Here is a 52,276-nt window from a genome sequence, read left to right as displayed (position 1 = left end):
GGCGTGCCGCAGTAGCATCTGCCGTCCCATGTTGATGCGGCCGGGGCCGACGCGGGTCGAGACATACTGCTCGAAGGTCTTGTTGAAGGTGCCGCGCTGGCGACGGTCGAAGGCGAGCACCGCCGGATCCTGCGCGATGCCGGCAAAGGCCTGGCTGATCACCGCTTGCGAGACGCCCGCCGCGGCTGCCTCCTGCGACATCGTCGCGATGAAAGTATTGAAATCGCCGCCGCAGCGGGCGGCATGGCTGGGGGTGGAGAGAATGACGGCGCCAAGAAAAATGGCCCAACGAAATATGCGCATGCGAATCCCTTGTTACGTCGCCGGATCATGCCATGGGAAAGCGGCGGGTGGCAGGTGCTATGAGCCTCGCCTTCCGTCATTGCCGGGCTTGACCCGGCAATCCATCTCCTTCGAATGAACTTTTACCAAGAGGATGGATGCCCGGGTCAAGCCCGGGCATGACGAGGCGAGCACACGGCCGACGCTTCCCTACTCGCCACCGTCGATCTGGCGACCTATCAGCGCGATCGCCTTCTGGTAGACCCCCGCAGCATTCCAGGCCTGGATGGCCGCAAAGTTCGGCTCGCCCGGCTGATAGCCCGCGCCGGCGCGCCAGCCATGCGCCTTCAAGAAGTTCGCCGTCGACATCAGCGCGTTCGCCGCGTTCTCGAGATTGCCGGTGCCGTAAGCCAAAATGGCCTTCGGCATGAACTGCGTCTGACCGACCTCGCCATGCATGGAGCCGCGCTGGCTGGGAGACAGCGCGCCGCGATCGATCAATTGCAGCGCCGCATAGAGGTGCTCGGTGAAATAGGCCGAGCGCCGGCAGTCATAGGCGAGCGTCGCGATCGAGGCGAGCATGTTCTGATTGCCGCGCTGGCTGCCAAACCCCGTCTCCATGCCCCAGATCGCCAGCAGCGGCCCCGGCGGCACGCCGTAGCGCTGCTGGATCGACGCAAACAGCGCCGCCTGCGACTGCTTGAGCTGCCGCCCTTTCGCGACGATGGTCGCCGCTCCGCGCTTGGCCAAAAACGCATCGAGCGAGAGATTGAAGCTGCGCTGCCCGCGATCGGCATTGATCGTCGCCTGCGCATAGTTGGTCGCCATCAAGGCCTGGATGGTCGAGGCGCTGATGCCCTTGGCGCGCGCTTCGCCGGCGAATTCCTGCTTCCAGGCGGCGTAGCCGGCGGCCGAGCTGCCGCATTGGGCGGCGTGGGCGGGTGGGCTTAACGACGCAAGCGTGGCCAGAGTGGCAAAGACGATCGTCAATTGCTTGCTGTTGTTCATCCGTTCTTCCTGACTGCTCTACCAAACTACCCTAGCCGAAACGGCGCGCGATCCAACAACGCTTTGTACGCTCGCGCCACGGTAACGCCATCATCTTCCGACCCTCCGCCGCGAGCGGCAGCAACTCCGGCAGCCGAAAAAGGGCGCTTGATCGGGCTCATTTCGGGCGATTCCAACGAACGATTGTGCGGCGAGAGGCGCAATTCACCATAGCTCCGGCAAGCTTTCAATCCGATTTCAACTTCAGACAGAGCATCGCACTTGCCAGCGCTGAAATTCCCAGCAGCACAAGCACACCGGTAAATCCGCTGAACGCGAACGCAATTCCGCCGAACGTGACTCCGACCGTTCCGCCGAGAAAGCTGCAGGAATTGAGCATGCCGGAGCCTTTCCCCGCCTGCTGCTGCGGCAGCGTTGCAAGGCCGAGCCGCGGCGCCGACGCATAGATCAGCGCTATACCGATGCCGGCGACAAAGAGGCCTGGCAGCAGAAGCGCGAACCTCGCCTCGATCTGCAACGACGACCACGTGATCGCGCAGCCGAGAGCCAGCAGGAGCGATCCACCCGTCAGCATGCGCCGTACCCCGACCCTCATTGCAATCGCGGGAGCCGCTCGCGCAAAGGCAAGCAGCGCAATGGAGAGCGGCAACAGGGAAAGACCGGCCGCGATGGCGGACAAACCGAGGCCATCGGCCGATTGCGCAAAGAGGTTGTAATAGAGCAGCAGCGTCATGATGTCGAACATCACGAGAAACAGCAGGCCTGCCGCAATCGCGAAATTTCGATTGGCGAACAGGCCGAAGTCGACCAGCGGCTGGCTGCGCCGCCTCTCCATCCGAACCAGCGCAACGACGGCAATCACCGCCAGCGCGAGCGGGACGAGCGCGGCTTTCCGGTTCGCAGCGAGATGCGCCAGCGCCTGCAATCCCGATATCAGCGTCACCATGAAGACGGCGAGAATGCCAAGCCCGGCCCAATCCATCGACATCGCGCGGCGACCGCCACCTCGAGGATGCAGCATCAATATCAGCGCGGCGGGCACCATAACCAAACCGTTCAACCAGAAGATAAAGCGCCAGCCCGCGTAGTGCGTCACGGCCCCGCCGATGAGCGGCCCAATGCTGAAGCCGAGCATCAGGAAGCCAGTCCAGGCGCTGATCGCCTCCGCCCGCCGCTCGTCAGGCGCGGCTTCGGTAGCCGCGGCAAGCGTGCCCGATACGGCGAACGCGGCTCCCAGCCCTTGCAGCGCGCGTGCGCCGATCACCACGAAGCCGGATGGCGCCAGCGCGATGACGAGGGAAGCGAGAGCAAACAGCACGATGCCCGCGATCGAGGATCGTCGCGCCCCGAGCTGGTCCGCCGTGCCGCCACCGACAGTGATGAAAATTGCAGCGGTCAGGAGATAGGCATTCACCACCCATTCGAGCTCCGCGGGACCAAGCTGCAGGCTGCCTTTCATGTCCGGAAGCGCCGCCATGATAGCCGTGCTGTTGTCGCCCACCGCCAGCATGGCAAGGCAACATGCGATCAGCACGGGTGCGAGATCGCTCTTCGTCTGCGAAGCCGGCATCACCACCGCCCCTTCTCGCGAACATTTTGCTGACGGACTGTACAGCCCAAATGATAGACATAGTGGATAGGTGGGACGATGGCCATGACCAGGTCCAGTGGCATCAAAGTCGGAATGGGAATTGTCATTGCCGCGCTGGCGGCAAGCGGGAAGGCTACGGCCCAAGCGCCGGCGCTTTCCGTCGACCCCTCGCGATTGCCCCGTCTCGGGACCATCGATGAGCGCTTTCAATCCTATAACATTGAAATGGTCGAGGTCACCGGCGGACGGTTCTGGAAGCCATACAAAGCGAGCGCCGCAGCGTCGCCAGATCGCGGCGCTGAGAACACCGGCAATGTTCCTGCGGGCAGCAATCCCGACCTCTTCGAATATCGAAAGCCCATTGATCTCTCGAACGCCCGGTTGCGCAGATTGGCCGCGGCGCTGGCTCCGGCCTACCTGCGCGTCAGCGGCACCTGGGCCAACAGCACCTACTTTGCAGATAGCGATGAGACACCGGCGATGCCACCGAGCGGCTTCCGCGCGGTGCTGAGCCGCGAGCGCTGGAAAGGTGTCGTCGACTTCGCCCGGGCGGCTGGTGCAGAGATCGTGACTTCGATGGCAACGAGCCCCGGTGCGCGGAACGCAACGGGCCTGTGGCAGAGCGATCAGGCGCGCCGCTTGTTTGCCTATACCAGATCTGTCGGCGGCAGAATTGCCGCCGCCGAGTTCATGAACGAGCCGACGCTCGCCGCGATGGGCGGTGCACCAAAGGGATATGACGCGGCAGCTTATGGGCGGGACTTCAACGCCTTTCTCGGTTTCATGCGGGCGAGCGAACCGGACGTGATGGTTCTCGGCCCCGGTTCGATCGGCGAGACAGCAGAGTCGCAATCCAGCCCCGACTTCATCAACGCCCGGGACTTGCTCACCGCATCAGGGCCCGGCATCGACGCGTTTTCCTATCATCACTATGGCGCGCTCTCGCAGCGCTGCTCCGGCATTCCGGGCCAGACCACGCCCGAGGCCGCGCTTTCGGAAGACTGGCTCGCGAGCACGGACCGGACGCGCGCGTTCTATCAATCGCTGCGTGACGAGTTTGCGCAGGGCAAACCGATGTGGCTCACCGAAACCGCCGAGACGGCTTGCGGCGGCAATCCCTGGGCTTCGACGTTCCTCGATACGTTCCGATATCTCGATCAACTCGGCCGGCTTGCGAGAGCCGGCGTCCAGGTGGTAGCGCACAACACGCTGGCCGCCAGCGACTATGGCCTGCTCGACGAGACGACGCTGCGGCCGCGGCCAAACTACTGGGCAGCGCTGCTGTGGCGCAGGCTGATGGGCACGACCGTGCTCGACGCCGGCGTGCACAAGGGGGGGCACGTCTACGCGCATTGCCGGCGAGGCATGCGTGGGGCGGTGACGCTGCTTGCCATCAATACAGACAAGGCAACCGTCGGAACGCTGCGATTGCCTGATACCAGCGAGCGGTACACGCTGTCGGCGGATCATCTGCAAAGCGGTACGGTGAAGCTGAATGGCGCCGCGCTGGAGCTTGGCCCGAATGACGAGTTTCCGCGGCTTGTCGGGGTGACATCGCCGGCAGGTTTGATTGAGCTTGCGCCAGCTACGATTACTTTCGTCACGATCGAGAATGCTCAAAATCCGGCATGCGATTGAGTTTCCTGCGAACGGCGCTCGCGCCGCCTTCCTCTCGCCTCTCCCGCGGCGCGTTGACCAAACTCACCAGCGTGTAGCTGATGATCAACAACAGAAACCACGAGCCGAGCTTGTCGACTGATACCATCGACCAGCCCTGCCGCTGCGACGGATAGAGCCAGATCCTCGTGAATGTGCCGATGTTTTCCGAAAACCAGATGAAGACTGACACCAGCACAAGGCCGAGCAAGAGCGGCATCGAACGGTGCCGGTGCCAGACCTTGAAATGGATGCGGGTGCGCAGGAGCAGCCGGCCGGCCAATGCGAATAGCAGCCAGCGCAGGTCGATGATGTAGTGATGGCTGAAGAAGTTGATGTAGATCGCGATGCTGAGCAGGCGAGTGCGAGGATCGCGTTCAAAGCCGGGCGGAGATTTGCAGATTTTGATGAAGTTGCGAGTCGGCCGCACGAGAGATCGAACTCGCGGAGCCCCCACCCCTTCCCTCCCCCGCAGGCGGGAGAGGGAGGGCGCCGTTGCGGACGCAGCGCGATCACGTCCGGGAAGAGCAAACGGCGGGCTTTTGCTTGCCGCTTGTTTCGAGTCGAAGCAGGTGCGCCGCGAAAGGCAGGCCATCGCTATTTTGCTTTGACAGCGATGTCCTGATCGAGGACAAGCCGGCCATGGCCAAAAAACCCGGAACCAATCCCAAGGGCGAATTCGCCTTTTTCAACGTCGTTTATGCAGACGATTCCCTGCGCTCCAACCGCCGCGTGCCAACCGAGCTGCTCGACGGCGATGCGCCAGCGCGTAGCTACATCATGGAACAGGATCGCGAGATCGCCGAGAAGTCGGACCGCCCGCAGCTTGAGATCAAGAGCATCAGCCGGGTGGGCGCGAAGAAGAAGTAGTTTCGTCGCGATTCCCGGAGAGCATGTCGTCCTCGCGTTTCACTACGAGCGGAGCAAGCGGCACCCCTCTCCCTAACCCTCTCCCGCAAGGGGAGAGGGAACCCTGCCGCCGGTGCGTTCCTCACGCGCGTTAGTCGCGCGGAGGTGCAGTTTGTAGAAGCCGCGACCTTCCGTGAGGTGAGCACGCTGGCAGGGCTCCCTCCCCCCTTGCGGGGGAGGGTTGGGGAGAGGGGTGGCCGCGGGCGCTGGCGTGAGAAGTTTGCTGCGATCGAGCAAAACAGAAACGGCGGGCTTCGCCCGCCGTTCTTTATTTCGATGGATGCCCGGGTCAAGCCCGGGCATGACGAACTAATTGTCGAGGAAGCTCCGCAGCTTCCGCGACCTTGACGGATGCTTCAGCTTGCGCAGCGCTTTCGCCTCGATCTGGCGGATGCGTTCTCTCGTCACCGAGAACTGCTGGCCGACTTCTTCCAGCGTATGGTCGGTGTTCATGCCGATGCCGAAGCGCATGCGGAGCACGCGTTCTTCGCGCGGGGTGAGCGAGGCCAGAACGCGCGTGGTGGTCTCGCGCAGATTGGACTGGATCGCCGCATCAATCGGGAGGATCGCGTTCTTGTCCTCGATGAAATCGCCGAGGTGTGAATCCTCTTCGTCACCGACCGGCGTCTCCAGCGACAGCGGCTCCTTGGCGATCTTCAGGACCTTGCGGACCTTCTCCAGGGGCATGCCGAGCTTTTCGGCGAGCTCTTCCGGGGTCGGCTCGCGGCCGATCTCGTTGAGCATCTGCCGGCTCGTGCGCACGATCTTGTTGATCGTCTCGATCATGTGCACGGGGATACGGATGGTGCGGGCCTGGTCGGCGATCGAGCGCGTGATCGCCTGCCGGATCCACCACGTGGCGTAGGTCGAGAACTTGTAGCCGCGGCGGTACTCGAATTTGTCCACCGCCTTCATCAAGCCGATGTTGCCTTCCTGGATCAGATCGAGGAACTGCAGGCCGCGGTTGGTGTACTTCTTGGCGATCGAGATCACCAGGCGGAGGTTGGCCTCGACCATTTCCTTCTTGGCCTGGCGCGCCTCGCGCTCGCCCTTCTGCACGCCGTGCACGATCTTGCGGAACTCGCCGATCTCGAGACCGGTCAGCGCCGCAAGCTGCTGGATCTCGCCGCGCAGCTCCTTGATGCGGTCCTTCTCGTGATGGACGAAATTCTTCCAGCCCTTGGCCGAGAGTTTCGAGACGCGGTTGAGCCAGCGCGGATCGAGCTCCGAGCCCTGATAGTTGCGCAAAAAGTCTTCGCGCGCGACGCCGTGGCTGTCGCCGAGGCGCAACAGGCGGCCCTCGAACGAAACCAGCTTCTTGTTGATGTCGTAGAGCTGCTCGACGAGCGAGTCGATGCGGGCCTGATTGAGGCGCAGCGACTTCACCTCGACGATGATCTCGTCTTTCAGCTTCTTGTACTTGCGCTCCTGCGAGGGCGAGAGCGACTCGCTCTGCAGCTGGTTGGCGATGTCCTGCTCCTGCAGGCGGCGCAGCTTCTTGTACTCGGAGGCGATCTTGTCGAAGGTCTCGACCACCTTCGGCTTGAGTTCGGCCTCGATGGCGGCAAGCGACATCTGGTTCTCGAACTCGTCCTCCTCCATGTCCCCTTCAGCGGCGGCTTCCGCCGGATCCTTCTCCTCCGCATCGGCTTCGCCCGCGCCCGGGGCGCGGAACGGCGTCGGCGACGGCGGCGCTGCGGGCGGCGCGACATGGGCGGGCGCGGCAGCCTCGCCATTGGCGGCCTGCGCCTCGGCGGGGGCCGCGATCATCGTCGGGTTCAGATTGTTCTTGGCGTCGGGGCCGGCATAGGTCGCTTCGAGATCGATGATGTCGCGAAGGAAGATCTTTCCTTCGTTCAATTCGTCGCGCCAGATGATGATGGCCTGGAAGGTCAAGGGGCTCTCGCAGAGGCCCGCGATCATCGCCTCGCGGCCAGCCTCGATGCGCTTGGCAATCGCGATTTCGCCTTCGCGCGAGAGCAATTCCACCGTACCCATCTCGCGCAGATACATGCGGACGGGATCGTCGGTGCGCTCGCCGGGCTCGGACTTCTTGACCTCGGTGACGGCCTTGGCCGTGACCTCGACAAGCTCGTTGTCGGTGTCGTCGTCGTCTTCCTTCTCGGCGTCCTCGTCGGCCTCTTCGGCTTCCGACACGTTGATGCCCATGTCCGAGAGCATCGACATGATGTCCTCGATCTGCTCCGGCGAGGTAGTGTCGGAGGGCAGCACTTCATTGAGCTGATCAAAGGTCACGAAGCCGCGCTTCTTGGCCTGCTTGATCATCTTCTTGACGGCGGCGTCGGAGAGGTCGAGCAACGGCGAAGGCGCGTCGGCCGAGTCCTTCTCCGGGGCGTCCGCTGCCTTGTCGTCTTTTTCCTTGTCTTTAACCTGCAGCGTCTTTGCCTTGGTGGCCATTCATCAAGCTCCCGAAACGCGCTCGTGCGGAATGACGCCAAGCGCCATCCGCTTCTGAATTACTGAAGTCGACAGCAGGATGTCTTTTGTTTGAAAAGCCAACCCGCTAGATCCTTGCCTTGCGCGCGATCCGAGTCGAAACCGGTAAATCGAAAACCGGTAACCGTTTTTCTGGATCACGCCCCTGCCCCTTGAGTATTCGCAAGCTTACGACGCGCAAAGGGCGGCGCAGACCGCCACCCCGTTAACCCGCCATCGCCGGTGTTATGCCAATAGCCCGAAAGGTGCCTCGCTGGTTAGTTACCTTCGGACTATTAAGCTTCGCTTAACCCTGTTTTTGCCGCCAAACCATGGATTTGGCGAGTCTTTTTGCGGGCACGGCCGCCGCCATCCGCAATTGTTTTTGGCCTTAAACGCTCTTCCGGAACCGGCCCGAAAGCTCGCCAAAACCCTCGATAAGGGCTTCCGTGCCGTCGAGCGACTCCAGCCGGGCGCTGACGTCCTTCAGCCACGCCAAATTGGCTTCACTGGGCTCCTCGCCCAACGCCAACTCGGCATCTTTCCTCTCCCTAAGTAGGGCGTGCGTTTTCTGATGCAAGACAACGAGTTGCTGCCAGGTGGCCAAAACATCCTCGCGCGCCGCGCCGGGACGCGCGCCCCACACCGCCGCGGTCGTGATCGCCCGCTCAACCCGTTGAAGAACCTCACCTAATCCACGCGCCTCGAGGTCGGCGCGCATCTTCTCGGCCTGTTCGTCGACGTCAGGGGAATGGTGATGGTCGTTGGCGAAGGCGGCGATGATACCGGCGCGGAGCTTATTGGCTTCGGGATGCGCCAGTTCCAGGGCGGCCACCTCCTCCAGATGATCGTGCAACAACCAGGGATGGTTAATGAGGGATTGCAGGATCAGGGCCTCGCGGCGGGACATCGCGCTGCGCTGGCCCCGCATGATCGGGCTATTCGCGAGCTGTGGGCTCGCCGCCTGGTAGGGGCCGGGGGCGATTCCGGAGGCGGCCCCCGGCGGGCGGCCGCCGCGGGGGGCGAATCGGCCCGCGGCGCTGCCCCCGCGCGGGGTGAAGGCGCGGGGTGATTCGCCCCGGCCCGGGAAGCCGCCCCGCCCGTAGCCGCGGGCATCGGGGGCAAAGGTGCGCTGCAGGCGTTCGACGAGATCCTGGCGATAGTAGCGGCGCACCACCTCGTCGCGGATGCCGTTACTGAGTTCGTTGATGCGCGCTTCCAGCGCAGCGCGCCGCTCGGGGGTTGCGAACGTGCCACTCTCGATCTCGCGCGACCAGATCATGTCGGCGAGCGGGCGCGCCGCCGCGATCACCTCCTCGATCGCCATGCGGCCGCCGGAGCGCGCGAGATCGTCGGGGTCCTGCCCTTCCGGCAGCAGCGCAAAGCGCAGGCTCTTGCCCGGCGCAAGAAGCGGCAGTGCGAGATCGGCAGCGCGATAGGCCGCCTTCTGCCCGGCGCGGTCGCCGTCGAAGCAGAGGATCGGCTCGTCCGCCATCTTCCAGAGCAGCGCGAGCTGGTTTTCGGTGAGCGCGGTGCCGAGCGGCGCCACCGCGCCGGCAAAGCCCGCGGTGACCATGGCGATGACGTCGACATAGCCTTCCACCACGATCAGCGGCGCGCCGTTATGCGCAGCCTGCCGCGCGGCCGGGAGATTGTAGAGATTATCGCCCTTGTGAAAGAGCGGCGTTTCCGGCGAGTTCAAATATTTTGCGGGAACGTCCTTTTCCAGCGCACGGCCGCCGAAGGCGATGACGCGGCCGCGGCCATCGGTGATCGGAAACATCACGCGGTCGCGGAAGCGGTCGTAAGGAACCGGGATGTCATCGCCGCCGATCAGGAGCCCGGCTTCCACCATATCGCCGGTGGAGATGGCCTGCGCGCCGAGATGCTCCTTCAGCGCAAAGCGATCTGCCGGCGCATAGCCGAGGCGGAACTGCAATTGCGTCGCCGGCGAAATACCGCGGTCGCCGAGATAGCCACGCGCCTTGGCGCCGTTGCGCGAGGCCAGCGTATCGGCAAAGAATTTTGCCGCGAGCTCCATCACGTCATGCAGCGTCTTGCGGCGCTGCTCGTGGCGCGCGGCGTCAGGGGTCGCCGCCGGCAGCGGCAGGCCGGCCATCGCGGCCAGCCGCTCGACCGCTTCCGGAAACGAAACGCCCTCCGTCTTCATCACGAAATCGAAGATGTTTCCGTTCATGCCCGACGAGAAGTCGAACCACCCCTGCTTCTGATCGTTGACGAAGAAGGACGGCGTCTTCTCCTGCTGGAACGGCGAAAGCCCCTTGAACTCCTTTCCAGCCTTCTTCAGCTTGACGCGCCGGCCCACGACTTCCGACACGGGAAGCCGGGCGCGCAGCTCTTCGAGGAATTGGGGCGTGAAGCGCATGGATGGAGTTTTGCCGAGTCGGCGGGCGGTGCCAACCGATCATCGATATAGGGCCGGGCCGCCAAAGTACGAACGCCGATTGAATTCTCCCGGTTATTCACAGGCCTCTCGGTCATTCCGAGGTCGTCCGAAACTATGGTACGCTTCGCGCCCCGGAATGACAGCGGAGCTTGAATCCCCGCCGGTTCCGCGCTTCCATGTCAGCATGTTCACGGTGTTCCGGGGTGGCAGGAGCGGGGCTTGGCGGGTGACGCGGCTTGCGCCAGTGAAGGGCGCATCGCTGTCGCCGACACCGGCGCTGTCGGTCGTCCACACGCTATCGATCACGCTGCCGATCCTGCCCTCGCTGACGGCGTGGCGGCTTGCCGGCGTCGCCAGTCATCTGCGCTATACCGAGCGTGCCGAGAAGACGGAGCTCGATGCCGCACCCGCCGAGATCGGCCGGCCCGAGGCGACCCTTGCCGCGCTGATCCCGATCAAGAAATCGGCGGCGTGGTGGGAATTGACGCAGGAAGAACGCCGCGAGATTTTCGAGGATAAGTCGCACCACATTGCGAGCAGCCTGAAATATCTGCCGGCGATCGCCCGCCAGCTCTATCATAGCCGCGATCTCGGCGAGCCCTTCGACTTCCTGACCTGGTTCGAGTTCGAGCCCGCGCATGCGGACGAATTCGAGGAACTTGTCCGCACGCTGCGCGCCAGTGAAGAATGGAAATATGTCGAGCGCGAGGTGGATATCAGGGTGGAGCGCGAGCGACTGGACGCGGGATAGCTCTCGTGCCCCGGATGCTGCGCAGCACGCAGTGATGCGCTGCTAAGCCGGGGCCCATCCGCGGAAGCATGGGTCCCGGCTCTGCGGGGCAGCGCTGCGCGCTGCACCGCGTCCGGGACACGAGACTCACGGCTCCAAAAATTTCCCTGATGCTATCCGCGGCAGCCCCGTGACCGGCCAGTTGTACACATAAGTCCACGCCTCGCCGGCCACGCCGTCTTCCTGAATGACGGGCAGCATGCGGCGGACATATTCGGTCGGTTCCGGAAAACCGGCGCCGCAGGCTTCATACATGTCGAACTCGGCCAGCAGCGCGTCGCGTTCGCGCAGGCGATAGAGCTCGCCGAACACGATGTCGGCCGGATCGTCCGATAACAGCAGCCCCGGATAATGTTTGATGAGGTAGAGCCGCCCGCGGCAAGTAGCGGCGCCTAGAAAATCCGCGCTGCGCGACAGAAGCTGCGCCATCGGATGGTCGAAGCCGCGCATCAGCGTGCCGTAGACGAACAGTCGATCTGAAATCATGGACTTTCTATGTCATTGCACGCGAAGCGATGCAATCGCCGCCCCTGTCTGCCGCAATAACGGACTTGTCGGGAATCGCGAGGAACGGCATCGTCAGGCGATCCTCGATTCCGCCCCGCCTCATCGACAGCCAACGCTCCAAGGAAATACTTTGAACGACGCCGGTGGCCCCGCCCTGCTCCTCAGCGCCGAAGATGTTCCCCCGGTCCACGAATTCAACGTTGAGGGGCGCTCGCCATTTCTTTTGACCTGCGACCATTACGGACGGCTGATCCCGCGCATGCTCGGCGATCTCGGCCTTCCCGAGAGCGAACTTAAGCGCCACATCGCCTGGGACATCGGGATTGCCGGCGTCGCAGAAGCGCTTTCCAAACATCTCGACGCCCATCTGATCGTGCAGCGCTATTCGCGCCTCGTCATCGACTGCAACCGCCCGCCCCATGTCGCAAGCTCGATCCCGCTCATCAGCGAGGCGACGACGATCCCGGGCAACGAAGGCATTTCCCGCGAGGCCGCCGCGATCAGGCGCGCGCAGATCTTCGATCCCTATCACCGGCGCATCGACGAGATCATCGATCAGCGCGGGCGCGCAGACCGGCCGACGGTGCTTATATCGCTGCACAGCTTTACGCCCATCTATGCCGGAATCGCGCGGCCCTGGCACATCGGCACCCTCTATCACCGCGACACGCATCTGCCGCCGCTGCTGCTAAAACTGCTGCGCGCCGAGGGCGATCTCGTGGTCGGCGACAACGAGCCCTACAAGGTCAGCGACGAGACCGACTACACCATCCCCGTCCATGGCGAAGCGCGCGGCTTGATGAATACGGGCATTGAAATCCGCCAGGACCTGATCTCGGATCCCGCCGGCGAGAAGGCCTGGGCGGAGCGGCTGGCGCGAATTCTCGGCGAGGTCGAGGTGATGCTGCGCGTGCGGGTTTGATTTGATTGCTTTGCTAAATGTGTGCGACTGAATCGCCGCAAGCATGGTGCGTCCCCTCCCCACTTGCGGGGGAGGGCTAGGGAGAGGGGTAAGCCACGCGCACCGCCATCGACAATCATCCCTCGTCAAACAACAGACACCGCCGATGCGGCCACCCCTCTCCCCAACCCTCCCCCGCAAGGGGGGAGGGAGCCTGAACAGCGTGCTCACCTCACTGGAGTCGCGGCTTCTGCAAGTTGTGCCTTCCGAGCGACTAGCACCGTGAGGGACACGCCGGCGGCAGGGTTCCCTCTCCCCTTGGGTTAGGGAGAGGGGTGCCGCTTGCTCCGCTGCATGACGATCAGCAAGAAACGAGCGCCTCCACGGCTGCTGTGTCGTAAAGGCGTCCTCAGATCCTTGTTCAACGCGCGCGACGTCACCGTGCCCGCGTCAGCGCCAGCCAGATGCCGCCGCCAATCATGAAGCCGCCGGAGACGCGCGATACCAGGCGCGTCCGCTGCTTGGAGAAGAACAGCCGCGCCCGGCCGGCGAGCAGCGCATAGATTGCGTCGGTCGAGGCGGCGATCACCATGAAGGTGATGCCGAGCAGCGCCACTTGCGGCAAGTGGGGCTTCTCCATGTCCATGAACTGCGGAATGAACGCGCCGAAGAACACCAGCACCTTCGGGTTAGAGAGCAGTACCACAAAGCCCTGCAGGAAGAAGCCGCCGCGCGGCGGTGGCGGCGGTTCGTCGGCGTTGACGCCCTCGACCGGCTCGCGGATCAGCTTGATGCCGAGCCAGATCAAGTAAGCCGCGCCGGCAAAGCGTACCCAGTCGAACCAGTAGCCCATGGTCGCCATCAGCGAGGTCAGCCCGATCGCGACGGTGCAGATCACGATGGCCATGGCGGTTTGTACGCCTGCGCAATTGATCAGCGCCGCACGGGTGCCGTGCCGCAGGCCGTTGGCGATCAGAAGTGTCACGACGGGACCTGGCAACAACGCGAGCGCAATGCAGGCGGCGACGAAGGCGAAATAGACCTGAAGGGACATGGAGGAACTCCGGCGGGGAGAGTGACTGGCTCATTATGCATGTGAGGGATAGAGATGGAAGCTCTCTCCCCTTCCTTCACGCGGCCGCGACGAGCGAAGCTCGCGCTGAGAAGCTAAGACAGCGAACCTACCGCTCTTCCATCGCAGCCATCATCCAGCGCGTCATTTCGCGGCTGGCCAGAGACGCCAGCGCCGCGCGCCGCACTTCGGGCGCATCACCTCTGCCGTGAGCCACCGCGACGAGGAGATCGCAGCGGCGCGAGACGGCAAGGCCGATCGCGGTGCGCTGCAAGCCGTCGGGCATCCTGAGCTCATAAGCCCTCACCCGTCCGGGCATATCCGCAACGTGAACCACATCGCCTGGCGCCAGCGGCGCAAAATGCTGACTCATCAGATCGAGATCGGCGACGCGATCGACCTCATTGTCGTCGGCGACGCCACGGTCGCATTTGCAGAAACCCATCTTCGGCCGAACGTAGAGCTCCACCTCACCGCCGCACGCAGCCGTGCGACAGCGGAACGCCCTGCCCGCCGGCCAACCATCGCGGGGAAACGGCCAGGAGATTTCCTGCCACACGCCATTTCCTTCGTGCTGGCGCGGCGGCGCATGTTGATAGGCAGCAGCGCCCGACAACGCTCCAAGCGCCACCGTGAGGAATGCAATGAACGGCCAACGCGGCATCTCGTGCGTCCTACTGAAGACCGGCGACCGCGCGCGCCGGTCCCGTCAGTTCCAGAATGTGCAATCCGGTGTTGGCGCGGTCGACGATGTAGATGTAGCCGCGCTCGTCGGTTTCGACATTGTTGGTCTGGATCGCAACCTTGCAACGATCCTTGCCGTCGATCTTGACGCAGCGCTTGTCGGTCGCCGCCGTGATCGCCGGAATGAAATGGCCGACCTCTTTCGGATGATAGGGATCGCGAATGTCGAGCGCGCGGACACCCGCATTGAAAAACGCGATGAACGCCATTTTTTTGTAAAACACCGGCGCCATGCTCTCGTTGGAGGAGTGCGCGCCGAACCGCCCTCCCCGCTCGCAGAACGTCCCGCTCGCCTCCGGCACTGTATAGTTGGAGATCATCATCGGCCTGTTCTCGACTGTGACATCGGCGAACCACACCATCTGCCGCGGCTCGTTGCATTCGTTCAGGATCGCCTCATTGACGATCATGACGATGTCGCGGGTCTTGCCGTCCTTGTCGCGGGCGAATTCCGCAATCGGCATGCCCGGCATCGGAAACACGGTGTGAGCGCCGTTGAATGCCGACATCGCCAGCCGTGCAATTTCCGGGAGGCGCAGATTGTCCGGCGTCGGCTCCTTCGGACCATTGAGCAGCTTCTCGCGATCGACGATCTGCAAGATGCCGGCCTTGTTGGTGCCGTAGCCGAAATAGACCCGGTTGCCGGAAGGCCCCGTCGAGATCGGTCCGTGCAGCTCGGTCGGCACCGCACCGGTCGAGCCGGGCTCCTGGCCGGGAAGACCGAAATCCCGGATCTTCTGCGGATGCGCGGGATCGGAGAGATCATAGACCTGCGTCATCCGGCGCGTGCGCCAGTCGGGCGCGCCCGACACCAGGAAGGCAATGCCGGTATCGCACTCCCACCAGTTCTTGTGCGTGTCCTTCAAGCCTGCGATCCGCGTCACCAGCACGGGATTGGCGGGATCGGCGACGTTCCAGATCTCGTGCGCCGCGCCGCCGAACGTGCGCAGCATATAGACTGCGCTGCGATCGCCCTTCGGCAACGACTTGCCGTCGCAAATCCGCACCATTTGCGCGCCGCCCGACTCATATTTGCCTTCCTGGCCCGGCAGGTGACGCAAGTATTTCGGCTGCGCGGGATCGGTGACATCGACGATCGAAGTGCCGTTCGGCTCGGCCTTGCCGTTCTGCGGATTGACCGGCGCCGGAATCTCGTCGCTGCCGCCGTGGTGGCCGATATAGGCGATCCAGCGGTCGCCCTGATGATGAATGGTCGGCTGATAGGCGCTGCGCGCCTGCAGGTCGCTGCTTCCCACCAGCTTCATGTTGAGCGCTTCGGGCGGCGCGCCAATCGCTTGCTGCTGTGCAGAAGCAAAGCTTGAGCATGCGAGGAAGTGAATCGAGAAAAAGGCTGCGAGTTTGAGGCGACCGCTCATGTTCCACCCCGATTGTTCAAGGCCAATCTGCGCTGGCTGAATGCATGATAACACAGGCTGCAGGCCGCGCCCAACACACGCTCTTGACATGCAACCGTTTGGTTGCCTATCATCCCACCATGGATGAAGTCTTCAAAGCGCTGGCGGACGCGTCGCGGCGCGCGCTGCTCGATCGGCTTCACGCCAGAAACGGACAGACGCTAAACGAACTCTGCGACGGCCTCGATATGACGCGGCAGGCCGTTGCCAAGCACCTTGGGATTCTCGAGGCGGCCAGCCTCGTCGGCACGCTCCGGCATGGCCGCGAGAAGCTGCACTACATCAATCCGGTTCCGATCCATCAGATCGGCGAACGCTGGATCAGGAAATTCGAGCGCGGCAAACTCGCCGCGCTCAGCGAGTTGAAACGGCAGTTGGAGAAGCGTGATGAGTAAGGGTAGTGAAATTGACGTCAAGAACTTCAAGCCGGCGATCGTCTACACGATCTACATCGCCGCGACGCCCGAACAGGTATGGAAGGCGCTGACGACGGCCGAGTTCAGCCGCAATTATTTTTCCGGCTTTGCGATCGAAGCCGACCTCAAGGTCGGCGGCGCCTTCATCGCCCGCGCGCCCGACGGCTCCGAGCATATCTCCGGCGAGGTGATCGAGTGCGATCCGCCGAAGAAGCTGACGGTAACCTGGAACGTGAACTGGCCGGCGCTGGTGGAAAAGCTGGGGCCCACGCTCGTCACCTATGAGATCGAGGAGGCCGGCGACGTCGTCAAGCTGACGATGCTGCAGTCCCATGACCGGGACATCAGCGACGACATCCTGTCCGGCGGCCGCGCGGGCTGGCCCGCGATCCTGTCGAGCCTGAAGAGCCTCTTGGAAACCGGCCATGCGCTCGCGATCAAGCTACAACCGCCGGAACGGATGCTGGCCGCGCTGAAGGAGATGGGAATCGGGACGCCCTGAGTTCATCGTCTCCGCGAAGGATTTGCCGCCACCCTCACCGCTGTCATACCCCGCGAAAGCGGGGTATCCAGTACGCTGCGGCTTCTCGGTTTCAATCACCGATGTCTCTGGAATACTGGCTCACCCGCCTTCGCGGGTGACGATATTTGAATGTAATTCTGAGACCTGAAAACACTCGCACGCGAGTGGACTTAAGCTCGCCTAAGGGATATTCCAGCACCCGTAGATAAGACGGCTGCCTCGCACGCAGGTACCGGACGCACTAAGAACCGCTGACCTGAGCGCGGAACCATGCCCCGATGAGCCTGCGCACCCGGCTACTGATTCTGGTTGTCGCCGCGATGCTGGTGCCGGCCATCCTGGTGGGACTGCGTTTCGTCCAGAACCGCACCAGCGATATCGAGGCCGCGCTGGCCAGCCTGTCGGCGATCGCCAATGAGATCCTGGGCGATCTCGACGAGAAAATTCAGGGCACGGCTCAGCTTCACTACGGCCTTGCCCGCGCCCGCGACCTCGACACCCGCGACAAGGCGGCGTGCTCGGACTTCCTGTCCGCCGTGCGCGAGGAATACACGCGATACACCGGAATATTGACCATCACTCCGGACGGCAGCCTGTTCTGCGATTCGCTGCGAACCAACCGGACGCTCGATCTGCGGGACCGCGACTATTTCAGGGAGGCGCTGACAGCACACGGCATCGTTACGCTCCAGCCGGTGTTCGGCCGGCTGACCGGCATCTCCGTGCTGCAGATCGCCTATCCCGTTCGCTCCGAATCCGGCGAGCTGAAATTCATCCTGCTGGCCTCGTTCAATCTGAAGAAGTTCGCCGATGACCACGACAAGCGCCTTTCGAACGGCAGCGAGATTCTGCTCGTTGACAGGAAAGGCACGATCCTGGTCGCGCCCGAAGGCAGGGACTGGATCGAACCGGCCGGCGGGTCGATCGCAAATTCGGAGCTGTTCCGGGTTGCAGCCTCGCCGAACCGCCAGCCATTCCATGAAGTGAGCGGGCGCGACGGCAAAGTTCGTGTCTGGGCTATCGCGCGCTCGCCCTCGGCGCGCGATGCCGGGCTTTACATCATGGTCGGACGAGCCAAGGACGGCCTGGTGGCCGCGGCCAACCGCCGTCTCTACGAGGACCTGGCGATCCTTGCGGTGGCTTCGCTGCTGCTGCTCGCAGGCGTATGGGTTCTCGCGACCATGAGCATCGGCCGTCAGGTCGGACGCCTGGCGACGATGGCGACGAAGCTCGGGCTTGGTGACTTAAGCGCACGCATCGCTCCACCGCATCCGAGCGGCGAATTGGGCGGGCTGATGACATTGCTCAATGGCACCGCTGAATCGCTGCAGCGCCAGCGCACTGCCATCGACGAACTCAATCAGAAGCTCACCCAATCGCAGAAGATGGAGGCGATGGGTCAGCTCACCGGCGGCGTGGCGCATGATTTCAACAATCTGTTGACCGTGATCCTCGGCAATGCGGAGCATCTTGCCGAGCGGCTGGCCCCCCACAAGGAGCTGCGCACCATTGCCGACAGCATCGCAACCGCCGCCGAGCGCGGATCGGACCTCACGCGCAGCCTGCTAGCGTTCGCGCGCAAGCAGCCGTTGATGCCGAAGGACATCGACATCGGCCAGAAGATCTTCAGCATGGAACCGTTGCTGCGGCGGACACTCGGCGAGCACATCGAATGCGAGTTCCGGCTCGATCAGAATCTGTGGCAGGCCAGCGTCGACCCCGGTCAACTGGCCTCGGCTCTGCTCAATCTCGTGCTGAACGCGCGTGATGCCATGCCATCAGGCGGCAGGCTGACGGTCGAGGTGCAGAATACGACGCTCGGTGAAACCGATATCGACGTCAGCGGCGAGGCGCACCCGGGCGAATACGTCATGGTCGCGGTGACCGATACCGGGACCGGGATGAGCGCAGAAGTCGCGAGCCGCTCCTTCGAGCCGTTCTTCACCACCAAGGAAGTGGGGAAAGGCACGGGCCTGGGCCTGAGCATGGTTTACGGATTTGCCCGGCAATCCGGCGGATCGATGCAGATACGGTCCGAGCCGGGGCAAGGCACCATGGTCAGGCTGTTCTTTCCCCGCGTCGGAACTGCCCGGACGAGCGCCACATCATCCGCCGGGCAGCTGATAGCACCCACCGGCAGCGAAACCATTCTCGTCGTCGAGGACGATGACATGGTGCGCGGCTATGTCGAAAGCGAACTGAAGGCGCTCGGCTATCGCGTCATCGCCACGCGCAACGCGCCCGCGGCGCTCGAAATATTGCGTGAGCCCGGCAACATCCACCTGCTGTTCACGGATGTCGTGATGCCCGGCGGCATGTTCGGCACCGAGCTCGCGAAGCAGGCCGCCCGGCTGCGACCGGGATTAAAAATCCTTTTGACCTCCGGCCATACCGAACATCCCGTCGACGCGACCGACGGCGACGGGCGCGAGGTACGCATCCTCAACAAGCCGTACCGACGGCACGATCTGGCAGCGATGCTGCGTTCGGTCCTCAGTGCGACCTGACTGCCGGTCTATCCCGGCAGCGGCGCGATGATCCGGCGGTAGAGGTGCCAGGTGGTGTGGCCGAGCACCCGGCAGCGTTACGACGAGGCCGAGGAAGTACGGCATTGCCGAAACTGCAAGCAGGATCACGATCAACGCCGCCCAGGCGATTATCGGCAGCGGGCTCGTCACTACCGCGCGCACGCTCGTGATCATCGCGGTGACGAAATCGACGTCGCGATCGAGCAGCAGCGGAAATGACACCACGGTGAGCGAGAACAGGATCAGCGACAGCGTCGCGCCGACCGCATTGCCGACGGCGAGGAACAGAAGGCCCTCATTGGTCGTGAGCACCACCGTGATGAATTCGCGCAGGCTGGCGAAGGAGGCATTGTTTCCGAGCAGCAGCGCGATCAGGAGGCGGACCTGGTACGTCCAGTCGGTCAACATTTGTGAGGTGAGCACCCCTCTGACCGTCGTCCTGCGAACGCAGGGACCCATACTCCGCGGCCGTTATTGCTTGAAAAGACAGATAACGACCGGCGTACAAACAACTTCCGCTGGTGGTTATGGATCCCTGGGTTCGCAGGGACGACGTTGACGTTTGCCGCTCTAACCCAGCGCCCTTAGCTCCCGCCGCAGTACCTTGCCCGTCGCCGTCATCGGCAGCGTCTCGGCGAACTGCACGAAGCGCGGATATTCGTGGGCGGCGAGCTGTACCTTGACGAACTCCTGGATTTCGCGCGCCAATGCGTCGCTTGGCGTAAAGCCCGGACGCAGTACGATCCAGGCCTTGATGGATTCGGTGCGGATCGGATCGGGAATGCCGACCACGGCCGACATCGCGACCGCCGGGTGCTTCATCAGCGTATGCTCGATCTCCGAGGGGCCGACGCGGTAGCCGGCGGTGGTGATGACGTCGTCCTCGCGGCTGACGTACCAGAAATAGCCGTCCTCATCCTGCACGCCGAGATCCCCGGTGAGCAGAAACTCGCCGGCATATTTCTTCGCGGTCGCTTCCGGGTTCTTCCAGTATTCGATCATCGTGCAGGGGCACGGCTGGCGCACGCCGATGATACCGCGCTCGCCCCGCGGCAGCTCCTCGCCCTTGTCGTTGACGATGCGGACGTCGAAGCCTGGCGTCGCCTTGCCCATCGAGCCGGGCCGGATCGGAAACAGGTTCGAATTGCTGCCGATCACAAGATTGCACTCGGTCTGGCCAAACACTTCATGCGCATCGATGCCAAAAGTTTCGCGCACCCAGCCGCGCAGCTCGCCGCCGAGCGATTCCCCGCCGGTGAAGATGCTGCGCAGCCTGACGCCTTTGTTCTTCACATCCGCCTGCCGCATCAGCTTCAAGGCGGTCGGCGGCAGAAACGTATTGCGGATGCCGAGCTCGGCCATCATCGCCATCGCCGCCTGCGGCTCGAATTTGCGCGCGCGGTGGCCGACCAGGGGAATGCCGTGATACCAGAACGCGAGCAGGCCGTTGATCAGCCCGCCGATCCAGGCCCAGTCGGCCGGCGTCCACATCAGGTCGCCCGGCTTCGGAAGGAAGTTGTGGCACATCTCGACATTCGGCAGATGACCGAGCACGACGCGATGGGCGTGCAGCGCGCCCTTCGGATTTCCCGTGGTGCCTGAGGTATAGATGATCAGCGCCGGATCGTCACATGAGGTATCGACCATCGCGAATTCCGGCGAGGCCGATTTGAGCTCCGTCCAGAACGATTTGGTGCCGGCTGGCGCGGGATCACCGATCACGTAAACGTTCTTCAGCGCCGGAAGACGATCGCGGATTTTCTTGAGCTTCTCCCAGCCGCTCTCGTCGGTGACAACAGCCTTTGCCTCCGAATTCGACAGGCGGAATTCCAGCGCGTCCTCGCCGAACAGCGCAAACAGCGGAATCGAGATCATCCCCGAGCGGAACGCCGCAAGATGCGCGATCGGCAATTCCAGGGATTGCGACAGAAACACCGCTAAGCGGTCGCCACGCACGAGGCCGTCGGCATTCAGCACATTGGCAAAGCGGCGCGAGTGCTCTGCGACCTCATCGAACGAGGTGCGCGTGACAGCCCCGCTCTCGTCGACATAGATCAGCGCCAGACGGCCAGAGCCGTCGGCATGACGATCGCAGCACGCGCTCGCCATGTTGAAGCGCGCGGGAATGTCCCAGCGGAAGTTGCGATAGAGCTCGTCATAGGTTGCGGCTTCGGTGAGCATGGCGTCTGTCGTTTCCGTCCCTCGTCATGGCCGGATTTGATCCGGCCAATCACATTCTTGCTTGCAGGCAAGTTTAAAGACGTGGGTGGCCGGGACAAGCCCGGCCATGGAGCGGAGAGACATTTTGTAGCCGTGACTTAGAGCGCCTTCTCCATCGCAAGCTCGGCCTTAAGGTTCGCGACGTCGCGATAGATCGAGGCTACGGCGAGCACACGGCCGTTCTGCTTGTACTGGAGCAGGCAATCCCTACCAGCGATGTCGCCATCAACGGTAATTTCGTCCCATTTTTCGGCGTAACCGATATAGTTGATCGGCACGTCGTAATGCTGGCTCCAGAAGAACGGTACGGTGTCGAAGGGCTGACGTTGCCCGAGCATGTTGCGCGCCGCTGTCTGACCCTGACGCTCGGCCACCACCCAATGCTCGACTCGGATGTTTTCGCCGGAATGGGGATCAGGCCAGCGCGCGATATCGCCCGCGGCATAGATGCCGGGCACGCTGGTTTCGAGATAGGCGTTGACGGTCACGCCGCGATCAATCGCCAGCCCTGCCTTCTCGGCCAATCCGAGGCGGGGACGCACGCCGACGCCGACCACGACGACATCGGCCTCGATGACGGTGCCGCTTGTTAGCGTTGCGCGCTTGCCGTCGATCGCGGTGACGGTGTCGCCGAGGTGGAAGATGACGCCGTGCTCTTCATGCAGGGCGCGGACGAAGTCGCCCAATTCAGGCCCAAGCACGCGCTCCATCGGCCGCTGCTCCAGGCCGACGACGTGGACTTCGACATTTCTGGCGCGCAACGACGCTGCGGCCTCAAGTCCGATGAAGCTCGCGCCGATCACGACCGCCCGCTTTGCGCCATCCGCCAATGCAATGATCGCGCGGGAATCGGCCAGCGAGCGCAGCACGTGGACATGGGGCTGATCCATGCCCGGAATCGGCAGGCGCACCGGCTCCGCGCCGGTCGCCAACAGCAAACGGTCGTAGGGAATGGTCTCGCCGCCTGATGTCACGACATGGCGCGCGTTGGTGTCGATCGACGTGACCTCGGTGTTGAGCCGCAGATCGATCTTCGCCTCGCTGTAGAAATCATCCGGCCGCAGCGGCAGCCAGTCCTCCGGCGCGCTGCCGGCGAGATAATCCTTGGACAGGTTCGGCCGGTCGACCGGCGCCGCGGCGTCGTTGCTCAATATCACGATGCTGCCGTGATAATCCTGGCGCCGCAGCATCTCGGCGGCGGCAAAGCTCGCCGCGCCGCCACCGACGATCACGATCTGGCCGGGCACGTCGGCCGCGGGTCGCGGCTTGATCAGTGGCCTCGGCTGTTCACGCTTCTCGCGAACGAAGACGCGGTCGCCTTGCAGTTCGACCTTCCAAACGGTGACCGGACTGAGCGCCGGCGCCCGGACGGCCTCGCCGGTGCGCAAGTCGAAGCAGGCGTGATGCCAGGGACAGCGAATGCTATCCCCGGTCACGAGGCCTTCCGCGAGCGGCCCGTTATAATGCGTACAATGCGCGCCGATCGCAAAAATCTCGTGCCCCGAACGCACCAGCAGGACTTCTTCGTCGCCGATATGGCCGAGCAACATCTCGCCGGTGAATTCAGACGGCGTTACGCCCTTTGACAGATCGGGACCGGCGGGTGGCGCTTGCTGATCGGCCATCTCTTCCTCCGCTCTCGTTGCGCTAGATTGCCATTCGCAAAAATTCCTGACGGGTCAGCGCGTTGTCGCGAAAGCAGCCGAGCATGCGGCTGGTGACGAGATCGGTGTCCGGCTTGTGCACGCCGCGCGTCGTCATGCAGTGGTGCGACGCCTTGATAATGACACCGACGCCCTGCGGTTCCAGGACATCATTGATGGTGTTGGCGATCTGCGCGGTCATCTTTTCCTGAATCTGCAAGCGCCTGGCATAGATATCGACGACGCGCGCCAGCTTGCTGATGCCGACGACGCGGCCGTTTGGAATGTAGGCCACCCAGGCCTGGCCGATGATCGGCGCCATGTGGTGCTCGCAATGGCTCTCGAAGCGGATGCCGCGCAGCACGATCATCTCGTCATAGCCTTCGATCTCCTCGAAGGTCTTCCTCAGGATTTCGACGGGGTCCTGACCATACCCTGCGAAGAATTCCTCAAACGCGCGCGTCACACGCGCCGGCGTCTCGCGCAGGCCGTCGCGCTCGGAATCTTCACCCGTCCATCGGATAATGGTGCGAACGGCCGCCTCGACCTCGGCTCTGCTTGGCCGCTGAATATCGGACAGCGATGCTCTTGCGCGACTAAGCGCCTGTACATTCGGATTCATCGAGATGCCTTTCCATGACGCTCGCTGTAACGGAGTGAGCCCGTTGGATGCTGCGTCCGCGGAAAGGTTCCCGAAAATTATCCTGACAGTGCCGCCTTCACCAGACCGCTCGCCTTGCCGAAATCCATCTGGCCGGCAAATTTCGCGCGCAGCACGCCGATCACCTTGCCCATGTCCTTCATGCCGGCGGCGCCGGTCTCGGCGATCGCGGCACTGATCGCAGCCTTCACTTCGTCCTCGGACATCTGCTTGGGCAGGTAGGCGGAAATGACGGCGATCTCCTCGCGCTCCTGCGCGGCGAGCTCGGCGCGGCCGCCCTTTTCGTAGAGCTCGACCGATTCCTGGCGCTGCTTGATCATCTTCTGCAGCACGCCGAGCACGTCGGCATCGGACAGCGGCGGCTTGCCCTGCCCGCGCGCCTCGATGTCGGCATTCTTGAGGGTCGAATTCACCATACGCAGCGTGGAGAGCTTGCGCTCGTCTTTGGCCTTCATGGCCTCCTTGACCGCGTTATTGATGTCATCGCGCAGCATGGTTGCCTCACAGAAATGGCGCCGCCGGAAGGGCTTTGGTCTATCGGAAGATTCCGCGTCTATATAGGGGCTCGGCGAGCCGCGCCACTGCCAGCGAGGCAGATACGAGGGGGACCGGCTCGAATTGGTTAAGCCGGGTGGCTCGATTTCGTCGGGATTTTGGCCCAAAGGCGCGGGACTGCCGGAACCAGCGGTCAAATATGCGGTAAACGCATGTGAATCGCGCTGTTTTCCGCCCTTCCGGCTTTGACGCGCGGGGGCGCTTGCGACTATGAAGTGCGCTCATGACCACATCTGAAAACGCCTCAGCCTGGCCGGACCACAAGCCGACCGCGCTCCTCGTGCTCGCCGATGGTACCGTGCTGGAGGGCTTTGGCCTCGGCGCGGAAGGCCACGCTGTCGGCGAGGTCTGCTTCAACACCGCGATGACCGGCTATGAGGAGATCCTCACCGATCCCTCTTATGCCGGCCAGCTCATCACCTTCACCTTCCCGCATATCGGCAATGTCGGTACCAATGAGGAAGACATCGAGACGGTGAACATGGCGGCAACGCCCGGCGCGCGCGGCGTGATCCTGCGCACCGCCATCACCAATCCCTCGAACTACCGCGCGACCAAACATCTCGATCAGTGGCTGCGCGCCCGCGGCATCATCGGCCTCTCCGGCATCGATACCCGCGCCCTCACTGCGTTGATCCGCTCCAAGGGCATGCCGAACGCGGTGATCGCCCATTCGAAGACCGGCGAGTTCGACCTGCACGGTCTGAAGGAAGAGGCGCGCGAATGGCCGGGCCTCGAGGGTATGGACCTGGTGCCGATGGTCACCTCCGGCCAGCGTTTCACCTGGGACGAGACGCCGTGGGACTGGCAAAAGGGCTTTGGCCGCCAGAGCGAGCCGGAATTCAACGTGGTCGCGATCGACTACGGCATCAAGCGCAACATTCTGCGCCTGCTTGCCGCCGAAGGCTGCAAGGTCACGGTGGTGCCGGCGACGACATCGGCCGAAGACATTCTGGCGATGAAGCCTGACGGCGTCTTCTTAAGCAACGGCCCCGGCGACCCGGCCGCCACTGGCAAGTATGCCGTGCCTGTCATCCAACAGGTGATTGAATCGGGCACTCCGACCTTCGGCATCTGCCTCGGTCATCAGATGCTCGGGCTGGCCGTCGGCGCCAAGACCAAGAAGATGCATCAGGGCCACCACGGCGCCAACCATCCGGTGAAGGACGAGACCACCGGCAAGGTCGAGATTACCTCGATGAACCACGGCTTCGCCGTGGACCAGGACACCCTGCCCGAGGGCGCGACGCAGACCCATGTCTCGCTGTTCGACGGCTCCAATTGCGGCATCGAGCTCAAGGGCAAGCCGGTGTTCTCGGTGCAGTACCACCCGGAAGCCTCGCCCGGCCCGCGCGACTCGCATTACCTGTTCAAGCGGTTCGCGGATCTGATGCGGCAGAGGAAGCGGGCGTAGGACACCCACTCGCCATTGCCGGGCTTGACCCGGCAATCCATCCTTCTTGAAGAGCGATGGATGCCCGAGGTCAAGCCCGGGCATGACAATGTGGCATGTGCCGAAAGCGCTATCCATTCCTGCCCGGTTTATTATGATGATCATCACATAAACCGCTGGACGTATCCCTATGCACAACGAGCCCACCGCCCCCACCGTCGAATACGGCGTGACGCCGACGCACATCATGGCGGCGATGTCCGGGCTCGACTTCGTCCGCGCCATCTTCGAAGGCAAGCTCCCCGCACCGCCGATCATGCAGAATGTGGAGCCGTTCGACTCCACCGCCGAGAAGGGCCACGTCATCTTCCACAGCGTTCCGGGCTTCCGGCATTACAATCCGATCGGCTCGGTGCATGGCGGCTACGCCGCGATCCTCCTGGATTCTGCGATGGGACTTGCCGTTCACACCGCCTTGCCCGCCGGCACCGGCTACACCACCCTGGAATTCAAGATTTCCTTCATCAAGGGCATGACCAAGGATACCGGCCCGGTCCGCACCGAGGGCAAGACGCTCAGCGTCGGCCGCCGCGCCGCGACCGCGGAGGCGCGCATCACCGATGCCAATGGTCGCCTGCTCGCGCATGCCACGACGACGTGCCTGGTTTTCGAGATTCCGAAGGGAACATGAGGCGCTGGCGTCGGTTTGAAAGTGTAGGATGCCACTAATCCTATTGTGTCAGAACTCATCCAGAGGAGCGGCGTCAGCCGCGTCTCGAAGGATGAGTGGCACCAGCCGGGCCTCGTGGTTCGAGACGGCGCTGCGCGCCTCCTCACCATGAGGGTCCAATGGTTGCCGGGACTTTCGGAGAACAACCATGTCCGTCGTCAACGCCGATATCGAGCCGCTCACATTCGTCTTCGAAGGTGACGGCCTCGTGCCCAACAATCCCCTGCCGTTCCTGGTCTACAAAGGCGCAGTGGACGTTGCCAACGATCATCCGGAGAAGACCATCGAGGGATTGTTCGGCGCCAATGGCTGGGGCGCGATGTGGCGCAACGGCGTCTATGATTATGTGCACTACCACGCCACCGTGCATGAGGTGCTCGGCGTTGCCCGTGGCCGCGCGCGTGTTCGTTTCGGTGGTACCAGCGGCAAGGAGCTCGAGATCATGGCCGGCGACGTCGCCATCCTGCCGGCTGGCACCGGGCATCAATGCGTATCCGCCAGCCCGGACTTCTGCGTGGTCGGCGCCTATCCGCCCGGACCGCCGATGCAGATCACGCGGCCGACGCCGGAGAACCATGCCAAGGCGCTGAAGACGATCCCCGAAGTGAAGCTGCCGAAAACCGATCCGGTGCGCGGCGAGGACGGGCCGCTGGTGCGGCTGTGGAAACGCGGCGCGCGATAGAACGGCTTGCCTCACCCGCGCTTTGCGATCGGGAAACTCTGCTCAGCCAAAGCCTCCGCCGCGGTTTCGCCCGCGCTGACCCGCATCGCCGCGATCCGCGCGACGAACAGCCCGATCACGAGATTGGTGCGTTCGATCTCCAGCTTGTCGCGGATCGGTCCGCTTGGAGCTGTCGCGCACATCGCCTTGATGCATTCGAGGGTGCGGGACAATGAATCGACCACGGCCCAGATCGGCTCGATCGACGGCGGCGCCGACGGGGAAGGGCTTGCGCCCGGCTGACCAGAGGGAGCGGCACGACGGCCGGATGATGCCATGTCAGAGAATTCGATTATTTTCTGCATCGCTGGATTCCAAATACTTAAAGTTGTAAATTCTTGCTGCCGCACACCTGAGTGCCACCGCCGCATCATAGACGCGATCCCACACAGGTATGCTTAAATTGATTATCGGAATCGCGCAGCACGTTCTTTGTGCGCGCATTTTGCCTCGGCCAAGTAAGCGTCGCTGACCGTTCGGCGGATCGCACACGCGCCGTACCAGCGCGTGAGACACATTGGAAAAGCGCGACAAACGTCGCAAGAAAGGCTCCTCGGCAAGGGCACCCGCTAAGATAGCTAGACCGCATTTCACACCCGTGCTAACGTAACGCGCGTGGAGGTAGCTGAAGCGGCATCGTTAGCCCGTGGCATCACTTTTCCAATACCCATTTTTCTAATCTGCATACGCCTCTCGGCGTTTGCGAACGCGTAGCACGTTCTCTTGCAAATGCGCACCCTTGGGTGCCCAAGCGCGAATGCTTCAAATCGCTTAGTCGATTTTGCAGATGGAATGTTGTCATGCGTATCATAAGCTTGAATCAGATTTTCGGAATTCTTGCCATAACTGCAACGTTGTACGGGCCCGAAGCAGCGATTGCTCAGCACGCGGCAGCCCCGCCCTTCATGAAATCAATCGGCACGCCATCTGCTCCGGTCAAACCTGAGATCGTGCCCTTGCTGTTCGTGCTGAACTCTCGCGGCGTGGCGTTGCAGGGCGACACGCTCACTTTGCCCGGCGTGGCATCCTATTACTGAACGAGAAGGCACGCGCGCGACGCCGCCCCGGCAATATCATTGCCGATCAGCCCACCGAAAGAAGCGTCGCGCGACCATCAAGGGATGGCGCACAAGGAGAATTGAACGAAGCCGCAAGTTAATAATCGACACATTAGAAGAGGAGGTTCGACATGTTTCGAGGAATCCTGCCACTGACATTGTCTCTCTGCCTTGGTGCGGCGACAGCACCCGCCGCGCTGGCCCAGGCGGCGCCGGCTATCACCGAAGAGGAGGCGCATGCAATCGCAGTCGACGCCTACATTTACTTCTACCCCATCATGTCGATGGACGTGTCCCGCAAGCAATTTACAAACGTCGAACCAGGCAAAGAACCTTTCAAGGGTCCGATGAATACGTTCGTTAACGTGCGCGAATACCCGCCGGCGGACTTCAAGGGTGTCGTGCGAACCAACTTCGATACGTTGTATTCCGCCTCATGGCTGGACATGACCAAGGAGCCCGTCGTCATTTCCGTTCCGGACACCAATGGACGCTACTATCTATTGCCGATGCTCGACATGTGGACCGATGTCTTTGCGTCACCCGGCTGGCGGACGACGGGCACCAAGGCCGGGACGTTCCTGATCACTCCCCCAGGATGGAGGCCGGACCTGCGCGAAAGATTTGCCGAGGAGTTCAAGCTTCCAAAGGACACGCAACGGATCGAAGCGCCAACGCCCTATGTCTGGGTCATTGGCCGCACCAAGACGGACGGCCCGGCGGACTACGCCGCGGTTCACAAGATCCAGGCCGGCTACAAGGTCACCCTGCTTTCAGAATTCGGCAAGACACCGAAGCCGGTCGAGGTGAAGATCGACCCAAGCATCGACATGAAGACGCCGCCAAAGACTCAGGTCGATACCATGACGGCGGGCGTGTATTTCGCCAATGCCGCCGAGCTCCTCAAGCTTCATCCGCCGCATGTCACCGACCAGCCGATCATCGCGCAGATGAAGAAGATTGGCATCGAGCCGGGCAAGAGCTTTGACATCGGCAAGCTCGATCCGGCCGTGCAGAGAGCCCTGGAGACCGCACCGCAGGACGCGCAGAAACTGATGGCCTGGAAGTTACCGACGCTGGCGCGGGTTGCGAATGGCTGGTCGATGAACACCGACACGATGGGCGTTTACGGCAACTACTATTTGAAGCGGGCGATCGTCGCTCAGGTTGGACTCGGTGCAAACCTGCCCGAGGACGCCATTTATCCGCTCAATCTCGGCGACGAATCCGGCAAGCCGCTCGATGGCGCGAACAAATACACGATCACATTCGAGAAGGGCGCCGCCCCTCCGACGCATGCGTTCTGGTCGATCACCCTTTACGATTCGGAAGGATTCCAAGTCGGTAACGTCCTGAACCGCTTCGCCGTCTCTAGCTGGATGCCGTTCAAGTACAATGCCGACGGTTCGCTCGATCTCTACTTCCAGAACGAGCACCCGGGCAAGGACAAGGAAGCCAACTGGCTTCCGGCACCGAAGGGACCCTTCAATCTGACCATGCGTCTCTACAGTCCGAAGTCGGAGGCGCTGACCGGAAAATGGAATCCCCCGCCGGTTGTGAAGACGCAAACGACGGTCGGCTTGTCGGCCCAATAAGAGTGACAGAAACGCGGCGGCCGACCTTCCGCCGGCCGCCGGTTTGCAACGCTTCAGATATGAAATCCCAAACCCGATTTCTGGATGAGGAGAGGTTCGATGCTAACGAAACGCGACCTTCTTCGTTCCGCTGCCTTGGCGGCAATGACAGCGACGACGGCAAAATCCTTCCCGGCTCTGGCGCAGGACCGACCGGGCTTCTTCAAGGCGAAGGACATTGCCGAGGCGGGATTCATCTACGGCTTGCCGATCGTGATGAACTACGCGGTGATGTACGAATATGCCATCGATCGCAACTCCGGACAGTTCAAGGCTCCGTTCAATCAGATCAAGAATGAACCTAACGTATACACCTATAAAGACACAGCCATCGTAACGCCAAACAGCGACACACCCTATTCGTTCGTATGGATGGACCTGCGAGCAGAGCCGATCGTCCTCTCGGTCCCGGCGGTGGATCCCAAGCGTTACTATTCAGTCATGCTCTGCGACGGCAATACCTACAATTACGGTTATATCGGAAGCCGTGCCACGGGAAGCGAAGCAGGCGACTACATGGTGGTCGGGCCGGACTGGAAGGGCGCGACCCCACCCGGGATCAAGAAGGTGTTCCGATCGAGCACGCAATTTTCGCTGGCCGGATATCGCACCCAGCTTTTCAATCCGGACGACCTCGATGGTGTGAAGAAGGTCCAGGCCGGCTACAAGGCGCAGACGCTTTCAGCCTACCTGAAACAGCCGACGACGACTGCCTCGGCGGCCATCGACTTTCCGAAAATTGACAAGGAGCTCGTAAAGACGAACTTCTTCGAATACCTCGACTTCGCATTGCAGTTCGCGCCTGTCCAGGAGAACGAGAAGGAGATACGCGCCCAGCTTGCACGCATCGGCGTCGGCCCGGGCAAGACCTTCAACTTCAAGGACCTCTCGCTGGAGGACAAGCTGGAAGTCGGCCTCGGCATGAAGGAAGGCCAGCGCAAGGTTGACGAGGCCGTCGCCAATGTCGGCAAGGATGTCAACGGCTGGCGGATCAGTTCGCTACCTGGCGACAGCGCCCACTACAACGGCGACTGGTTGAAGCGCGCCGCCGCGGCGCAGGCGGGCATCTACGGCAACGACGCGGCGGAGGCGATGTACCCGCTCACGCGCGTCGACGGCAACGGTCAAGCGCTCGATGGCAGCAAAAAGAACTACACGTTGACGTTCCCGGCGGACCAACTCCCGCCCGTGAACGCGTTCTGGTCGCTGACCATGTATGACGGCAAAACCCAGTTGCTGATCGAAAACCCGATCAACCGCTATCTGATCAATTCGCCGATGCTGCCCAGCATGAAAACAAACGCCGACGGCTCGCTGACGCTTTACATCCAGAACAAGTCACCGGGCGCCGACAAGGAGGCCAACTGGCTGCCCGCTCCAAATGGCCCGATCTACCTGGTCATGCGTCTTTACTGGCCGAAGGCCGAGCCGCCATCGATCCTTCCGCCGGGCGAAGGAACATGGAAGCCGCCGGCGATCATGGCTGCAAATTGAGGCCCGCCAACCGGCAGGGAAGCGCCTCTGATTACTTCGAAATGATTAAACTTGCCTCGGAATGATTGGCGCGAAATGGCAAGACGCCGCTGCGCCGACAGATCATTTTGCACTGCGTAATGCGGAGTGGGTTTTATCTTATCAACGACCGGTCGAATCGTACCTAAAAACCTTGGTCGACACGCATTCTTGACGGCGATTCGGCCGCTGAACAAACAAGCAGAAAGGCGATGAAGATGAAGGACGCCGCAGACAACTCGATCGGCCGAGTGGCTCGATGGCCGAGCTTGATCGGCACGATCTTGACTATGGGCATTTCGCTCATTCCCCAGGCTCGCGCACAAGGCAGCGACGCCGACAAGCTTCTCAAGGCGATGTCTGACTACGTCGCGGGCCAGAAGACCATATCGGTCACGTTCGACTCCGATATCGAGGTGATTACCTCCAATCTGCAGAAGATCCAATTCACCAGTTCCGGCCAGGTGCAGTTGAGCCGTCCGGACAAGCTGCGTGCCACCCGAACGGGGGGATACCGCGACATCGAGATCGTATTCGATGGCAAGATGCTGACCGTAAACAACAAGGACGCCAAGGATTACGCCCAGATCGATGCTCCAGGGACGGCCGATCAATTGATCGATGTACTGCGCGATCGGCACGGTGTCGTGGCCCCGGGAGCCGACCTCCTGCTTCCGGACGTCTACAACGTCATGATGGCCGACGTTGTCGAAGGCGCTGTGATCGGCAAGGGCGTCATCGATGGAGTCGAATGCGATCATTTGGCATTCCGCAACGTCGAGACCGACTGGCAAATCTGGATCGAATCCGGGGCGCGGCCGATCCCGCGCAAATACGTGATCACTAGCAAGGGCATAGCCGAAGCACCGCAATACACGCTGCGTATCAAGGAATGGAAGACCGATGTGCCGGCAGATGCCTTTGCCTTCAAGCCGGAATCGTCCGCAAAGAAGATCGCTCTCAGCGATCTCGGTGATATCGACGAAGTGCCGCACGGCACCGCGAACGCAGGAGGAAAGAAATGACACGGCTATCGAAAGCGATCGTCCGCCTCTCGGTTGCGGCCATCACCGGGGGTGCAGCACTGGTGTGGAGCGGCCAGTTGCCGGTGGATTCGCGATCATCGCTCGTATCGTCTGCCGAAGCACGGATCGGACGCCCTTTGACGCCGATGAGTTATGCCGGCGTTGCCCGGCGCACCACACGCCGCGCGGTGGCCGTCGGCGCGGCCGCCGCCGGTGCAGCGGTAGTCGCGCCCGCATGCAGGCAGGTGGCGGATGCCTACGGCAGGATTGTCACCGTCTGCCCGTAATAGTGCCTCGCACAGGGTCGGAGCGCGGGCGACCGCGCCCCGATGGAAGGTTAGGTCGGCGCCAATCTCGCGCTCGGCGTCGCGAGGATGAGGCTAACGCCGGTCAGTTGACCGTTCCTGATCAGAAATTGAGACGCAACATCGTCAACGAAGGAAAATCCAGTGATCGGAAAGAGTTCAATCTTATGCTGCGCGGTCATCGCTCTTGCAGCACCCGCTTACGCCCAGGTCGAACTCAAGACCTACGCGGACAGCAACGGCTACATCGACGTTCAAAAGCTGACCTGCGCACAATTGGCGAACACCTTTCAGGAAGACGCCGATTACCTGACCGCCTGGTACAGCGGCTGGTACAACGGCCTCGCCAAGAAGCACATGATGGAGGTCGACCGGGCCAAGGCCCTCGAACACGAAGTCATCGTCCACTGTAAGGCCAACCGGGACAAGAAAGTCATTGAAGCGATCGATGTGGTCTTCAAGGCCTACCGCGCCGAGAAGGGCATCAAGATGAAGCAGTGATTGGAATTCGTCGACGACGAAGTTACGATGCGTCGATGATAGGTCGAGACCCCCGGCCGATTCGGGCAATGCGGTAGGAGACGATGATGCGAAGGACGTGGAGGCAACGTTTTCTCACCACGACGATACTGGGAGCAGGACTTTTCGGCCTGGCCGCATCACCTGCGTTTGCTCAGCGCAATCCCGAGCGCAACGCCTATTTCGGTCAGACCCATCAGCACACGAGCTGGTCTCTTGACGCTTACATCATCGGCAACACGCTGGCCGGACCGGAGGATGCATACAAATATGCGATTGGCCAGCCGATCAGGCATCCTGCAGGCTACATGATCAAAATCGGCCGGCCGCTCGACTTCGAGGGCGTGACAGATCATTCCGAGTACGCCGGCATGATGAGTTTGGCAAACGATCCATCCTCGCCCATCAGTAAGCTTCCGATCGCCCAAAAACTTAAGGCAAAGACGCAGCAGGAGATCAACAAGGTCTTCCAATACCTGGCAGCTTCGATCGCCAAGCAGCAGCCCATAAAGGAATTGACCGACCCAAAGGTTGCCGGAACGGTTTGGCAGCAGAACAATGCCATTGCCGACAAGTATAACAAGCCGGGCAAGTTCACGACATTCTGCGCGTATGAGTGGACATCGATGCCCAACAATCAAAACATGCATCGCAATGTCTTTTTCAAGGATTGCGCCAAGGTGCCGGTAGCACCGTTCTCGGCTCTTGATTCCGACAAGGCGGAGGATCTCTGGGCTTGGATGAACGACCAGCGCAAAGCGGGCAACGAAGTGCTCGCAATCTCGCACAACGCCAACCTCAGCAACGGCCTGATGTTCCCGGTCGACGTTGACGGCAAGGGCCGCCCGATCGATTCGGCGTGGGCTCGGGAGCGCTTGGCCAACGAGCCGCTGACCGAAATCAAGCAGGTCAAAGGAACGTCTGAAACCCATCCCGATCTCTCGCCGAACGATGAGTTCGCCAATTTCGAGATCATGAACTACCTGATCGGCATCGATAACAGCTCCGCCAAATTGATCGGTGGCTACGCTCGCCAGGCGTACCTTGACGGCCTCGCGATGCAGGACGCCCGCGGCTACAATCCCTATAAGTTCGGTTTTGTCGGGGCCGGCGATTCCCACAACACCGCCGCCAACTTCACACAGTCCAACTACTTCGGCGACCATGGCCTGATGGACGCCACCCCGCAGAGTCGCCTCGCGGGCCGGATAGAATCTGGCATGAATATTCTTGAGACGGGTACGTCCGGATTGGGCGGCGTGTGGGCCGAGGAAAATACGCGCGCGTCGATCTTTGAAGCCATGCAGCGGAAGGAAACCTTCGGCACTAGCGGCGTTCGAATCAAGGTGCGCCTGTTCGGTGGCTGGGAGTACCAACCGGAAATGCTCAAGCAAAAGGACTGGGTCAAGGTCGCCTATGCGGGCGGCGTGCCAATGGGCGGCGATCTGCCGGCTGTAAAGGGCAAGGCGCCGTCATTCATCGTCCAGGCGGTCAAGGATCCCGAGGACGGCAACCTTGACCGCATCCAGATCGTCAAAGGCTGGACAAAGAACGGTCAGACCTTTGAGAAGATCTACGATGTGGCATGGTCCGGAGGCCGCAAGATTGATCCCGCGACCGGAAAGCTGCCGCCAGTCGGCAACACCGTCGACATCTTGAATGCGACATACAAGAACACGATCGGCGCGGTGGAACTCAAACAGGTGTGGACCGATCCGGATTTTGATCCCGCACTGCAGGCAGTTTACTACGCCCGCGTGCTGCAAATTCCGACGCCGCGCTGGAGCACCTACGACGCCAAGAAGCTTGGCGTGCTGCCGCCAAGCAATGTGGCCTCGACGATCCAGGAGCGCGCGTGGACATCCCCGATCTGGTACACCCCGTCCGAGACGGCGCGCGCCACGGCATCGCGCGGCTTGACGGTGGCCGAGCTGAAACAGCGCGGCGCAATGGCGCTCGACGAGGCCCAGCTAAAGGAATTTGCGCTGGGCAAGACCCTGAAGGTACGTAACACTGTCACCGGCAAGAACTTCGATATCCTCTATGGTGCGGATGGACGGCGCGTCGTTACCGAAGTGGCGGACAAGGCGCCAAGTGCCGCGCAATCATTCGAAGTAATGCACAACGGAGTAACCGGCTCGACCGCCACTTACATTATCCGCGACGGGCAGCTCGTCACGACGATCGACAAAACTCCGTTTGCGGTCACGGTCTACAAGCTGGACGACAAATATTTCGGCGCTCGCAGCAACGAATTTGGCTACGTCAACTACGAGGTTGAAGAACCCAAGATCGCGAACTGACGAGAGTTAGGTCGCTCGACATGCAGCCAGCCGCATTGCCTCCAAAGGTTCGAAGCTAATGGATCGTTCGACCCGCGGAACGGCTGAACGTTCCGATTCCGTTTCGGATGCGACATTGGTGACCCAGCCCTCGATAGTGCGGCGGCTGGCAAACGAGCCTCTGCTTCATTTCCTTGTGGTCGGCCTCATCTTGTTCGTGGTGTACGACCGATTGCACCCAGATTTGGAAGCCAAATCCGAATCAAACCGGATCGTCCTGACACCGGCCGACTTCGAACAGTTGGGTGTAACCTGGCTTGCGCAAGGGCGAGCTCCCCCCACTCCCGCAGAAATGCAAAGCCTTATTGAACTTAAGGTCCGGGAGGAAGTGCTCTACCGGGAAGCTTTGGCTCTCGGATTGGACAAGAACGACACGATCGTCAAACGGCGATTGGCTCAGAAGATGGAATTTCTGGCCGAAGGTGCTTCAATCGATAGCGACCCTTCGACGGATATGCTGAGAGCCTGGTTCAAGGACAACCCGCAGAGGTTTTCCCTTCCGCCTCGCGTATCGTTCCGCCATGTTTATTTTTCTCCCGATCAACACGGCGAGCGATCCCGGGAGGCTGCCGCGAAAGCCATGGAGCAGCTCGCGGGGAGGCCAGGAGATTTTCAAGATGCCGCCGCCTTGGGTGATCCCTTCATGGATCGTGATTACTACGGCGACCGGTCCGCAGAGGATATGGCCAAACTGTTTGGTTCAAACTTTGCCCGAGAAGTCGCCGGCCTCAAACCGGGCCGATGGCATGGGCCGATCGAATCCGGATACGGCTGGCACCTAGTTTTCATCGACACATCCGTTCCGAGCCGCGTCCCAGACTTCGAAGAGATCGAACCCGAAATCAAGGCGGAATGGATCGAAGACCAGCGAGCACAAGCCAAGCGCAAGGCTTACGAAACCATGCGCGCGCGCTATCAGGTTGTGACGCCGGAGAGAGCCAAAAACTAGCCGAAAAGACAGGGATGGGTGGTTGGAGAACCCTTGATTATGCGGTCGGCATTTCTGGGCATCATCGCCGCGGCATTCGCGTTCCTTAATGCCGCGACCGCGCATGAGGCGCGCCCGGCTTGCCTCCAGGTTACGGAGATCGCGCCGCAGCGGTACGAGATCGTATGGCGTACGCCAGTCTTGTCAGGAATGCGCCTGCCGGTGGTGCTGCGTTTTCCGGCGAACGCACGCAACGTCACCGAGCCCGTGCTCCGAGAACTCTCGGATTCGCTGATCGAGCGCAGAGTAATTGAGACCAGTGGGAGCCTCGCCGGCACCCGCATCGAGCTTGTTGGCCTACAGGCAACCATCACCGACGTTCTGGCGCGCGTGCAGATGCTCGATGGTACCTTTTCAACTACGCTGGTACGACCGTCAAAACCGTGGATCGAGATCGCAACCTCGCGTAGCTCGCTGGAAGTCGCCGCGACCTACCTGATGCAGGGTGTCGAACACATTTTATTCGGCTACGATCACCTGCTTTTCGTGCTGGCCTTGATCTTGATCGTTCGCAGCGGCCGCGCACTGCTCATAACGATCACCGCCTTCACCGTCGCGCACTCGATTACCCTGAGCCTGGCGACGCTCGGAATCGTGCACGTTCCCGGGCCGCCGGTCGAAGCCAGCATCGCGCTCAGTATCTTGCTGCTCGCCTGCGAGATCATCCGAACGCGGCGCGGACAGGCGAGCCTGACGGCAAGATGGCCGTGGGTTGTCGCGTTCTCGTTCGGGCTGCTTCACGGGTTCGGGTTCGCCGGCGCCCTGACGGAGATCGGCCTTCCACAAGGCGACATCCCGCTCGCGCTCTTCACATTCAACATCGGCGTGGAGATCGGACAGCTGATCTTCGTCGGCGTCGTTCTCGGCGCATTGGCGTGTGCCAAGCGCATCAATCCGCCGCCGAAATTCGAACGCTACGCGTCGGCGGCGGCGATCTATGCGATCGGATCCCTGGCGGCATTTTGGTTCATCGAGCGGCTGGCGGAATTTGCAGCCTAGCCGGAAAAGTGGAGACGGGCTTTCAAAGAAAGGCATATGCGCAAACGCAGGATCCCGGCCGCATCCATGAGGCGACGATCACGGGGATCCGCAAGGGCGTGGGACAGGGCGAGATCGCCGTTTCCGGGACGCTGGCCAAAGTCGGCTCGATCGGCGGCGCCAAGGCCTATCCGGCTGTCATCTCCATACCGAAGGACATCGATCGCAGCCAGCTCAGGCTCGGCATGCCTGGCACCGCCACCGTAATTGCAGAGAACGCCGGCGTCATCGGCCTGATCATGTCCATCCTGGTTTGGGTCAACTCCTATGCCGCCTATCTCTGACACCATCAGCAGCAACCGATGCTGTCTTGCGACGGGCGATTTCAGCCCACTGATGCCGCATTACAACGCGACTTCGGGTAGTATGTACTCAACCCTTGTCGCGGCGGCGATCAAGGCGAAGCGGACGTTGGCGAGGCACGTGACCTCGTCCGTGGTTGCAATGTGATCTCCGGCCATTTGGGGCAGACAAATGACACGCGACACATCCAAACGAAAATCTTGCAAACAAAAATCTCGGCGTTGGCTGATCCACTCAAGTTTCAGCGCTGCCGTGGCGCTGCTCGGCTTCGTGTCCCACGCGGCATACGCCGACGAGAGCGGTGTTTCGTACTGGCTTCCCGGACGCTTCTCCAGCCTTGCCGCGACACCACAGGTGCCGGGCTGGTCCATGGCCGCGGTGTATTATCACACCTCGGTCGAAGCATCTGGCGCCGTCGCCGCGGCAAGGCAGATCCAGATCGGCAGATTCCCGGCAACAGTCAACGTGGATTTCAATGCCAGTCTGAACGCGCAAGCCGATCTGATTCTTCTGAATCCCACTTACACTTTCGGTACACCGGTGCTTGGCGGCCAACTTGCAATCGGCGTCACCGGCATATTCGGCCGAGCAAGCACCGGCATCGATGGAACGCTCACCACCGCAATCGGGCCGCTCGTGATAACCCGCACGGGGAGCATCTCGGATTCACTCACTTCGGTCGGCGACCTCTATCCGCAGGCCACGCTGAAGTGGAATGCCGGCGTGCACAATTTCATGACCTATCTGACCGGAGACATTCCGGTCGGCGCCTACGATCCTGCACGCCTCAGCAACCTCGGCATCGGTCACGCCGCGATCGACGCGGGCGGCGGCTACACCTACTTCAATCCGGCCGCTGGGCACGAATTCTCCGCCGTCGCCGGATTTACCTACAACTTCAAGAATAATCACACGCAGTACCAGAACGGGATCGACTTCCACGTCGATTGGGGAATCTCGCAATTCCTTTCCAAGCAGGTTTTCGTCGGCTTCGTCGGATATGGATATCAGCAGATCACCGACGACTTCGGTCAACATCCGGCGCTCGGCGGGTTCCGCTCGCGTGTCTTCGGCATTGGTCCGCAGATCGGAATTCTTTTTCCGGTCGGCGACATGCAGGGATATCTCAACCTAAAAGGCTACGGCGAATTCGCAGCCGAGAACCGGCCTTCGGGGTGGAATACCTGGCTGACGTTCTCGATCTCGCCGATGGCGCCCACCAGCACACTGACGCCGGCGCGCCGGGTGGTGACGAAGTAGCTGCCAGCGCTGGTGGCGGCGAACTGCGTTTATTCCATCCTGGCTACTGGCGCCGAAAACACGCCGGGCATCATCTGGCCAGTGACCCATCTGCAGACGGGCCAGCAAGCTGACATAGCTCGGCGTGCCCGCCGCAGAACGCAGGGATGGCGAGCGAGGCCCATCCTGCGAATCCACGAACGCATATGCGCACTCAGGCCGCGTTGGCGCCGTCCTGGCGGCTGGCCTCGAACAGGAACCAGGTGCGACGCTCGGTCTCGTCGATGAACAATTCGAGCAACTGGGCGGTGCCTCGGTCCTCATTGTCGTCGGCGAGCTTGTGTGCCTTGCGCATCGCCGTCGCCATCTTCTTGTTATCCTCCATCAATTCGCGCAGCATCTCGCGCGGCGGGACATAGGATTCGTTGTTGTCCTGGATGGTCTGCAGCTTGGCGATCTGCCCGATCGAGCGCAGCGTGATACCGCCGAGCTTGCGCACCCGCTCGGCAAGCTGGTCGGTGGTGGCGAAGATCGCTTCCGATTGCTCGTCCAACAGCAGATGATAATCGCGGAAATGCCGGCCGCTGACGTGCCAGTGGAAGTTCTTGGTCTTCAGGTAAAGCGCGAAGGCGTCCGCCAAAAGGACGTTGAGCGATGCCGAAATCTTCTCTACCGCAGCCGGCGCCAGATCGGTCGGCGTGTCGAGGTCAGGGGATACCTTGTCGGATTTATTGTTGGTTTTGCTCACGTTACACCTTCCTGTTAGGAACCGGATTGAGGCGGCGATGGACATCGGCCGCCGGACGACCTAACGCATCACTCTCTGGCTGGTTCCGGCAGGGGAACCGGCTGTTTGGCTGGGCACGCACGCATGGATGAATGGATCGACTATTACGATTCCACGCATACGATTTATGCGAGCAAGCTGCATCGGGATCTGCATTTTCAGCTGATCGCGCGCGATATCATTGGCTATATCGCCTCGCCCGACTCCGTCGTGCTGGACTATGCCTGCGGCGAAGCGCTATCGGCAGCCAAGGTGGCGGACGCCTGCGCCAAGCTCTATCTGGCCGAGCCGGCACCCGGCGTTCGCGGCCGGCTGATCGCGCGCTTCGCGCCGAACACCAAGATCCGCGTCCGCTCGCTTGAAGATCTCACGCGAATGGCGGAAGGCTCGGTCGATCTCGTCGTGATGAATTCGGTCACGCAATACATGACTCCGCAGGAACTGGATTCAGCGTTTGCCATCATTCACCGGCTGTTGAAGCCAAACGGCCGGCTGGTAGTGGGCGATGTCCTGCGCCCGGAGGTCGGTATGTTCAGAGACGTGCTGGCGCTATTGAAATTCGCACGCTCTCACGGCTTCCTCAAAGACGCCCTGTACGGGCTCGCCAGTACGGCGCTTTCCGACTACCGGCAGCTGCGCACCCGCATCGGGCTGCAGCGCTACAGCGAGAATGCGATGATCGAGAAGCTCGCCCAGGCCGGCTTCTCTACCTCGCGCGCGCATCAGAACATCGGCCACAACCCTTGGCGGATGACCTTCGTGGCCCGGCACGCCCTCCAGCTTAGTTGATCCCTGCCGCGCCCTAAGGTTGTTAACCCTAAAGCACGCTAAGCATGGTTCACCGCGCCGTGATCAGCCATGATGGCCGCGGCCCGGTGGCGGAAGCGACGACGCGGGAGCAGTGCAATGCTCTTTATCCTGGTTCAAATCCAGGCCGGGCCTCCAGCCTTCGCTGCTCCGCAGCTTCGGCTCGGCAAGCCAGCAGTGGCGAAGGCTGTCGCGCCGTAGCGTGGCGAAGGCGGACCTCGGCTCGGCAAGTCCTTCCCAAGCCCTTCCAGAACCCTGAATTTCCCCGTTGATGGCCCGTTTTTGGGGGTTTCGCGGGTGCGGAATCTGGTCTAAAGACCACCCGCGCGCGAGGGAGACCCGCGCTCTTTGGCTTAGGGGACGCGCGGCTGCGCGCCCTTTTTTTGTGCCCAAAATCCCGTCTGAGAGCTGATGCCCAAAAGAACAGATATCTCGACCATCCTGATTATCGGCGCCGGACCCATCGTGATCGGCCAGGCCTGCGAGTTCGATTATTCCGGCACCCAGGCGGTAAAGACGCTGAAGGAAGAGGGCTATCGCATCGTCCTCGTCAATTCCAATCCGGCCACCATCATGACCGATCCGGAACTGGCTGATGCGACCTATATCGAGCCGATCACGCCCGAGATCGTCGCCAAGATCATCGAGAAGGAACGCAACGTCATCCCCGGCGGCTTTGCGCTGCTGCCGACCATGGGCGGCCAGACCGCGCTGAACTGCGCGCTGTCGCTGCGCCGCCAGGGCACGCTCGACAAATTCGACGTCGAAATGATCGGCGCCACTGCTGACGCCATCGACAAGGCCGAAGACCGCCAGCTGTTCCGCAATGCGATGGAGAAGATCGGCCTGCAGACGCCGAAGTCACGGCTCGCCAATGCCTCGGCGCTGAAGAAGTCCTATCGCGACAAATATCTGGCTGAACGGGAGAAGCTTTCCGGCGAAGCGCTGGAAGAACTAGAACGACAGTGGACGCTCGGCGAGAGCGAACGCCGCAAACGCTATCAGGAGCACGCGCTCGGCGAGGCGCTGATGGCGTTGTCCGAGATTGGGCTGCCCGCAATCATCCGTCCCTCCTTCACCATGGGCGGCACCGGCGGCGGCATCGCCTACAACAAGGAAGAGTTTCTCGATATCATCGAACGCGGCCTCGACGCCTCCCCGACGAATGAAGTGCTGATCGAGGAATCCGTGCTCGGCTGGAAAGAGTTCGAGATGGAGGTGGTGCGCGACAAGAACGATAATTGCATCATCGTCTGCTCGATCGAGAACCTCGATCCGATGGGCGTGCACACCGGCGATTCCATCACGGTGGCGCCGGCGCTGACGCTGACCGACAAGGAATACCAGATCATGCGCGACGCCTCGATCGCGGTGCTGCGCGAGATCGGGGTGGAGACCGGCGGATCCAACGTGCAGTTCGGCGTCAACCCGGACGACGGCCGCATGGTCGTGATCGAGATGAACCCGCGCGTGTCGCGCTCGTCGGCGCTTGCCTCAAAAGCCACCGGCTTTCCGATCGCCAAGGTCGCCGCCAAGCTCGCGGTCGGCTACACGCTCGATGAAATCGCCAACGACATCACCGGCGGCGCCACGCCGGCCTCGTTCGAGCCGACCATCGACTATGTCGTCACCAAGGTGCCGCGCTTTGCGTTCGAGAAGTTTCCCGGCGCCTCCACCACGCTGACCACCTCGATGAAATCGGTCGGCGAAGTCATGGCGATCGGCCGCACCTTCCAGGAGAGCCTGCAGAAAGCGCTGCGCGGGCTCGAGACGGGCCTCACCGGGCTCGACGAGATCGAGATCGAGGGGCTCGGGCGCGGCGACGACAAGAATGCGATCCGCGCCGCCTTGGGCACACCAACGCCGAACCGCATCCTGCAGGTGGCGCAGGCGATGCGGCTCGGCTGGTCGAATGAGGAGATCTTCAATTCCTGCAAGATCGATCCGTGGTTCCTCAGCGAGATGCGCGGCATCGTCGATATGGAGGCCAAGATCCGGGCGAACGGATTGCCGCCGAACGGCTACGGCATGCGCATGCTGAAGGCCATGGGCTTCTCCGATGCGCGTCTCGCGGTGCTGGCGGAGACCACCGAGGCCGAGGTGACGGCGAGGCGGCACGCGCTCGGCGTCCGCCCGGCGTTCAAGCGCATCGACACCTGCGCCGCCGAATTCGCCTCCCCCACCGCCTATATGTATTCGAGCTATGAGGCGCCGTTTGCCGGCGCGCTGGCCGACGAGAGCGCGCCCTCCGACCGCAAGAAGGTCATCATCCTCGGCGGCGGCCCGAACCGGATCGGCCAGGGCATCGAATTCGATTATTGCTGCTGCCACGCCTGCTTCGCGCTTGATGACGCCGGCTACGAGACCATCATGGTCAACTGCAATCCGGAGACGGTGTCGACCGACTACGATACCGCCGACCGGCTCTATTTCGAGCCGCTCACCGCCGAGGACGTGCTCGAAATCATCGCAACTGAGCGGCAGAACGGCACGCTGCACGGCGTGATCGTGCAGTTCGGCGGCCAGACCCCGCTGAAGCTGGCGCGCGCGCTGGAAGCCGCCGAGGTGCCGATCCTCGGCACCTCGCCCGACGCCATCGACCTCGCCGAGGACCGCGACCGTTTCAAGCGCATCCTCGACAAGCTGAAGCTGAAACAACCCAAGAACGGCATCGCCTATTCGGTCGAGCAGGCGCGGCTGGTCTCTGCCGATCTCGGCCTGCCGCTGGTGGTGCGCCCGTCCTACGTGCTGGGCGGCCGCGCGATGCAGATCATCCGCGAGGAGACCCAGCTCGACGACTATCTGCTCGGCACCCTGCCTGAGCTCGTGCCTGCCGACGTCAAGGCGCGCTATCCCAACGACAAGACCGGGCAGATCAACACCGTGCTCGGCAAGAATCCGCTGCTGTTCGATCGCTATCTGTCCGATGCCACCGAGGTCGACGTCGATTGTCTCTGCGACGGCAAGGACACCTTCATCGTCGGCATCATGGAGCACATCGAGGAAGCCGGCATTCACTCCGGCGATTCCGCCTGCTCGCTGCCGCCGCACTCGCTGGATGCGAAGATGATCGAGGAGCTCGAGCGGCAGACCCGCGAGCTCGCGCTCGGCCTCGACGTCGTCGGCCTGATGAACGTGCAGTATGCGATCAAGGACGGCGAGATCTATGTGCTCGAAGTCAATCCGCGGGCCTCGCGCACCGTGCCGTTCGTCGCTAAGGTGATCGGCATGCCGGTGGCCAAGATCGCTGCACGGATCATGGCCGGCGAGAAGCTGGCCGACTTCAAGCTGAAGAAGAAACAGCTTGGCCATGTCGGTGTGAAAGAGTCGGTCTTCCCCTTCGCACGGTTCCCCGGCGTCGATACCGTGCTCGGTCCGGAAATGCGTTCGACCGGCGAAATCATGGGCATCGACCGCTCATTCGAGATCGCCTTTGCCAAGAGCCAGCTCGGCGGCGGCACTCGCGTGCCGCGCAAGGGCACGGTCTTCGTCTCGGTGCGCGAGACCGACAAGAACCGCATCACCGAAGCGGTGCGGCTGCTGCACTCGCTCGGCTTCAAGGTGATGGCGACTTCAGGCACGCAGCGCTTCCTGACCGACAAGGGTATTCCGACCGAGAAGGTTAACAAGGTGCTGGAGGGACGGCCGCACATTGTGGACGCCATCACCAATGGCGATATCCAGCTCGTCTTCAACACCACCGAAGGACCACAGGCGCTGGCCGACAGCCGTTCGCTACGTCGGGCTGCCCTCTTGCATAAAGTGCCGTATTACACCACTCTTTCGGGTGCTGTTGCGGCCGCCCAGGGCATCCGCGCCTATCTGGGCGGGGACCTTGAGGTCCGCACGCTGCAGAGTTACTTTTCCGAAAACTGATCGTTGGCTGGGCAAATGCCCGCTAAACGATTGGCAATACAGCCATATGGCTGGAACTCACCGCTTGGTTGGATGTTGAATCGGCCCCGAAAGGGGCCGAAAATTAATAGGCTGTCAGGCTCGGATCGAGCCAGGAAAGCCCGAATCGAAATCTAGTAAATACCTCGTGCGCGCAGGCGTCCCGGGCGAGGCGGCACGACGGAAGGACGGAAGAGATGATGGACAAGGTTCCGATGACTGCGAGCGGCTATGCCGCCCTGGAGTTCGAGTTGAAGCAGCGCCAGTCGGTCGATCGTCCGCGCATCATCGAGCATATCGCCGAGGCGCGCTCGCATGGCGATCTCTCCGAGAACGCGGAATATCACGCTGCCAAGGAAGAGCAGTCACACAATGAAGGCCGCATCGCCGAGCTCGAAGACAAGCTCGCGCGCGCCGACGTGATCGACATCTCGAAACTGTCCGGCGACACCGTCAAGTTCGGCGCGACCGTCACGCTGGTTGACGAGGATACCGAGAAGAAGGCGGTGTGGCAGATCGTCGGCGAAGTCGAGGCTGACGCCAAGAAGGGCCGCATCTCCATCACCTCGCCGCTCGCGCGCGCGCTGATCGGCAAGAAGAAGGGCACCACCGTCGAAGTGATGGCGCCCGGCGGCGCCAAGGCCTACGAGATCACCAAGGTGGAGTGGCGGTAGTCACCTGCGAGTTACTGTTGCGACAAAGCCGCGTCTTCCGACGCGGCTTTTTGTTGCCGCGTGCTGACAGCATTGTGAGTGGTGATGCGGCGGATTTCATAATATCCGGCGCTTCGGGGAATGCTTATGGTTCATAACCAAATGAGTTTGCGCTGCGAGGCTTCGTCTTTCCGCAAGGGAGTGCGATCGAAGCGGCGGACTCGTGTGTGTGCCCGAACGCGATCTTGTTGCGCCGCAATCGCGACAATGTCGCGAAGCAGTGGGAATGATTCAATTTCACTGGTGTTGTCTCGGCATCACACGAGATTCGCCAACACCGTGTAATCTCGTCACGCTAGTTCCTAGCGCGTCAAACAAGGGGGACGTTAACATGGACCAATTCGATAAGCTGCTCGCGAAATTTCAGCCACAGGCGCTGAGCCTGGTTCGCTTCATCACCGGGCTGCTGCTGTTTCAGTACGGCGTCGCGAAGATTCTGAAGTTTCCGACAATTCCGGAGGGGAACGCTTACGCCTTCCTCAACAAGGTGCAATTGATGTCGCTCTCGGGAGCCGCCGGCCTGATTGAGTTGATCTTCGGCGCGCTTTTGCTGCTCGGACTGTTCACACGGCCCGTCGCCTTCATTCTTGCCGGCGAAATGGCATTCGCCTACTTCATCGGTCACGCGCCGAGAAGCTTTTTCCCGCTCATCAACGGCGGCACGCTCGCGATCCTGTTCTGCTTCGCCTGCCTCTATCTTTCGACCGCAGGCGGCGGCCCGATCAGCCTCGACGCCACGATGCGGAAGAAGTGAGACTTAGTCACCGCGCCGGGACTAGCGCTCCCTCTCCCGCTCTTGCGGGGGAGGGTTGGGGTGGGGGTGCCGCCGCGAGTCACACCGCTCGCGTGGAGAGAGTTTCCCCCACCCGCATCGCATCCTTCGATGCGATGCGACCTCCCCCGCAAGCGGGAGAGGTAAAGCTCACCCCGCCACCTTCACATCGAGCGGCACCGCCGCTTCATATTTCGAATTGTGCAGCACCAGCGACGTCCTGACGTTCCGGACGTGCGGCGCCGCGGTCAGGTGGGTGACGAACTCCTGAAACGTCGCCATGTCGGGTGCGACGCATTTGAGGATGAAGTCCACCTCGCCCGACAACATCCAGCACTCCCGCACCAACGGCTCGGCGCGCACGAAATCCTCGAACGCGCGCAAATCCGCATCCGCCTGGCTGGACAGATGAACGGAAGCAAACACGGTGACGTCGAAGCCGAGCCGGCGCGGGTCGAGCAGGCCGCGATAGCCCTGGATGTAGCCCTCCTCCTCCAGGGTGCGGACCCGGCGCAGGCAGGGCGGGGGCGAAATACCGACGCGTTTGGCCAGTTCCACGTTGGTGATTCGGCCATCGGCCTGAATCTCGGCAAGAATTTTGAGGTCGATTTCGTCCAGATTCTTCGACACGCGCGTCGGGTTCCCTAACTTTGGCCGCCTTGAAGCGGCTTTTGCCGGCAATCTCTTAGCGCAGGCCGGACGCCTTGCGCAATTTTATTGCGCACGAAACGCCCAATTTCGCGATTGTGAATTCGGTTCCGGGGAAAATTCGCTGGGATGAATTGCAAATCTTGCATAGCTACCCAGATATCTTAGACTTGGATTTGACACTTTCGGCGCCGCCGACCTCCTTCCGGCGCTTTCTGCTCAGTCAAAAACAACCCCCGAATAAGAGAGGGATCCGCCGATGCCTGCGCCTATTCATGCCAAGGTCGTCATTATCGGTTCCGGCCCCGCCGGCTACACCGCGGCGATCTACGCGGCGCGCGCGATGTTGGAGCCCGTCCTGATCCAAGGCATCCAGCCCGGCGGACAACTCACCATCACCACCGACGTGGAGAATTATCCCGGCTTCGCCGACGTCATCCAGGGCCCCTGGCTGATGGAGCAGATGGAGAAGCAGGCAGCGCATGTCGGCACCAAGATCGTCACCGATCTCGTCACCAAACTCGAACTGGCGCAGCGCCCGTTCCGCCTGACCTGCGATAGCGGCGATGTCTATCTGGCGGAGACGGTGGTCCTCGCCACCGGCGCGCAGGCGCGCTGGCTCGGCATTCCCTCGGAAGAGAAGTTCAAGGGCTTCGGCGTCTCGGCCTGCGCGACCTGCGACGGCTTCTTCTATCGCGGCAAGGAAGTGATCGTGGTCGGCGGCGGCAACACTGCGGTCGAGGAAGCGCTGTTCCTGACAAACTTCGCTTCGCAGGTGACGATCGTGCACCGCCGCAATCATTTCCGCGCCGAGCGCATCCTGCAGGACCGCCTGTTCAAGAACGCGAAAATCAAAGTGATCTGGGACTCGGCGATCGATGAGATCCTTGGCGTCGAGAATCCGAACAAGGTCACCCATGTGCGGCTGAAGAACGTCAAGACCGGCAAACTGACCGAGGTGCCGGCGGACGGTGTCTTCATCGCGATCGGTCACGCGCCCGCAACTGACCTCGTCAAAGGCCAGGTCAAGCTGAAACCCTCCGGCTATGTCGAGGTGGCGCCGAACTCGACCGCGACATCGATTCCCGGCCTGTTCGCTGCCGGCGATGTCGCCGACGAAACCTACCGGCAGGCGGTGACGGCTGCCGGCCTTGGCTGCATGGCGGCCCTTGAGGCCGAACGTTTCCTGGCTTTGCGCGCGAGCGATCGCGCGGCGGCAGAATAATCATGGCTCGAACGCGGGACGGATTTACGGACATGGATTGGGACAAGCTGAAGGTGTTTCACGCGGCGGCGGAAGCGGGAAGCTTCACCCATGCCGGCGAGCAACTTGGGCTCTCGCAATCGGCGGTGTCGCGGCAGGTGAGTGCACTCGAGCAGGAGCTCTCGGTGTCGCTGTTCCACCGCCATGCGCGCGGGCTCATCCTCACCGAGCAGGGTGACCTGTTGTTCCGCACTGCGCATGACGTATTCATGCAGCTACAGGCAGCGCGCGCCAAGCTGACCGACAGCCGCGAGCGGCCGAGCGGCGACCTGAAGATCACGACGCCCCCTGCCCTCGGCATCAACTGGCTGATTCCGCGGCTCGACGAATTCACCGCGCTCTATCCTGACATCCGCATATCGCTGATCGTCACCGATGAGGATCTCGATTTGTCGATGCGCGAAGCTGACGTCGCGATCCGGACCCGCAAGCCGACCCAGCCGGACCTGATCCAGCGCAAGCTGTTCTCGATCGGCTTCCATGCCTATTGCTCACCGGAATACATCAAGCGCTTCGGCACGCCGCGCACGCTTGATGATCTCGATTCCCACCGCATCATCATGCTCGGCGATGCACAGGTTCCGACACATCTGCAGAACCGCAGCTGGCTGATCGACGCCGGCCGCAACGGTTCCGGCCCGCGCGAAGCCTATTTCAAGGTGAATAACATCTTAGGATTGGTCCGCGCCTGCCAGCAGGGGCTCGGCATTGCGGCGCTGCCGGACTATCTGGTCGAGGAAAACTACCGCCTGGTGCAGCTGTTCGGCGAATCCGATTCGATCCAGCTCGACACCTATTTCGTCTATCCCGAAGAGTTGAAGACGGTTGCACGTGTGCAGGTGTTCCGCGATTTCGTGGTGAGCAAAGCGCAGCGCTGGCCGTCGTAGGGCGGCGCCACTTCGTCATCCCTTCTGCGGATTAGCCGATTTTATAGAGGCCCCGCTCACCGCATGTCTGACATGCGGCTTGGACGCTTGCTGCAAGGCACGGATGAGGATCATAGTGTTCAAACGCTGAGCGGTTGCGTCGCGCATATGTCCCCCTCCTCCAGTGACGTGGCGGTTCAGTAATCCCTCTTGGAAGGTGATTGTGTCGGCCTCACGTGGCCAATACCTCAAGCCGGGCTCTTTCGGGCCCGGCTTTTTTTTTCATGTTCAAGCCCATCATACAGGTGTCATGTGGCTGCGCCGGTTGACATCGACGTTCCTCGCAACCATGATCCGCACATGATCACGCGTTCGTGTGCAGCTCTGTCGTCGAAAAAAGGTCCCCACCCGGGGACCCGAGATCGACGCGCGCGCTGAACTGCCGCAAGCCCGCGATCCGAAGCCCCGCCGTCTGGACGGGGTTTTTTTATTGGTCCCGTCTCCGGCTTACCCATGAGGAGATGGAACGATGACTGAACCTTCGACTAGCGATCTGACAAGCCGGCTGCAGGGCCTGTGGCTGCCGCTGATCACGCCGTTTCGGGACGGCGGACTCGACGAGATTTCGCTGCGCCGGCTCGTCAGGCATTATGCGGCCGGCCCGGTCGACGGCTTCATTCTGGCGGCGACATCAGGTGAAGGCATGTCGCTCAGCATCACTGAACTCAAGCAGCTGGTGACAGTGACACGCAGCGAGCTCGCCGCCGGCACGCAGCATCTGCCGATCCTGCTCGGCCTGTCCGGCGCCTCGACCGCGAAGATGCTGGATGCGCTGGACGAGACGGCAGCCTGGCCGATCGACGGCTATCTGATCGCAAGTCCCTGTTACATCAGGCCATCGCAGCGCGGCCTGCTCCAGCATTTCACCGCGCTCGCCGGCCGCGCCGCACGCCCCATTGTGCTCTACAACATCCCCTACCGGACCGCCGTCAACATCACCAACGAGACACTGCTGCAACTCGCGGCGCATCCGAACATCGTCGGCATGAAGGATTGCAGTGCCGACCGCGCGCAGTCGATCGATTTCCTGAGCAGGCGTCCATCCGGCTTTCGCGTGCTGACCGGCGAGGATGCGCAGTATCACGAAGGGCTCAGCGACGGCGCTGACGGCGCGATCCTGTTGTCAGCGCATCTTCAGACCGAAGCCTTTGCATCGGTGCGAACGCTATTGATGCAGGGCGACCGCGAGGGCGCGCTTGTCTGCTGGAAGAAAATCTCCGGACTGACGCGACTGTTGTTTGCCGAGCCGAGCCCGGCGCCCGCCAAGTATTGCCTGGCGCGCAGCAGGCTGATCGACAGCGCGGAAGTGCGCCTGCCAATGGTGGAAGTGAGCGCGGAGCTGGCGGAATTGTTGGATGAGGAAATCGAGCGTCACAGGCCGCCGTTGTTGCGGCGGGCATGATCGGATCGAAAGATGCCGGCTCCCGCTCGCCCCAGATGGAGAGCGGGAGCAATGAGCTTTAGCCCAGGAGCAGCCGATAGGTCATGACAGGCGCGAAGCCGAGCAGTATCGCCCACGCGGCGAATGACGACACCAAGAGAACGTCGTGCATGCTCTGGGCGTAATCGCCGATCGGAAATTTCTTGAGATGAAAGGTCACGGAATCGACCCGAAGTTTTTTCTTGAGAGATCCATACGCGTAAAATTCTAACGTTGCGGACGGGACGTAGTTTCGACTTTGACATTGTGCGGTCACCACGCGTTAACCAGGCTCGGCGGTGGTTAACCCGCGGTAGCAGGTGCGTTCAATTGCAAGCGAAATCGCAACCAGGTTTTTAAAATCGATCGCGTATCAAACTATCCGGAGCAACAAGAAACGCGGGGCGCGTCGTGCATTTCGAAAACAACAGGCTGCCCGAACAGGGCTTTTCCACCGAGGACATTGTGTGGGCCGTTGGCATCTGGTCGGTGATCCTGACGCTGTCGCCGGTCGTCGTGTTCTATGTGCTGATGGTGGCGTAAGGCCCCCGCTCCACTCCACCGTCATGGTGAGCGCAAAATTGCTTTGCGATTTTATCGCGAGCTCCTCGCAATGACGCGGCGACATTTTCTCAAAGCCCAAAAGAAAAACGCGCGGAACACCGCGCGTCTTCAACAATCCGAAAAGACAAAGCGGCGTTGTTACGCCGCCTGCTTGTGCATGGCGCCCGATGCCGACGCCGTTCCGCGGATCGCCTTGATCGAACGTTCGATCGCGCCCCATAGCCTGGCGATCTCCGCCGCGGCACGGCCTTCCGCATAATATTCGCGGGCGCCTTCGCCCTGGCTCAGCGCCATCAACAGGTCGGCGCGGTTGGTGATCTGTCCGCTCCAGACCGGCGCGCGGAATTTCGCCAGCGCTTCACGCGCGATGGTGACGATGCGGCTCTCGGCCCCATCGCGTTCAGCGGGCGCGCCGTTGATCACGACCGCGTAGGGCTTGCGCGCCGAGCGGCAGTTCTGAATCGTTTCCTGCACCGCGTTGACGTCGAACACGCCCGGCCGCGCCGGAATGATCACCATCGTTGCATTGCGGATCGCGTCGTCGACGACGGCCGACAGATTCGGCGGCGTGTCGATGAACACCCATTCGATGCCGTCGCGCTTGGCGGCAGCGACAATGCCGCTGACGGAATTCACCGCGGCCTTGATCGGCGGCTCATTGGTGCCGCGCAGCTTGTGCCAGAGCGTGAGTGAGCCCTGCGGATCGGCATCGACCAGCAGGATGGGTTTAGTCGCCTTGTGAACATGAGCGGCGAGATGAGCAGCCAGGGTACTTTTTCCCGAGCCCCCTTTACGTGATGCAAAAACAATTACGTTCATACCTTGGCCTCCAGTTGACCCCAGAAGCCGAAAATGAATCAGCGGACTGATTCGCGAAAGAAAAATTTACTGGATGCCGCGATGAAGACACTGAATTGCCAATAAGGCTGGTTTTTGAGTCACACCGCACACAGCGCGCCGACAACCGAAAGCGGAATCGATTGAATGCCTTGATCGGTTCACTGCGTGGATTTTGCGCGCTCGCGTTCGAATTTCGCGCGCTGACGTTCGAGCCATTTGCGCTCGATCCATCCAAGTCCCCGCGCCATCGGCTTCTGTAGCGGCGGCACGTCCTGTGCGAACAAAAGGAGTCCGAGCGGCAGCATCCAGAGTCCGAGCACCGGCAGGAAGCTGAGAAAACCGCCGACGATCAAAAGAAACGCGAGCGGAATTCGAACGTAGAACGACGACGGCTTGCGCACCCAGCTAACAAACTTCGAAGGCCCCGGCGGTAGCTTTTTCTCGAACCAGGCAAAATGCCGGTCGAGTTCTTTCTGATGTTGACTCAACGAACCCTCTCCTCTCGCTTGAGCAGATGTTCATTGCGGACACCATAAACAAGGCGTCAGTCTGCCGCGCGTAGGAAGCCTT

50 protein-coding genes, 1 tRNA gene and 1 pseudogene are annotated in these 52,276 nt (G+C 61.8%); 30 read left to right on the top strand and 22 right to left on the bottom strand.

What is annotated here, in order from left to right:
- The 3 genes from J6524_RS25740 to J6524_RS25730 form a co-directional block, all read right to left on the bottom strand.
- The coding region (locus tag J6524_RS25740; protein WP_225675745.1) for a lytic murein transglycosylase at nucleotides 1-303 on the bottom strand (303 nt) is incomplete at its 3' end.
- A gap of 189 nt (nucleotides 304-492) precedes the next feature.
- A complete protein-coding gene (locus J6524_RS25735; RefSeq protein ID WP_225675743.1) occupies nucleotides 493-1,290 on the bottom strand; it encodes a lytic murein transglycosylase in 798 nt (265 codons plus the stop codon).
- 226 nt (nucleotides 1,291-1,516) lie between these two features.
- Nucleotides 1,517-2,860, bottom strand: a complete 1,344-nt coding sequence (locus J6524_RS25730) for an MFS transporter (RefSeq protein ID WP_225675741.1) — start codon at nucleotides 2,858-2,860, stop codon at nucleotides 1,517-1,519.
- A gap of 84 nt (nucleotides 2,861-2,944) precedes the next feature.
- Here J6524_RS25730 and J6524_RS25725 point away from each other — a divergent pair, with 84 nt between their 5' ends.
- Nucleotides 2,945-4,519, top strand: a complete 1,575-nt coding sequence (locus J6524_RS25725) for a glycosyl hydrolase family 79 N-terminal domain-containing protein (protein ID WP_225675739.1) — start codon at nucleotides 2,945-2,947, stop codon at nucleotides 4,517-4,519.
- Here the strand turns inward: J6524_RS25725 and J6524_RS25720 are convergent.
- Entirely contained in the window at nucleotides 4,482-4,967 is a 486-nt protein-coding gene (locus J6524_RS25720; protein ID WP_376712076.1) for a DUF817 family protein, read from the bottom strand. The genes J6524_RS25725 and J6524_RS25720 overlap by 38 nt on opposite strands.
- Before the next feature lie 212 nt (nucleotides 4,968-5,179).
- Between J6524_RS25720 and J6524_RS25715 the strand changes: the two genes are divergently transcribed.
- A complete protein-coding gene (locus tag J6524_RS25715) occupies nucleotides 5,180-5,407 on the top strand; it encodes a hypothetical protein (protein WP_225675772.1) in 228 nt (75 codons plus the stop codon).
- A 348-nt stretch (nucleotides 5,408-5,755) separates the two neighbouring features.
- Here J6524_RS25715 and rpoD read toward each other — a convergent pair whose 3' ends face one another.
- A complete protein-coding gene (gene rpoD, locus J6524_RS25710) occupies nucleotides 5,756-7,864 on the bottom strand; it encodes an RNA polymerase sigma factor RpoD (RefSeq protein WP_225675737.1) in 2,109 nt (702 codons plus the stop codon).
- Between the two features lie 409 nt (nucleotides 7,865-8,273).
- Nucleotides 8,274-10,268: a DNA primase gene (dnaG, locus tag J6524_RS25705; RefSeq protein ID WP_225675735.1), complete on the bottom strand. Its 1,995-nt coding sequence runs from the start codon at nucleotides 10,266-10,268 to the stop codon at nucleotides 8,274-8,276.
- Between the two features lie 205 nt (nucleotides 10,269-10,473).
- Between dnaG and J6524_RS25700 the strand changes: the two genes are divergently transcribed.
- Entirely contained in the window at nucleotides 10,474-11,040 is a 567-nt protein-coding gene (locus tag J6524_RS25700; protein WP_225675770.1) for a chlorite dismutase family protein, read from the top strand.
- A 126-nt stretch (nucleotides 11,041-11,166) separates the two neighbouring features.
- On the opposite strand, the gene J6524_RS25695 is transcribed toward J6524_RS25700, so the two are convergent.
- Complete coding sequence (locus tag J6524_RS25695; RefSeq protein WP_225675733.1) at nucleotides 11,167-11,565, bottom strand: gamma-glutamylcyclotransferase family protein; 399 nt, start codon at nucleotides 11,563-11,565, stop codon at nucleotides 11,167-11,169.
- 151 nt (nucleotides 11,566-11,716) lie between these two features.
- Here J6524_RS25695 and J6524_RS25690 point away from each other — a divergent pair, with 151 nt between their 5' ends.
- Complete coding sequence (locus J6524_RS25690) at nucleotides 11,717-12,508, top strand: N-formylglutamate amidohydrolase (protein WP_225675731.1); 792 nt, start codon at nucleotides 11,717-11,719, stop codon at nucleotides 12,506-12,508.
- Between the two features lie 415 nt (nucleotides 12,509-12,923).
- On the opposite strand, the gene J6524_RS25685 is transcribed toward J6524_RS25690, so the two are convergent.
- The 3 genes from J6524_RS25685 to J6524_RS25675 all read right to left on the bottom strand — a co-directional run bounded on the left by J6524_RS25685 (nucleotide 12,924) and on the right by J6524_RS25675 (nucleotide 15,679).
- A complete protein-coding gene (locus J6524_RS25685; protein WP_225675729.1) occupies nucleotides 12,924-13,541 on the bottom strand; it encodes a LysE family translocator in 618 nt (205 codons plus the stop codon).
- A gap of 127 nt (nucleotides 13,542-13,668) precedes the next feature.
- On the bottom strand, nucleotides 13,669-14,223 hold the full coding sequence (locus J6524_RS25680) for a hypothetical protein (RefSeq protein WP_225675727.1): 555 nt from the start codon (nucleotides 14,221-14,223) through the stop codon (nucleotides 13,669-13,671).
- Between the two features lie 10 nt (nucleotides 14,224-14,233).
- Nucleotides 14,234-15,679 (bottom strand): LVIVD repeat-containing protein, encoded by a 1,446-nt coding sequence (locus J6524_RS25675; RefSeq protein WP_225675725.1) that lies wholly within the window; start codon nucleotides 15,677-15,679, stop codon nucleotides 14,234-14,236.
- A 119-nt stretch (nucleotides 15,680-15,798) separates the two neighbouring features.
- Here J6524_RS25675 and J6524_RS25670 point away from each other — a divergent pair, with 119 nt between their 5' ends.
- The 3 genes from J6524_RS25670 (at nucleotide 15,799) to J6524_RS25660 (ending at nucleotide 19,164) form a co-directional block, all read left to right on the top strand.
- The gene (locus J6524_RS25670; RefSeq protein WP_225675723.1) at nucleotides 15,799-16,113 is read left to right on the top strand and encodes an ArsR/SmtB family transcription factor; all 315 of its coding nucleotides are present in this window, start codon (nucleotides 15,799-15,801) and stop codon (nucleotides 16,111-16,113) included.
- On the top strand, nucleotides 16,106-16,636 hold the full coding sequence (locus J6524_RS25665) for an SRPBCC family protein (protein ID WP_225675721.1): 531 nt from the start codon (nucleotides 16,106-16,108) through the stop codon (nucleotides 16,634-16,636). Before J6524_RS25670 ends, J6524_RS25665 begins: the two co-directional genes overlap by 8 nt.
- Before the next feature lie 299 nt (nucleotides 16,637-16,935).
- Nucleotides 16,936-19,164 (top strand): ATP-binding protein, encoded by a 2,229-nt coding sequence (locus J6524_RS25660; protein WP_225675719.1) that lies wholly within the window; start codon nucleotides 16,936-16,938, stop codon nucleotides 19,162-19,164.
- An 8-nt stretch (nucleotides 19,165-19,172) separates the two neighbouring features.
- On the opposite strand, the pseudogene J6524_RS25655 reads toward J6524_RS25660, so the two are convergent.
- The 5 genes and pseudogenes from J6524_RS25655 to J6524_RS25635 form a co-directional block, all read right to left on the bottom strand.
- Nucleotides 19,173-19,581: pseudogene (locus J6524_RS25655) on the bottom strand (DUF2189 domain-containing protein); the annotation flags it as partial.
- Nucleotides 19,582-19,755: 174 nt separating this feature from the next.
- Nucleotides 19,756-21,366, bottom strand: a complete 1,611-nt coding sequence (locus J6524_RS25650; protein ID WP_225675717.1) for an acyl-CoA synthetase — start codon at nucleotides 21,364-21,366, stop codon at nucleotides 19,756-19,758.
- A 137-nt stretch (nucleotides 21,367-21,503) separates the two neighbouring features.
- Nucleotides 21,504-23,030 (bottom strand): FAD-dependent oxidoreductase, encoded by a 1,527-nt coding sequence (locus tag J6524_RS25645; RefSeq protein WP_225675715.1) that lies wholly within the window; start codon nucleotides 23,028-23,030, stop codon nucleotides 21,504-21,506.
- Nucleotides 23,031-23,052: 22 nt separating this feature from the next.
- On the bottom strand, nucleotides 23,053-23,670 hold the full coding sequence (gene folE, locus J6524_RS25640) for a GTP cyclohydrolase I FolE (RefSeq protein WP_225675713.1): 618 nt from the start codon (nucleotides 23,668-23,670) through the stop codon (nucleotides 23,053-23,055).
- A gap of 77 nt (nucleotides 23,671-23,747) precedes the next feature.
- Nucleotides 23,748-24,203: a GatB/YqeY domain-containing protein gene (locus J6524_RS25635; protein ID WP_225675711.1), complete on the bottom strand. Its 456-nt coding sequence runs from the start codon at nucleotides 24,201-24,203 to the stop codon at nucleotides 23,748-23,750.
- Between the two features lie 284 nt (nucleotides 24,204-24,487).
- Here J6524_RS25635 and carA point away from each other — a divergent pair, with 284 nt between their 5' ends.
- The 3 genes from carA to J6524_RS25620 all read left to right on the top strand — a co-directional run bounded on the left by carA (nucleotide 24,488) and on the right by J6524_RS25620 (nucleotide 27,069).
- Nucleotides 24,488-25,678: a glutamine-hydrolyzing carbamoyl-phosphate synthase small subunit gene (carA, locus tag J6524_RS25630; protein WP_225675709.1), complete on the top strand. Its 1,191-nt coding sequence runs from the start codon at nucleotides 24,488-24,490 to the stop codon at nucleotides 25,676-25,678.
- Nucleotides 25,679-25,847: 169 nt separating this feature from the next.
- Nucleotides 25,848-26,348: a PaaI family thioesterase gene (locus J6524_RS25625; RefSeq protein ID WP_225675707.1), complete on the top strand. Its 501-nt coding sequence runs from the start codon at nucleotides 25,848-25,850 to the stop codon at nucleotides 26,346-26,348.
- 187 nt (nucleotides 26,349-26,535) lie between these two features.
- Nucleotides 26,536-27,069 (top strand): cupin domain-containing protein, encoded by a 534-nt coding sequence (locus J6524_RS25620; RefSeq protein WP_225675705.1) that lies wholly within the window; start codon nucleotides 26,536-26,538, stop codon nucleotides 27,067-27,069.
- Nucleotides 27,070-27,080: 11 nt separating this feature from the next.
- On the opposite strand, the gene J6524_RS25615 is transcribed toward J6524_RS25620, so the two are convergent.
- Nucleotides 27,081-27,413 carry a hypothetical protein gene (locus J6524_RS25615; protein ID WP_225675703.1) on the bottom strand — a complete coding sequence of 111 codons (333 nt, stop codon included), beginning with the start codon at nucleotides 27,411-27,413 and terminating at the stop codon, nucleotides 27,081-27,083.
- Between the two features lie 495 nt (nucleotides 27,414-27,908).
- Here J6524_RS25615 and J6524_RS25610 point away from each other — a divergent pair, with 495 nt between their 5' ends.
- The 10 genes from J6524_RS25610 (at nucleotide 27,909) to J6524_RS25565 (ending at nucleotide 37,813) form a co-directional block, all read left to right on the top strand.
- Nucleotides 27,909-28,145, top strand: coding sequence for a hypothetical protein (locus tag J6524_RS25610; protein ID WP_225675701.1), 237 nt, complete (start codon nucleotides 27,909-27,911; stop codon nucleotides 28,143-28,145).
- 152 nt (nucleotides 28,146-28,297) lie between these two features.
- Entirely contained in the window at nucleotides 28,298-29,761 is a 1,464-nt protein-coding gene (locus J6524_RS25605) for a DUF1254 domain-containing protein (RefSeq protein WP_225675699.1), read from the top strand.
- Nucleotides 29,762-29,860: 99 nt separating this feature from the next.
- Nucleotides 29,861-31,294 carry a DUF1254 domain-containing protein gene (locus J6524_RS25600; RefSeq protein WP_225675697.1) on the top strand — a complete coding sequence of 478 codons (1,434 nt, stop codon included), beginning with the start codon at nucleotides 29,861-29,863 and terminating at the stop codon, nucleotides 31,292-31,294.
- A 236-nt stretch (nucleotides 31,295-31,530) separates the two neighbouring features.
- Nucleotides 31,531-32,337, top strand: a complete 807-nt coding sequence (locus J6524_RS25595; RefSeq protein WP_225675695.1) for a DUF2092 domain-containing protein — start codon at nucleotides 31,531-31,533, stop codon at nucleotides 32,335-32,337.
- Complete coding sequence (locus J6524_RS25590) at nucleotides 32,334-32,624, top strand: hypothetical protein (RefSeq protein WP_225675693.1); 291 nt, start codon at nucleotides 32,334-32,336, stop codon at nucleotides 32,622-32,624. Before J6524_RS25595 ends, J6524_RS25590 begins: the two co-directional genes overlap by 4 nt.
- Nucleotides 32,625-32,789: 165 nt before the next feature.
- Complete coding sequence (locus tag J6524_RS25585; RefSeq protein ID WP_225675768.1) at nucleotides 32,790-33,143, top strand: HdeA/HdeB family chaperone; 354 nt, start codon at nucleotides 32,790-32,792, stop codon at nucleotides 33,141-33,143.
- 86 nt (nucleotides 33,144-33,229) lie between these two features.
- Complete coding sequence (locus J6524_RS25580) at nucleotides 33,230-35,464, top strand: DUF3604 domain-containing protein (protein WP_225675691.1); 2,235 nt, start codon at nucleotides 33,230-33,232, stop codon at nucleotides 35,462-35,464.
- A gap of 58 nt (nucleotides 35,465-35,522) precedes the next feature.
- Nucleotides 35,523-36,452: a peptidylprolyl isomerase gene (locus J6524_RS25575; protein ID WP_225675689.1), complete on the top strand. Its 930-nt coding sequence runs from the start codon at nucleotides 35,523-35,525 to the stop codon at nucleotides 36,450-36,452.
- Nucleotides 36,453-36,491: 39 nt separating this feature from the next.
- Complete coding sequence (locus J6524_RS25570) at nucleotides 36,492-37,490, top strand: HupE/UreJ family protein (protein WP_225675687.1); 999 nt, start codon at nucleotides 36,492-36,494, stop codon at nucleotides 37,488-37,490.
- Nucleotides 37,491-37,498: 8 nt separating this feature from the next.
- Complete coding sequence (locus tag J6524_RS25565) at nucleotides 37,499-37,813, top strand: hypothetical protein (protein WP_225675685.1); 315 nt, start codon at nucleotides 37,499-37,501, stop codon at nucleotides 37,811-37,813.
- A gap of 60 nt (nucleotides 37,814-37,873) precedes the next feature.
- On the opposite strand, the gene J6524_RS25560 is transcribed toward J6524_RS25565, so the two are convergent.
- Nucleotides 37,874-38,203, bottom strand: coding sequence for a hypothetical protein (locus tag J6524_RS25560; RefSeq protein ID WP_225675774.1), 330 nt, complete (start codon nucleotides 38,201-38,203; stop codon nucleotides 37,874-37,876).
- Here J6524_RS25560 and J6524_RS25555 point away from each other — a divergent pair.
- Nucleotides 38,202-39,092, top strand: coding sequence for a SphA family protein (locus tag J6524_RS25555; RefSeq protein ID WP_376712075.1), 891 nt, complete (start codon nucleotides 38,202-38,204; stop codon nucleotides 39,090-39,092). The genes J6524_RS25560 and J6524_RS25555 overlap by 2 nt on opposite strands.
- A 193-nt stretch (nucleotides 39,093-39,285) precedes the next feature.
- On the opposite strand, the gene J6524_RS25550 is transcribed toward J6524_RS25555, so the two are convergent.
- Nucleotides 39,286-39,819 carry a Dps family protein gene (locus tag J6524_RS25550; protein ID WP_225675682.1) on the bottom strand — a complete coding sequence of 178 codons (534 nt, stop codon included), beginning with the start codon at nucleotides 39,817-39,819 and terminating at the stop codon, nucleotides 39,286-39,288.
- A gap of 123 nt (nucleotides 39,820-39,942) precedes the next feature.
- On the opposite strand from J6524_RS25550, the gene J6524_RS25545 reads away from it, so the two are divergent.
- The 5 genes from J6524_RS25545 to J6524_RS25525 all read left to right on the top strand — a co-directional run bounded on the left by J6524_RS25545 (nucleotide 39,943) and on the right by J6524_RS25525 (nucleotide 46,026).
- Entirely contained in the window at nucleotides 39,943-40,647 is a 705-nt protein-coding gene (locus J6524_RS25545) for a class I SAM-dependent methyltransferase (RefSeq protein ID WP_225675680.1), read from the top strand.
- An 80-nt stretch (nucleotides 40,648-40,727) separates the two neighbouring features.
- Nucleotides 40,728-40,803: transfer RNA gene (locus tag J6524_RS25540), tRNA-OTHER, on the top strand.
- A 273-nt stretch (nucleotides 40,804-41,076) separates the two neighbouring features.
- Nucleotides 41,077-44,541 carry a carbamoyl-phosphate synthase large subunit gene (gene carB, locus J6524_RS25535; RefSeq protein WP_225675678.1) on the top strand — a complete coding sequence of 1,155 codons (3,465 nt, stop codon included), beginning with the start codon at nucleotides 41,077-41,079 and terminating at the stop codon, nucleotides 44,539-44,541.
- 218 nt (nucleotides 44,542-44,759) lie between these two features.
- On the top strand, nucleotides 44,760-45,233 hold the full coding sequence (gene greA / locus J6524_RS25530) for a transcription elongation factor GreA (protein ID WP_225675676.1): 474 nt from the start codon (nucleotides 44,760-44,762) through the stop codon (nucleotides 45,231-45,233).
- Nucleotides 45,234-45,603: 370 nt separating this feature from the next.
- A complete protein-coding gene (locus J6524_RS25525) occupies nucleotides 45,604-46,026 on the top strand; it encodes a DoxX family protein (RefSeq protein ID WP_225675674.1) in 423 nt (140 codons plus the stop codon).
- A gap of 168 nt (nucleotides 46,027-46,194) precedes the next feature.
- Here J6524_RS25525 and J6524_RS25520 read toward each other — a convergent pair whose 3' ends face one another.
- Complete coding sequence (locus J6524_RS25520; RefSeq protein ID WP_225675767.1) at nucleotides 46,195-46,674, bottom strand: Lrp/AsnC family transcriptional regulator; 480 nt, start codon at nucleotides 46,672-46,674, stop codon at nucleotides 46,195-46,197.
- A gap of 277 nt (nucleotides 46,675-46,951) precedes the next feature.
- Between J6524_RS25520 and trxB the strand changes: the two genes are divergently transcribed.
- The 3 genes from trxB (at nucleotide 46,952) to dapA (ending at nucleotide 50,284) form a co-directional block, all read left to right on the top strand.
- Nucleotides 46,952-47,917 (top strand): thioredoxin-disulfide reductase, encoded by a 966-nt coding sequence (gene trxB / locus J6524_RS25515; protein ID WP_225675672.1) that lies wholly within the window; start codon nucleotides 46,952-46,954, stop codon nucleotides 47,915-47,917.
- Nucleotides 47,918-47,919: 2 nt separating this feature from the next.
- A complete protein-coding gene (locus tag J6524_RS25510) occupies nucleotides 47,920-48,843 on the top strand; it encodes a LysR family transcriptional regulator (RefSeq protein ID WP_225675670.1) in 924 nt (307 codons plus the stop codon).
- Nucleotides 48,844-49,351: 508 nt separating this feature from the next.
- Complete coding sequence (gene dapA, locus J6524_RS25505) at nucleotides 49,352-50,284, top strand: 4-hydroxy-tetrahydrodipicolinate synthase (RefSeq protein WP_225675668.1); 933 nt, start codon at nucleotides 49,352-49,354, stop codon at nucleotides 50,282-50,284.
- 58 nt (nucleotides 50,285-50,342) lie between these two features.
- Here dapA and J6524_RS25500 read toward each other — a convergent pair whose 3' ends face one another.
- On the bottom strand, nucleotides 50,343-50,483 hold the full coding sequence (locus J6524_RS25500) for a hypothetical protein (RefSeq protein WP_225675666.1): 141 nt from the start codon (nucleotides 50,481-50,483) through the stop codon (nucleotides 50,343-50,345).
- Nucleotides 50,484-50,713: 230 nt separating this feature from the next.
- Here J6524_RS25500 and J6524_RS37455 point away from each other — a divergent pair, with 230 nt between their 5' ends.
- Nucleotides 50,714-50,845 carry a hypothetical protein gene (locus J6524_RS37455; RefSeq protein WP_283843347.1) on the top strand — a complete coding sequence of 44 codons (132 nt, stop codon included), beginning with the start codon at nucleotides 50,714-50,716 and terminating at the stop codon, nucleotides 50,843-50,845.
- Nucleotides 50,846-51,004: 159 nt separating this feature from the next.
- On the opposite strand, the gene J6524_RS25495 is transcribed toward J6524_RS37455, so the two are convergent.
- Together J6524_RS25495 and J6524_RS25490 are read right to left on the bottom strand one after the other, a co-directional pair.
- Entirely contained in the window at nucleotides 51,005-51,685 is a 681-nt protein-coding gene (locus J6524_RS25495; RefSeq protein ID WP_225675664.1) for an AAA family ATPase, read from the bottom strand.
- 179 nt (nucleotides 51,686-51,864) lie between these two features.
- Nucleotides 51,865-52,194: a hypothetical protein gene (locus J6524_RS25490; protein ID WP_225675662.1), complete on the bottom strand. Its 330-nt coding sequence runs from the start codon at nucleotides 52,192-52,194 to the stop codon at nucleotides 51,865-51,867.
- Nucleotides 52,195-52,276: the final 82 nt, after the last annotated feature.

The organism is Bradyrhizobium hereditatis (assembly GCF_020329435.1).
GTDB classification, from domain to species: Bacteria; Pseudomonadota; Alphaproteobacteria; order Rhizobiales; family Xanthobacteraceae; genus Bradyrhizobium; species Bradyrhizobium hereditatis.
The sequence above is the reverse complement of the archived record's forward strand: the minus strand, read 5'-3'. Positions and strand labels throughout refer to the sequence as shown.

Excerpts from the sequence above, each read along its gene's own strand:
- J6524_RS25605 (WP_225675699.1), top strand. The coding sequence starts at position 28,298 with ATGTTTCGAGGAATCCTGCCACTGACATTGTCTCTCTGCCTTGGTGCG.
- J6524_RS25660 (WP_225675719.1), top strand. The coding sequence starts at position 16,936 with ATGAGCCTGCGCACCCGGCTACTGATTCTGGTTGTCGCCGCGATGCTG.
- rpoD (WP_225675737.1), bottom strand. The coding sequence starts at position 7,864 with ATGGCCACCAAGGCAAAGACGCTGCAGGTTAAAGACAAGGAAAAAGAC.
- J6524_RS25580 (WP_225675691.1), top strand. The coding sequence starts at position 33,230 with ATGCGAAGGACGTGGAGGCAACGTTTTCTCACCACGACGATACTGGGA.
- J6524_RS25645 (WP_225675715.1), bottom strand. The coding sequence starts at position 23,030 with ATGGCCGATCAGCAAGCGCCACCCGCCGGTCCCGATCTGTCAAAGGGC.
- J6524_RS25555 (WP_376712075.1), top strand. The coding sequence starts at position 38,202 with ATGGCCGCGGTGTATTATCACACCTCGGTCGAAGCATCTGGCGCCGTC.
- J6524_RS25680 (WP_225675727.1), bottom strand. The coding sequence starts at position 14,223 with ATGCCGCGTTGGCCGTTCATTGCATTCCTCACGGTGGCGCTTGGAGCG.
- carB (WP_225675678.1), top strand. The coding sequence starts at position 41,077 with ATGCCCAAAAGAACAGATATCTCGACCATCCTGATTATCGGCGCCGGA.
- J6524_RS25620 (WP_225675705.1), top strand. The coding sequence starts at position 26,536 with ATGTCCGTCGTCAACGCCGATATCGAGCCGCTCACATTCGTCTTCGAA.
- J6524_RS25685 (WP_225675729.1), bottom strand. The coding sequence starts at position 13,541 with ATGTCCCTTCAGGTCTATTTCGCCTTCGTCGCCGCCTGCATTGCGCTC.
- J6524_RS25615 (WP_225675703.1), bottom strand. The coding sequence starts at position 27,413 with ATGCAGAAAATAATCGAATTCTCTGACATGGCATCATCCGGCCGTCGT.
- J6524_RS25590 (WP_225675693.1), top strand. The coding sequence starts at position 32,334 with ATGACACGGCTATCGAAAGCGATCGTCCGCCTCTCGGTTGCGGCCATC.
- J6524_RS25610 (WP_225675701.1), top strand. The coding sequence starts at position 27,909 with ATGCGTATCATAAGCTTGAATCAGATTTTCGGAATTCTTGCCATAACT.
- J6524_RS25650 (WP_225675717.1), bottom strand. The coding sequence starts at position 21,366 with ATGCTCACCGAAGCCGCAACCTATGACGAGCTCTATCGCAACTTCCGC.
- J6524_RS25715 (WP_225675772.1), top strand. The coding sequence starts at position 5,180 with ATGGCCAAAAAACCCGGAACCAATCCCAAGGGCGAATTCGCCTTTTTC.
- J6524_RS25575 (WP_225675689.1), top strand. The coding sequence starts at position 35,523 with ATGGATCGTTCGACCCGCGGAACGGCTGAACGTTCCGATTCCGTTTCG.
- J6524_RS25560 (WP_225675774.1), bottom strand. The coding sequence starts at position 38,203 with ATGGACCAGCCCGGCACCTGTGGTGTCGCGGCAAGGCTGGAGAAGCGT.
- J6524_RS25600 (WP_225675697.1), top strand. The coding sequence starts at position 29,861 with ATGCTAACGAAACGCGACCTTCTTCGTTCCGCTGCCTTGGCGGCAATG.
- dnaG (WP_225675735.1), bottom strand. The coding sequence starts at position 10,268 with ATGCGCTTCACGCCCCAATTCCTCGAAGAGCTGCGCGCCCGGCTTCCC.
- J6524_RS25545 (WP_225675680.1), top strand. The coding sequence starts at position 39,943 with ATGGATGAATGGATCGACTATTACGATTCCACGCATACGATTTATGCG.
- trxB (WP_225675672.1), top strand. The coding sequence starts at position 46,952 with ATGCCTGCGCCTATTCATGCCAAGGTCGTCATTATCGGTTCCGGCCCC.
- folE (WP_225675713.1), bottom strand. The coding sequence starts at position 23,670 with ATGAATCCGAATGTACAGGCGCTTAGTCGCGCAAGAGCATCGCTGTCC.
- carA (WP_225675709.1), top strand. The coding sequence starts at position 24,488 with ATGACCACATCTGAAAACGCCTCAGCCTGGCCGGACCACAAGCCGACC.
- J6524_RS25595 (WP_225675695.1), top strand. The coding sequence starts at position 31,531 with ATGAAGGACGCCGCAGACAACTCGATCGGCCGAGTGGCTCGATGGCCG.
- J6524_RS25525 (WP_225675674.1), top strand. The coding sequence starts at position 45,604 with ATGGACCAATTCGATAAGCTGCTCGCGAAATTTCAGCCACAGGCGCTG.
- J6524_RS25510 (WP_225675670.1), top strand. The coding sequence starts at position 47,920 with ATGGCTCGAACGCGGGACGGATTTACGGACATGGATTGGGACAAGCTG.
- J6524_RS25695 (WP_225675733.1), bottom strand. The coding sequence starts at position 11,565 with ATGATTTCAGATCGACTGTTCGTCTACGGCACGCTGATGCGCGGCTTC.
- J6524_RS25495 (WP_225675664.1), bottom strand. The coding sequence starts at position 51,685 with ATGAACGTAATTGTTTTTGCATCACGTAAAGGGGGCTCGGGAAAAAGT.
- greA (WP_225675676.1), top strand. The coding sequence starts at position 44,760 with ATGGACAAGGTTCCGATGACTGCGAGCGGCTATGCCGCCCTGGAGTTC.
- J6524_RS25730 (WP_225675741.1), bottom strand. The coding sequence starts at position 2,860 with ATGCCGGCTTCGCAGACGAAGAGCGATCTCGCACCCGTGCTGATCGCA.
- J6524_RS25700 (WP_225675770.1), top strand. The coding sequence starts at position 10,474 with ATGTTCACGGTGTTCCGGGGTGGCAGGAGCGGGGCTTGGCGGGTGACG.
- J6524_RS25670 (WP_225675723.1), top strand. The coding sequence starts at position 15,799 with ATGGATGAAGTCTTCAAAGCGCTGGCGGACGCGTCGCGGCGCGCGCTG.
- J6524_RS25725 (WP_225675739.1), top strand. The coding sequence starts at position 2,945 with ATGACCAGGTCCAGTGGCATCAAAGTCGGAATGGGAATTGTCATTGCC.
- J6524_RS25570 (WP_225675687.1), top strand. The coding sequence starts at position 36,492 with ATGCGGTCGGCATTTCTGGGCATCATCGCCGCGGCATTCGCGTTCCTT.
- J6524_RS25635 (WP_225675711.1), bottom strand. The coding sequence starts at position 24,203 with ATGCTGCGCGATGACATCAATAACGCGGTCAAGGAGGCCATGAAGGCC.
- J6524_RS25675 (WP_225675725.1), bottom strand. The coding sequence starts at position 15,679 with ATGAGCGGTCGCCTCAAACTCGCAGCCTTTTTCTCGATTCACTTCCTC.
- J6524_RS25665 (WP_225675721.1), top strand. The coding sequence starts at position 16,106 with ATGAGTAAGGGTAGTGAAATTGACGTCAAGAACTTCAAGCCGGCGATC.
- J6524_RS25735 (WP_225675743.1), bottom strand. The coding sequence starts at position 1,290 with ATGAACAACAGCAAGCAATTGACGATCGTCTTTGCCACTCTGGCCACG.
- J6524_RS25625 (WP_225675707.1), top strand. The coding sequence starts at position 25,848 with ATGCACAACGAGCCCACCGCCCCCACCGTCGAATACGGCGTGACGCCG.
- dapA (WP_225675668.1), top strand. The coding sequence starts at position 49,352 with ATGACTGAACCTTCGACTAGCGATCTGACAAGCCGGCTGCAGGGCCTG.